The organism is Anthropogastromicrobium aceti, from assembly GCF_020687335.1.
In the GTDB taxonomy this organism is placed as follows: domain Bacteria; phylum Bacillota; class Clostridia; order Lachnospirales; family Lachnospiraceae; genus Anthropogastromicrobium; species Anthropogastromicrobium aceti.
Genome location: NZ_JAJEQN010000017.1, coordinates 1 through 57671, shown reverse-complemented (window position 1 = coordinate 57671; position 57671 = coordinate 1). Strand labels below are relative to the sequence as shown.

Annotated in this window: 45 protein-coding genes and 3 tRNA genes (1 of these 48 running past the window's edge); 43 read left to right on the top strand and 5 right to left on the bottom strand. The window is 41.5% G+C overall.

Features of this window, described 5'->3' with window-relative positions; translation table 11 throughout:
* Positions 1-1231, top strand: the 3' portion of a protein-coding gene (locus LKD48_RS08205; protein WP_308731713.1) for a M28 family peptidase. It extends 530 nt beyond the left edge of the window; the window shows 1231 of its 1761 coding nt (coding positions 531-1761); its start codon lies beyond the left edge, outside the window; it ends in the stop codon at positions 1229-1231.
* 267 nt (positions 1232-1498) lie between these two features.
* Here LKD48_RS08205 and LKD48_RS08200 read toward each other — a convergent pair whose 3' ends face one another.
* Both LKD48_RS08200 and LKD48_RS08195 read right to left on the bottom strand, forming a co-directional pair.
* Positions 1499-1792, bottom strand: a complete 294-nt coding sequence (locus LKD48_RS08200) for a hypothetical protein (RefSeq protein ID WP_118612003.1) — start codon at positions 1790-1792, stop codon at positions 1499-1501.
* Entirely contained in the window at positions 1776-2099 is a 324-nt protein-coding gene (locus tag LKD48_RS08195) for a hypothetical protein (protein ID WP_308731712.1), read from the bottom strand. The genes LKD48_RS08200 and LKD48_RS08195 overlap by 17 nt, the downstream gene beginning before the upstream one ends.
* 103 nt (positions 2100-2202) lie before the next feature.
* Here LKD48_RS08195 and LKD48_RS08190 point away from each other — a divergent pair, with 103 nt between their 5' ends.
* The 8 genes from LKD48_RS08190 (at position 2203) to radA (ending at position 10020) form a co-directional block, all read left to right on the top strand.
* Positions 2203-2514: a S8 family serine peptidase gene (locus tag LKD48_RS08190; RefSeq protein WP_227101585.1), complete on the top strand. Its 312-nt coding sequence runs from the start codon at positions 2203-2205 to the stop codon at positions 2512-2514.
* Positions 2515-2592: 78 nt separating this feature from the next.
* Positions 2593-3450 (top strand): cadherin-like beta sandwich domain-containing protein, encoded by an 858-nt coding sequence (locus tag LKD48_RS08185; protein ID WP_308731711.1) that lies wholly within the window; start codon positions 2593-2595, stop codon positions 3448-3450.
* A gap of 4 nt (positions 3451-3454) precedes the next feature.
* Entirely contained in the window at positions 3455-3838 is a 384-nt protein-coding gene (locus LKD48_RS08180) for a GntR family transcriptional regulator (protein ID WP_118612007.1), read from the top strand.
* A gap of 45 nt (positions 3839-3883) precedes the next feature.
* On the top strand, positions 3884-4450 hold the full coding sequence (locus tag LKD48_RS08175; RefSeq protein WP_227101583.1) for a UvrB/UvrC motif-containing protein: 567 nt from the start codon (positions 3884-3886) through the stop codon (positions 4448-4450).
* Positions 4437-5471 (top strand): ATP--guanido phosphotransferase, encoded by a 1035-nt coding sequence (locus LKD48_RS08170; protein WP_308731710.1) that lies wholly within the window; start codon positions 4437-4439, stop codon positions 5469-5471. Before LKD48_RS08175 ends, LKD48_RS08170 begins: the two co-directional genes overlap by 14 nt.
* Before the next feature lie 27 nt (positions 5472-5498).
* On the top strand, positions 5499-7979 hold the full coding sequence (locus LKD48_RS08165; RefSeq protein WP_308731709.1) for an ATP-dependent Clp protease ATP-binding subunit: 2481 nt from the start codon (positions 5499-5501) through the stop codon (positions 7977-7979).
* Between the two features lie 129 nt (positions 7980-8108).
* Positions 8109-8522: an endosialidase gene (locus tag LKD48_RS08160; RefSeq protein ID WP_066562523.1), complete on the top strand. Its 414-nt coding sequence runs from the start codon at positions 8109-8111 to the stop codon at positions 8520-8522.
* 103 nt (positions 8523-8625) lie between these two features.
* Positions 8626-10020, top strand: coding sequence for a DNA repair protein RadA (gene radA, locus LKD48_RS08155; RefSeq protein ID WP_308731708.1), 1395 nt, complete (start codon positions 8626-8628; stop codon positions 10018-10020).
* A 99-nt stretch (positions 10021-10119) separates the two neighbouring features.
* Here the strand turns inward: radA and LKD48_RS08150 are convergent.
* Positions 10120-10190 (bottom strand) — tRNA-Trp (locus LKD48_RS08150).
* A 476-nt stretch (positions 10191-10666) separates the two neighbouring features.
* On the opposite strand from LKD48_RS08150, the gene LKD48_RS08145 reads away from it, so the two are divergent.
* The 9 genes from LKD48_RS08145 to LKD48_RS08105 all read left to right on the top strand — a co-directional run bounded on the left by LKD48_RS08145 (position 10667) and on the right by LKD48_RS08105 (position 26899).
* A complete protein-coding gene (locus LKD48_RS08145) occupies positions 10667-15211 on the top strand; it encodes a tetratricopeptide repeat protein (protein ID WP_308731707.1) in 4545 nt (1514 codons plus the stop codon).
* A gap of 73 nt (positions 15212-15284) precedes the next feature.
* On the top strand, positions 15285-16643 hold the full coding sequence (locus tag LKD48_RS08140; RefSeq protein WP_308731706.1) for a glycosyl hydrolase family 28 protein: 1359 nt from the start codon (positions 15285-15287) through the stop codon (positions 16641-16643).
* A 75-nt stretch (positions 16644-16718) separates the two neighbouring features.
* Complete coding sequence (locus LKD48_RS08135) at positions 16719-18326, top strand: CehA/McbA family metallohydrolase (RefSeq protein ID WP_308731705.1); 1608 nt, start codon at positions 16719-16721, stop codon at positions 18324-18326.
* A 63-nt stretch (positions 18327-18389) separates the two neighbouring features.
* On the top strand, positions 18390-21689 hold the full coding sequence (locus LKD48_RS08130; RefSeq protein WP_308731704.1) for an alpha-mannosidase: 3300 nt from the start codon (positions 18390-18392) through the stop codon (positions 21687-21689).
* Positions 21690-21887: 198 nt separating this feature from the next.
* Positions 21888-22826 (top strand): ABC transporter permease, encoded by a 939-nt coding sequence (locus LKD48_RS08125; RefSeq protein ID WP_118612018.1) that lies wholly within the window; start codon positions 21888-21890, stop codon positions 22824-22826.
* Positions 22826-23692: a carbohydrate ABC transporter permease gene (locus LKD48_RS08120; protein WP_118612019.1), complete on the top strand. Its 867-nt coding sequence runs from the start codon at positions 22826-22828 to the stop codon at positions 23690-23692. Before LKD48_RS08125 ends, LKD48_RS08120 begins: the two co-directional genes overlap by 1 nt.
* A gap of 96 nt (positions 23693-23788) precedes the next feature.
* Positions 23789-25321, top strand: coding sequence for an extracellular solute-binding protein (locus tag LKD48_RS08115; RefSeq protein ID WP_118612020.1), 1533 nt, complete (start codon positions 23789-23791; stop codon positions 25319-25321).
* Between the two features lie 85 nt (positions 25322-25406).
* Positions 25407-26171, top strand: a complete 765-nt coding sequence (locus tag LKD48_RS08110; RefSeq protein ID WP_308731703.1) for a metallophosphoesterase family protein — start codon at positions 25407-25409, stop codon at positions 26169-26171.
* Positions 26168-26899, top strand: coding sequence for a phosphatase (locus tag LKD48_RS08105; RefSeq protein WP_118612022.1), 732 nt, complete (start codon positions 26168-26170; stop codon positions 26897-26899). The genes LKD48_RS08110 and LKD48_RS08105 overlap by 4 nt, the downstream gene beginning before the upstream one ends.
* A 2-nt stretch (positions 26900-26901) precedes the next feature.
* Here LKD48_RS08105 and LKD48_RS08100 read toward each other — a convergent pair whose 3' ends face one another.
* Complete coding sequence (locus LKD48_RS08100; protein WP_308731702.1) at positions 26902-27828, bottom strand: AraC family transcriptional regulator; 927 nt, start codon at positions 27826-27828, stop codon at positions 26902-26904.
* A gap of 222 nt (positions 27829-28050) precedes the next feature.
* On the opposite strand from LKD48_RS08100, the gene bglB reads away from it, so the two are divergent.
* The 7 genes from bglB to LKD48_RS08065 all read left to right on the top strand — a co-directional run bounded on the left by bglB (position 28051) and on the right by LKD48_RS08065 (position 37945).
* Complete coding sequence (gene bglB / locus LKD48_RS08095) at positions 28051-29151, top strand: beta-galactosidase BglB (RefSeq protein ID WP_308731701.1); 1101 nt, start codon at positions 28051-28053, stop codon at positions 29149-29151.
* A gap of 32 nt (positions 29152-29183) precedes the next feature.
* A complete protein-coding gene (locus LKD48_RS08090; RefSeq protein ID WP_308731700.1) occupies positions 29184-30857 on the top strand; it encodes a hypothetical protein in 1674 nt (557 codons plus the stop codon).
* A 156-nt stretch (positions 30858-31013) separates the two neighbouring features.
* Positions 31014-31991, top strand: coding sequence for a BadF/BadG/BcrA/BcrD ATPase family protein (locus LKD48_RS08085; RefSeq protein WP_308731699.1), 978 nt, complete (start codon positions 31014-31016; stop codon positions 31989-31991).
* A gap of 12 nt (positions 31992-32003) precedes the next feature.
* Positions 32004-34478 carry an ATP-dependent DNA helicase gene (locus tag LKD48_RS08080; protein ID WP_308731698.1) on the top strand — a complete coding sequence of 825 codons (2475 nt, stop codon included), beginning with the start codon at positions 32004-32006 and terminating at the stop codon, positions 34476-34478.
* A gap of 148 nt (positions 34479-34626) precedes the next feature.
* Positions 34627-35199, top strand: coding sequence for a sigma-70 domain-containing protein (locus LKD48_RS08075; protein ID WP_227101570.1), 573 nt, complete (start codon positions 34627-34629; stop codon positions 35197-35199).
* A 35-nt stretch (positions 35200-35234) separates the two neighbouring features.
* Complete coding sequence (locus LKD48_RS08070) at positions 35235-36641, top strand: sensor histidine kinase (RefSeq protein WP_227101569.1); 1407 nt, start codon at positions 35235-35237, stop codon at positions 36639-36641.
* Between the two features lie 26 nt (positions 36642-36667).
* Positions 36668-37945: an FtsW/RodA/SpoVE family cell cycle protein gene (locus LKD48_RS08065; RefSeq protein ID WP_118612031.1), complete on the top strand. Its 1278-nt coding sequence runs from the start codon at positions 36668-36670 to the stop codon at positions 37943-37945.
* Positions 37946-38005: 60 nt separating this feature from the next.
* Here the strand turns inward: LKD48_RS08065 and LKD48_RS08060 are convergent, their stop codons facing one another.
* Complete coding sequence (locus LKD48_RS08060) at positions 38006-39034, bottom strand: 3-deoxy-7-phosphoheptulonate synthase (RefSeq protein ID WP_308731697.1); 1029 nt, start codon at positions 39032-39034, stop codon at positions 38006-38008.
* 128 nt (positions 39035-39162) lie between these two features.
* Between LKD48_RS08060 and LKD48_RS08055 the strand changes: the two genes are divergently transcribed.
* From LKD48_RS08055 to LKD48_RS07970, 18 genes are all read left to right on the top strand, one after another.
* Positions 39163-39324 (top strand): hypothetical protein, encoded by a 162-nt coding sequence (locus LKD48_RS08055; RefSeq protein ID WP_308731696.1) that lies wholly within the window; start codon positions 39163-39165, stop codon positions 39322-39324.
* A gap of 75 nt (positions 39325-39399) precedes the next feature.
* Positions 39400-40581 carry a D-alanyl-D-alanine carboxypeptidase family protein gene (locus tag LKD48_RS08050; RefSeq protein ID WP_331466825.1) on the top strand — a complete coding sequence of 394 codons (1182 nt, stop codon included), beginning with the start codon at positions 39400-39402 and terminating at the stop codon, positions 40579-40581.
* A gap of 44 nt (positions 40582-40625) precedes the next feature.
* On the top strand, positions 40626-41507 hold the full coding sequence (locus LKD48_RS08045) for a metallophosphoesterase (protein ID WP_308731695.1): 882 nt from the start codon (positions 40626-40628) through the stop codon (positions 41505-41507).
* A 57-nt stretch (positions 41508-41564) separates the two neighbouring features.
* Complete coding sequence (locus tag LKD48_RS08040; protein ID WP_308731694.1) at positions 41565-42350, top strand: segregation and condensation protein A; 786 nt, start codon at positions 41565-41567, stop codon at positions 42348-42350.
* Positions 42351-42420: 70 nt separating this feature from the next.
* The gene (scpB, locus tag LKD48_RS08035; RefSeq protein WP_066562466.1) at positions 42421-42984 is read left to right on the top strand and encodes an SMC-Scp complex subunit ScpB; all 564 of its coding nucleotides are present in this window, start codon (positions 42421-42423) and stop codon (positions 42982-42984) included.
* Between the two features lie 71 nt (positions 42985-43055).
* On the top strand, positions 43056-43679 hold the full coding sequence (sigK, locus tag LKD48_RS08030) for an RNA polymerase sporulation sigma factor SigK (RefSeq protein ID WP_066562464.1): 624 nt from the start codon (positions 43056-43058) through the stop codon (positions 43677-43679).
* 20 nt (positions 43680-43699) lie between these two features.
* Positions 43700-44632, top strand: a complete 933-nt coding sequence (locus tag LKD48_RS08025) for an alpha/beta fold hydrolase (protein ID WP_308731693.1) — start codon at positions 43700-43702, stop codon at positions 44630-44632.
* Between the two features lie 157 nt (positions 44633-44789).
* Positions 44790-46325, top strand: a complete 1536-nt coding sequence (locus LKD48_RS08020) for a YifB family Mg chelatase-like AAA ATPase (protein ID WP_118612037.1) — start codon at positions 44790-44792, stop codon at positions 46323-46325.
* A 1-nt stretch (position 46326) separates the two neighbouring features.
* Positions 46327-47412 (top strand): DNA-processing protein DprA, encoded by a 1086-nt coding sequence (dprA, locus tag LKD48_RS08015; RefSeq protein ID WP_262536460.1) that lies wholly within the window; start codon positions 46327-46329, stop codon positions 47410-47412.
* A 124-nt stretch (positions 47413-47536) separates the two neighbouring features.
* Positions 47537-49603 carry a type I DNA topoisomerase gene (gene topA / locus LKD48_RS08010; RefSeq protein WP_308731692.1) on the top strand — a complete coding sequence of 689 codons (2067 nt, stop codon included), beginning with the start codon at positions 47537-47539 and terminating at the stop codon, positions 49601-49603.
* A 90-nt stretch (positions 49604-49693) separates the two neighbouring features.
* The gene (gene codY, locus LKD48_RS08005; protein WP_227101560.1) at positions 49694-50494 is read left to right on the top strand and encodes a GTP-sensing pleiotropic transcriptional regulator CodY; all 801 of its coding nucleotides are present in this window, start codon (positions 49694-49696) and stop codon (positions 50492-50494) included.
* 176 nt (positions 50495-50670) lie between these two features.
* A complete protein-coding gene (gene rpsB, locus LKD48_RS08000) occupies positions 50671-51459 on the top strand; it encodes a 30S ribosomal protein S2 (protein WP_066562452.1) in 789 nt (262 codons plus the stop codon).
* Between the two features lie 114 nt (positions 51460-51573).
* The gene (tsf, locus tag LKD48_RS07995; protein WP_262536465.1) at positions 51574-52512 is read left to right on the top strand and encodes a translation elongation factor Ts; all 939 of its coding nucleotides are present in this window, start codon (positions 51574-51576) and stop codon (positions 52510-52512) included.
* Between the two features lie 402 nt (positions 52513-52914).
* On the top strand, positions 52915-53817 hold the full coding sequence (locus tag LKD48_RS07990) for a hypothetical protein (RefSeq protein ID WP_308731691.1): 903 nt from the start codon (positions 52915-52917) through the stop codon (positions 53815-53817).
* Between the two features lie 48 nt (positions 53818-53865).
* Entirely contained in the window at positions 53866-54258 is a 393-nt protein-coding gene (locus tag LKD48_RS07985) for a hypothetical protein (protein WP_308731690.1), read from the top strand.
* Positions 54259-54403: 145 nt separating this feature from the next.
* A complete protein-coding gene (locus LKD48_RS07980; RefSeq protein ID WP_308731689.1) occupies positions 54404-57301 on the top strand; it encodes an insulinase family protein in 2898 nt (965 codons plus the stop codon).
* Positions 57302-57517: 216 nt separating this feature from the next.
* A tRNA-Glu gene (locus tag LKD48_RS07975) sits at positions 57518-57589 on the top strand.
* A 6-nt stretch (positions 57590-57595) separates the two neighbouring features.
* Positions 57596-57669 (top strand) — tRNA-Pro (locus LKD48_RS07970).
* Positions 57670-57671: the final 2 nt, after the last annotated feature.

Sequence of the window (57671 nt, the reverse complement as noted above, 5' to 3'; positions counted from 1 at the left end):
AGAGCGCGACCGCATTGCATGTATGATAAATATTGATACGATTGCGGCAGGCGACAATATGTATCTCTACGGAGGCACTGTGGATGACAGTGGAAGCATTGTTCAGGATTGGGCTGTTTATCAGGCACAGTCAGCAGCAGATCTTCTTGGTCTTGATATGTCTTTCCATCCAGATGTAAACGACAGTTTCCCGACACCTACAAAAGCAACAGCGAGTGATCAGATGCCATTTGCTAATGTAGGTATTCCTTATATCTATTGTGAAGCTTCAAACTGGAATGGTGAGCCGTACACAAATTTCTATCAGACAAGCAATTCGGCCGTTAATGGCGGTACTATTATGCATAAGGCTGAGTATGATAATCTGACATTTATCGAGAATACGTTTGGAACGCGTGCATATGAGCACCTTCAGGCATATGCTAAATTGCTCGATTATCTGCTTGAGAATATGAAGGAGGGCGAGTACGCAACTGGCTATACCTTCGAGGATACTAATACAAAGGCAACTACAACTAGTTCCGTTTATTTAAGAGAGAGACCGACACAGTACAGTCCGTCAGTTACATTGCTGGATGCAGACACTGAGGTTACTGTGACAGGTTATCATGCAAGCTGGTGCCGCGTCGAGGTAGATGGTCAGGAAGGCTATATTAAGACTGATTATCTGACAATGGAAGAGGAGATTGCTTCTAAGGAGGATGAATCATCAGAAGAAGAATCTGAAGAAGCATCAAAAGAAGAAAGCAGTATGTCAGAGGAGTCATCATCTGAGGCTGCTGAAAATGAATCAGAAGAAGCTGTTTCAGAGAGTGAATCTTCAGAAAGCGAATCTTTCAAGAATGAAGCCTCCAAGAATGAAACCGTTTCTGAGGCGGCGTCAAGTGAGAAAGAAACAGATGGGGCTTTGAGTCAGAGTGCTTCCAGCCAGAATGCATCCGCGCCTGAAGCTGACAGCCAGAATACAGTTGAAAAGATTATTGACCAGTTAAAAAATGATCCGTATACACTTCGTATTGTACTGATTGCTGCTATCATAATTATTGGCATATGGCTGTGTGTATTTATTGCACTTCGCCGTAAGAAGAATGCGCAAAAAAATGAAGACTCAAATGGAGCATCAAATAGTTCTGAGGAAACATTAAAGAAAGCGAAACGGGCAGATATGTCTGATTCAAAAGATTCAGATAATGGCTTTGCAGATCCGGATAAAAATAAAGACGAAAAATAAAAATATGATGTTGGGGTCAAAAGGTATTTTGCCCCCAACTGATATCCACGAATTACTCCGTTGCTATGCAACTTTCGCAATTCTAAAAACATTCGGATTCGCTGATTTTCCTTGAAAATCGCTGTATCCTCATGTTTTTGCGGGCCCCAAGCTCAAAAACCTAATCGTGCAAGCACGAACGGCTTTTGGAGCTTTTGACCCTGATATCATAAAAATAAGAGACAGGAATGACGCAAATATTCCTGCCTCTTTTTGTATGCGTATATATCAAGTATTAGATTGAGGAGGTGGTGTCTTTTTGCTTTGCTTCGCCAGCATTTTGGAAAGTTGGTGCAAAAGCTCCACTCTTTTTTTCTCCTTTGGAGAAAGGTTTTTTGTCAGCTGTGATACTAGTGCATCTGTCTCTTCATCGCTAAAACTCATATGCTTTCCAGCGATTTGGCGATTAATGCCAAGAAGAAATGGAAACAGCTCGTTTTGACTTTTGCCAGAAGCTTCACTGACGATTTGTTTAATAAACTGAGCTTTTTCAGGTGACATATTGTCAAATGGTGTTGTCATTGTGCTTGGCGCCTCCTTCTGATTCATATTCGCGATAAAGTCGTGCCATCTGGGCAAGATTTGTTACCATGTCAAGCGTTTCAAGCTCCTTAGGCGTGCAGTATTCGCGGATTGACTGAGATAAGCCTGTGAGCGGATCCTGGTCATCCTTACTGCAGGCCTCAAGAGATTCTTCTTCCTCATCAAGCCTGTGCATTGCCTGCTGAAGCTCAAACATGCGTACACAGATACGGCAGGCTTCACGAAGCGGCGAGTGCATGTACGGCAAAGAGGCTTTTAAAATCTGAATGTGGCGCTTTTGCTGCATAAGGCACCTCTTCGATTTTCTTTTTTCTTTAATGGAGTATATGCGGACAACATGTTTGTTAGTACATAAGTTATAGTAAGCAGATGACAAGAAGGAGCGACATATGCTTATTATAGAGAAGAATGCAGTTTATGAGGTGGATTGTGAGTGTCTTCAGAAAAAACGGGGGCGCTATGCCAATTTAACATGTGAGGAGCGACAGATTGAAAAAGAACAGATTATTGTGCCAACAGGCGGCGTATGCAAAGAATCACTTTCTTATACAGGAAAAGGCGTAACGGTAGCCATTTTGGATACAGGCCTATATCCGCATCCTGATTTTAAAGATCGTATTGTGGGTTGGTATGATGCGATAGGCCATGAGGCGTATCCGGTCGATCCAAACGGACATGGAACACAGGAAGGAGGAAATTAATGTTGCTTTTTTTACAAAGGTGTGCTATTCTGTCTATAACAGATGCCTACAAAGGTTTAGAACAACGAGGTGTGGGGAATGAATATGATAATTAATAAGGAAGCAGCGACACTTGAAAGAACATCTGCGAATGAAGGAGTGCAGCTGCAGTCGCTGACATTAAGCGAAGGTACTATCCGTTTTGAGCCGGATGTAACTGATTACAATGTAACGGTTGCAGAGGATGTGACGAAGATTTTGGTAAAAGGCGTTACAAGCGATGAGAACAGCTTTTATACGGTAAGCGGAAATACGAATCTTGTGAAAGGAAAAAACGAGATTGTTGTTACTGTTACCGATAAGGATGGCAACATCGGACATTACTACATTCATGTGCAGGTGGGAGAGCAAAAAGAGCAGACATCGCAAAGTGATTCCCAGTCACAGACAAATCGGGCAGCTCAAAGTGTTTCTGAGTCAGTGGCTAAGCCGGGTGATGAAAATGAGCTTCTCTCAAACACTGTTAATGAGTTTAAGACTTTTGCAGAAACTGTTACCTCAGGAAATCTTCAATATGTCACATATGGCGTGCTAGGATGCGGTGCATTGGCATTTGTTTTGTGGGTTGCAGTCTTTATTAGAAGGGCAGCGGCAAAACGGCGCTACAAAAAGGAAAGAAATGAGCGCATGGCTCGCAGAAAAGAACAGGAAAAGCAGTGGGAGCTTGCTCAGACGCAGCAGGATATTCTTTTAAAGCAGGTTGATGAGCTGCTTGAGAAGAAAAAAACGCAGAATACACGAGGACCAAAAGTGCATGACGAAGAGCCAGAGGACTTTGATTATGACGAAGGCTATACAGATGATGAAGACGATTACGGCGATTATGATGAAGAACAAGAGGCCGAGCTGGATCGTTGGTTAGCCGGACTGGATGATGGCCAGGACGAGGACAGGTGATTAGATGATAATAAAGATAGATTTTAACAGTGATGAAGCAATTTATATGCAGATTACTAACCAGATTATTATGGGTATCGCAAAGCGGCAGATCTGTGATGGAGATCAGCTGCCTTCCATACGAAATATGGCAGATGAGATCGGCATAAATATGCACACTGTCAATAAAGCATACACAGTACTCAGACAGGCAGGTTATGTAAAGTTAGATCGCAGAAGAGGTGCTATTGTCAGTGTAGATGTTGATAAAATTGAGGCAATCGAAGAAATTCGAAGAGAATTGTCTGTTACACTGGCGAAGGCAGGCTGCATGCATATATCAAAAGAAGAGATCCACGAGCTGGTGGATGAGATTTACAACAAACATTTGTCAGATGTTCAAAATTAAATTTGTTTTGGACGAAAACAGTTATTTTTGTGAGGAGGAATAACTATGCTTTGTGAGCAATGCAGGATGAGGGAAGCCAGCATTGTCATCCGGGAAGTAGTAAACGGGACTGTGACGGAGCGCAACTTGTGCAGTGAATGTGCATCTCAGTCTGATCTGGGCGGAATCCTTATGGATTCTTCAAGCCCATTTGCAAAACTTTTGTCAGGAATCCTTGGAATCAGCGATTCCAGACGCAGCGAGGAGGAGGACGCATCTAAGCTGTCCTGTCCGACTTGTGGGATGACATACAAAGAATTTGTTCAGGACGGACGCTTTGGCTGTGCGGACTGTTACAATACATTCGGGCTTTTAATAAATAACAGCATTAAAAAGATACAGGGAAATAATTCCCATACCGGAAAGAAACCGCGCTTTTTGGGTGATAAAAAGATTCATGCAGATATGGTAGCTGATGCCAAGAAGCGTCAGAGTTTGCAGGAGCAGCTTGAGATTTGTCAGGCAAAGCAAAAGGAAGCTGTTTTGGAGGAAGATTACGAAAAGGCAGCCTACTACCGCGATGAGATCAAAAAGATTAAGGAAAGGATTCAGGCCGGTGATGAAGTGGTATGAGGAGAAGGATGCGGAAAATGATGTAATCGTTGCAAGCAGAATCCGTCTGCTTCGCAACCTGCGTGATTACAAATTTCCGTGGAAATTAGAGGAAGAGGATGCAAAAAGGTTGACGAAGGAGCTTGAAGAAAAGCTTTGTGGAATCGGCAGCCTTGATGGAAGAAGTTACCAGACATGGGATCTTTTAACGATGACGCAGACAAAAAGAAATGCCCTTCGTGAACGGCGCATGATTAGCCGCCGTGCAGCAAAGGAGCCAGGATATGCAGGACTTATTTGTTCAGCAGATGATGCCGTGAGTCTGACAATCAATTGTGAGGATCACCTTCGGATGCAGATAAGTCATGCAGGTTCACAGCTTCGCCAGTCATGGAAGGAGATGGATAAGATCGATGATTATATAAATGAGCTGTATCCATATGCGTTTGATGATCAGGTTGGTTATCTTACGACATATCCTACTAATATAGGAACTGGCATGAGAGCATATCTTGTGCTTCATCTGGCACTTCTTGATTCTGTCAGCCGTTTTGATGATATGGTTGACGAGATTGGGCGTTTTGGATTAAAATTAAAGCCAGCTTTTTCAAGTGACAGACAGTTAAATGGAAATATGTATGTGCTGTACAATGAAAAGACACTTGGAACAAGCGAGGAGGAAATTTTAGAGCTTCTTGATAAAGTAGGCGGTCAGCTTGCCAGTCAGGAGCGAACACTTCGCGATAATTCCATTGAACAGCATAGGCTTGAGGTGGAGGATATCTGCTATAAGGCATATGGTACGATTCGTTATTCAAAGCTCATGACATTGAAGATGGGCATGCATCTTGTATCACAGCTTCGCTGGGGACAGGAAAAACAAATTATTAGATTCAAGGAATATTGCAATTTTTATGAAATTATGATGGGAATGCAGGAGGCAAATCTGACAGCACAAAATAAGACGACAGGTGTATCAAAGCAAAATCAGCTGCGTGCAGATTATCTTAGAAGCTGTCTGCCAGAGCTTGTGCAGCCGTAACTCATCACATATGGAGGAAAAACACTTATGTTTGAACGATTTACAAATCGGGCACAGGAAGTTATAGGTGAGGCAAAGAAAGCCGCTGCGCAGCTAGAGCAAAATTATATCGGAACTGAGCACCTTCTTCTTGGCCTTGTGCGTGTTTCGGACAGCGTGGCAAGTAAGCTTTTGCAGGAACAGGGCGTTACAGAGGAGCGTCTTGAGGAATTGATTTCATCGCTCATTACACCGACGGGTTCCGTCAGTGTGCGTGAACCAGATGGATTTTCACCGGAAGCATACCGCGTAATCCAAAGTAGCTACTTAGAGGCAAAGCGCTTTCATTCCAGTCTGGTTGGAACAGAGCATATTTTAATCTCAATGCTCAAAAGCTTCGACTGTGCCGGAACAAAGCTTTTGAATACAATGAAAGTAAATATTCGTCAGCTTTATATAGAGCTTGTATCTGCAAAGGATGGCGATGTGGCAGCGGCAAGGGAAGATGTGGAATCACTTCAGTATACAAGAAATGCAGAAAGTAAAACACCGCTTCTTGATCAGTATAGTACAGATCTGACAGAGCTTGCTAAAGAAGGAAGGATTGACCCGGTTATCGGCCGTGAGCAGGAGATTAATCGTGTGATCCAGATTTTAAGCAGACGTACAAAAAATAATCCTTGTCTGATCGGTGAACCTGGTGTTGGAAAAACTGCGATTGCAGAAGGTCTGGCAAGCCGTATCTATGAGGGAAATGTGCCAGATACTATTTCTGGAAAACGTGTGGTGACACTCGATATGGCTGGCATGGTAGCCGGCTCAAAGTATCGCGGTGAGTTTGAAGAGCGCATGAAAAATGTGATCAATGAAGTGCGAAACGATGGTCAGACACTTCTATTTATTGATGAGCTCCATACATTAGTTGATGCAGGCGGCGCAGATGGAGCTATGAATGCTTCTAATATTTTAAAGCCATGCCTTGCAAGAGGTGAGCTTCAGATTGTCGGAGCAACTACTATTGATGAGTACAGAAAGCACATCGAAAAGGATGCTGCTCTTGAGAGAAGATTTCAGCCTGTTATGGTAGAGGAGCCTTCTGAGGATGAGACAGTTGCTATTTTGAAGGGTCTACGCCATGTTTACGAGGAGCATCACAGAGTTAAGATTACAGATGCAGCATTAGAGGCGGCTGTTAAGCTTTCATCACGCTACATCAATGATCGTTTCTTGCCGGATAAGGCGATTGATCTTGTCGATGAGGCCGCTTCTAAGGTTCGATTAGCAGCATTTGTTGCGCCAGAGGCAGTATCAAAACTTAAAAAAGATATTGAAAGCTTAAATCAGGAAAAGGAAAGTGCAATTCAGGAAGAAGCATTCGAGAAAGCTGGAGAGATCAAGAAAAAACAGGATAGAAAACAGGCACAGATCAATCGTCTGATGGAAAAGTGGGAGCAGGAAAAGGAAAATACGCGCTTACAGGTAACAGAGCATGAGATTGCAGATGTTGTTTCTACCTGGACAAAGATTCCGGTTCGCTCACTCGAAGAGGGTGAGGCAAAGCGTTTGATGAATCTTGAAAATGTGCTTCATGAACGCGTTGTCGGACAGCAGGAAGCTGTAACTGCTATTTCTAAGGCAATTCGCAGAGGACGTGTCGGCTTAAAGGATCCAAAGCGTCCAATCGGTTCTTTCTTGTTTTTAGGTCCAACAGGTGTTGGAAAAACAGAGCTGTCAAAGGCACTTGCTCAGGCAATGTTTGGAACAGAAAATGCAATTATACGTGTTGATATGTCCGAATATATGGAAAAGCACAGCGTCAGCAAGCTCATTGGTTCACCGCCAGGATATGTAGGATACGAAGAGGGTGGTCAGCTCTCAGAGCGTATTCGCCGCAATCCATACAGTGTACTTCTTTTTGATGAGATTGAAAAAGCACATCCAGATGTATTTAACATTCTGCTTCAGGTGCTTGATGATGGACAGATTACAGATGCGCATGGCAGAAAAGTCAGCTTCAAAAATACAGTGATCATCATGACCTCTAACTGCGGTGCTGCCAATATTATGTCACCAAAGCGTTTAGGATTCGGTGCATCATCTGATGCAAAGGCAAACTACGAGCAGATGAAGGCAAAGGTTATGGAGGATGTTAAGCAAAGCTTCAAACCGGAATTTTTAAATCGTATTGATGAGATCATTGTATTCCATCCGCTGTATAAGGAGGATATGAAAGCTATTCTTGATATCATGCTTCGTTCAGTCACATCAAGAGTAATGGAAAACATGGAACTCAAGCTTAAGGTGACAGATGAAGCACAGGACTATCTGATTGACAAGGGCTTTGATGAAAAATATGGTGCACGTCCGCTTAGAAGAGCTCTCCAGACATACCTTGAGGACTCAATGGCAGAGGAAATACTAGAGGGACGTATAGAGCGCGGTGACAGCGTAACAGTTGAAAAGGGTGAGAATGGACTGAAATTTTCTGTGCGCCATAAAAGAAAAACGCCTGTAAAAAAGGCTGAATAAAGTTTAATTTTTGGTTGGAAAATCAAATTTGATATGCTATACTGAAATAGCGATAGGCGGTTCGCCTGTGGGGTGGGCCGCAAATAGTATACGATGCAATGCAGCAGCAAAAATCAGGAGGAAACAGTAATGGCAGGAATTAAGGAATTAATCCGCACTGAGGAAGACAATACATTAAGCTTTGGAAATTATGATCTTCCGACAAAAGGTAAGGTTTCGGATTATGTATTTGACGGAGATGTATATAAGGTAAAGACTTTCCATGATATCACCAGATTAGAGAAAAACGAGACATTTGCCTATGAGTCAACACCGGGAACCGTAGTTACCGATTATAAGGAGACTGAGGATACATTGTCCTTTATCGTAAATGGTTTCCAGGATACACAGATCATCGTTGCAGTAGAGGATGACACTGAGTATCAGGTAAGTGTGGATGATGCCGTAATTGAAAATTATGAGACTAACCTTTCCGGAAAGATCGTAATCTCACTTGAGCTTGAGCCGGGATGTGTAAAGAAGGTTCAGATTTGCAAGAAATAATGAACTCGCTCATATAGTTCATACATAGCCCAATATGGCAAATCATGGGGACGGGATTTGTGGCTGCTTGAGGCCAGATCCCTGTCCTCTTTTTTTAGGAGGAATGATGAAGGCAAAACAAACCGCTTTTTTTTGCAAAGAATGCGGATATGAGTCCGCAAAATGGATGGGGCAGTGTCCGGGATGTCGCCAGTGGAATACTTTTGTTGAAGAGCCTACGGCAGGAAGTTTTGCCACAACAAAATCAGGCGGCGCGAAAAAGCAGGGACTAGAAGCATCAAAGCCGCTTCGTCTTGAAGAAATAAGTACAGATGAGGAAGACAGAAGCAGTACAGGGCTTCATGAGCTGGATCGTGTTTTGGGCGGTGGTCTTGTTACAGGTTCTTTAATTCTTGTTGGCGGTGATCCTGGTATTGGAAAGTCAACGCTTCTTTTGCAGGTATGCCGAAATCTTGCTGTATCTGGCAAAAAGGTACTGTATGTGTCAGGTGAGGAATCTGCCCGTCAGGTAAAGATGCGTGCAGATCGTCTTGGCGGTTTTTCGGGTGAGTTATTGCTGCTATCGGAGACAAATCTTGAAAAAATTGATAATACGATCACAAAGGAAATGCCGCAGGTGGTAGTGATTGATTCTATTCAGACTATGTATCGCGAAGATATCTCATCAGCGCCGGGAAGTGTTGGTCAGGTAAGGGAATGTACTAATATGCTTATGCAGATTGCAAAGGGCAGAAATATCACGATTTTTCTTGTCGGTCATGTGACAAAGGAAGGTGTAGTTGCAGGTCCGAGAGTGCTTGAGCATATGGTTGATACAGTACTTTATTTTGAGGGAGACCGCAGTGCAATGTACCGTATTCTTCGTGCAGTAAAGAATCGTTTTGGTGCGACAAATGAGATGGGTGTATTTGAAATGGTACAGTCAGGCTTAAAGGAAGTTGCAAATCCATCTGCTTACCTGCTTGAAGGAAGAAGCCTCGACAGCAGTGGAACGGTCACGGCCTGTCTTATGGAAGGAACGCGCCCAATTATGCTTGAGGTGCAGGCACTAGTCTGCCGGACAAGCTTTGGATTGCCAAGACGTACGAGTGCTGGAATTGATGGAAATCGTGTAAATTTATTGATTGCTGTTTTGGAAAAACGAATGGGTATGGCACTGTCTTCATGTGATGCGTATGTAAATGTCACAGGAGGAATAAAGATTAGTGAACCTGCGCTGGATTTGGCAGTCGTCATGGCAATTGCAGGAAGCTTTCGTGATCGCGTGATTGATGCGCACACTGTTATTTTTGGAGAAGTCGGACTGGCAGGAGAGATTCGTGGTGTAAGTATGGTGCAGCAGCGAATCAACGAAGCTGCAAGACTTGGTTTTACATGTTGTATTTTGCCAAAGATCAGCGCGAAAGATATTAAAATTCCAGAGGGAATGAAATGTATTCCAGTTGCAACTGTAAAAGAGGCCGCGGGGCTGATCGAAAGGATGAATGGGCGAGAATAGGGAAGATAATGTGAAATAGGGTCAGAGAAATCTGGCCCTATATTTTATTTATTGAAATTTTGGCAACAAAAAAGACATCCATAATGGATGTCTCTCAAGCAGGGGTAACAGGATTCGAACCCGTATTTACGGTTTTGGAGACCGTTGCTCTACCATTGAACTATACCCCTTTATGTTTGTCAGCTTTTGTAGCCGACTTCTATATACTATCATATGAATATTAATTTGTCAACACTTTTTTTGAAAAAATTCCGAAAATTGATAAAATGTATTACAGTTCACTCGTCATGTTAGATCTGGACAAATTTCATGCTTGCATAGAAATTTGACAGATCAGCAGGACGAAGTGGACGCCCGTTCACGGATAAGCCAATATTACGGCAAAGCCCTAAGGTGAATGGATTTCACGAGCCGGACACTTGGAGCAGGTCTTTCAAAGTAATGTATGATAAGAAAGAACATAAAAGGAACCTGCGGAGTTTGGTCCGGCGACGAAACCATTACACCGAAGGGCTTCGTAACCTAACGCGTGAACTGTAAGAAAATGGTAAGAACAAAAACTGCGGCATAGTGCTTGCGAAGAAGCATTAAGTGTGGTAAAATTGTTGTGATTCAATTTATGATAAGATTTCAAAGGGGTACAAGCATGAACACACATACAGTTGAAGAATTGTACCGCCTGGCACAGCAGGGAAATACTGAGGCGCTCACGAGACTTGGTATCTGCTACAAAAATGGAACCGGTACGGCTGTGGATCACGGTGCAGCAGCACAGTGTTTTTACTCAGCAGCGAATGCAGGAAATGCAGAAGCACAGTATCAGCTTGGTATCTGCTATGAGGAAGGCATTGGACTAGAGCAGGATATGTCTGCTGCCGGATATTGGTTTCAGGAAGCGGCAAGGCGGTTTTACGAAGCTGCCCAGGTTGGAAATCCGCAGGCTCAATATGGACTGGCAAATTGCTATGCAGAGGGCCGAGGAGTAGAAAAGGATGAAGCTGCTGCTGTTTACTGGTATCAGGCATCAGCACAGCAGGACTATGCGGATGCACAGTATAATTTAGGCTATTGCTTTTTATTTGGCATCGGTGTAGAGGCAAATGAAATCATAGCACTCAAATGGTACAGCAGTGCCGCATCTCACGGTGATCCGCAGATGCAGCATAATCTGGGACTTATTTATAAAAATGGCTATGGAGGAGTAAGCAAAAACTACGGAAAAGCTGCAGAATGGTTTTTTAAAGCTGCCAGACAGGGCTATTCCGAGTCAAAGGTTGAGCTTGCACAGATTTACTTTCGGAATCCGCTGGCGGTAAAAGATATTTCCATTGCAGAGCGTCTGATGACAGAGGCGGCAGAGGAAGGAAATACACGTGCCCAGGAATATTTGGTGCATTATTATTTTGATCAGGATGCAGAAAAGTATGATTTGAAAAAGGCATGCAGATGGGCATCTGAGTGTGCAGACAGCAGTGATCCAACAGTTGCTGTCGTTCTTGGTATTAGCTTTGCTAATGGCGAGGTGGCTGAGATCGATGAGAAGCAGGCATTTGAGTGGCTGTCAAAAGCAAAGGATCAGGAGAAAAAGTTAAATGGAGAGGCATGTTATTACCTTGGAAAGTTTTATGAGGAAGGTAATGTGACAGAAAAGTCACTTGATGATGCCGAACATTTTTATAAGTTGGCTGTAAGAAAGCACTTTGCAAACGGATCTGAATCACTCGAAAGAGTTAGAAGAGAGAAGGAAGAAATACGTAAGGCAGAGGAAGCAAAAGCCCTTCAAGAGCAAAAAGAGGCAGAGGAGCTTAAAAAGCAGGAAGAAGTAAAGCAGCTTTTGAATTTAAAGCCAGAGCAGGCAGAGGGCGATGTAAAATCAGAGGAAGAAGTTTCAGAACCAGAAGAGGCAGAATCAGAGGAAAAAGCTTCAGAACCAGAAGAAACAAAACCTGAGGAAGCTGTTTTAGAACCAGAAGAAGCAAAATCCGAGGAAGAAGCTACAGAACTAGAAGAAGCAAAATCCGAGGAAGAAGCTTCAGAACCAGAAGAAACAAAAACTGAGGAAGAAACTTCAGAACCAGAAGAGGCAGAATCAGAGGAAAAAGCTTCAGAACCAGAAGAAGTAGAATCAGAGGAAGAAGCTTCAGAACCAGAAGAAGCCAAATCTGAGAAGGAATCTTTAGAAGCTACAAATACAACTGATATTGCTTTTGCTCGTTTATTACAGCAGGCAAAAGAAACTCAAAGTCGTATTCAGAAACTTCCAAAGCAGGAAACTGTAAAGGAAGAAGATCAAAAGACACAGGAAAGTGAATCTTTGCCAAAGGAAGAGACAAAAGAGACTGAAACTGTTTCTCCAGAGCCAGTTGAAGAAGATTTTGTTTCTGAGATTGAGGAAGCAGAAAGCTCCATTCAAAAAGAAATTGCTGCGGCACAAAAGTTTGAAAAGGAACTTGATGTGCTGCAAAAGAAGATGGCACAGAATGTGCAGGATCTTCAGGAAGAAAAGAATGAAGCAGAAAAAACAAAAGTTTTTGACAAAGCGGATCTTGATCAAATTCAGCAGGTAGAAGCAAATCCTTCTAGCGAAGATACTGAATCGGCAGAGGAATCAGAGCAGGAAGAAGCTGATATTGAAACTGATGTCGAAACTGATGCTGAAATTAATAATGATATTGAAACTGATATTGCATATGATACAGAGGAATCTGAGAATGTAGACAGTGAGGAAGCTGAAACATTTTTCGAAGAAGAGGAAGAAGACGAAGATGATGAGGAGTGGGAAACCTCCGCGGATAATTTTGTTGCTTCTCTTTTAAAGACGGGTGCAAAGCTTACTAATACATCAGAACCAGTGATTCGCGAAGAGGAAGAGACAACTTCTGAGACAGTTGAACCGGAATCAGAAAATCAAAACATTGAAGATGAATCTGTAGAAACTGATTCTTCAAAAGCATTTTCAGAAGAAACAGAGTCTTCTGAAAATGAGTCTGCAGAAGCAGAGCCTTCAAAAGATGACTCTGCAGAAATAGATGAAGAAGAATCACTTGAAGAAAGTGAAGATGAGTCTTTAACAGATGAAGTCGCAGACTACATAGAAAATTCTGATAATTCTGATGATGCAGTTGATTCTGATGACGATAATTCAGACGATGCAGTTAATTTAGAAGAAGATTCTAAAGAGGAAGCTGCTAGCGATCTTGTAGAAGAATCATTGAGTGATGAGTATTCACAAGATGAATATTCAGAAGATGGATATTCAGAAGAAGATTACGCGGAAGATGATTATCAAAAAGAGGATGACAGCTTTGAAGATGAAAATGATTCCAAAACAGAGAATCAAAACGAATCTTTAGTAAAGAGCATGCCAAGAGCAACTCTTGTGGATGACTCTGTCTATGAATATGAAAAGGCCATTATCGATGATTTGAAGCAGGAAGATGTCAGTAGATATGTCGATGTGGATGAGGAAACATATGAAGAAGTAAAGAAGAAAAAGCATCATATCGTACCGATTGTGATTCTTGTTCTTGTTTCTTCGATTGCGCTTGCCGCAGCGATCCTTGCAGCGACAGGTCATCTTGGAGAATTTGTAAATGCACTGAATGAGCAATTTTCATCTGGAAATCAGCCAGACGCAGAAGAGTCTGCAAAGCTTCCAGAAAAATCTTCTGACAAATCATTAGAAGAGAATACTGAAAAAGAGCATTCATCAGAGGTTAAGTCATTTGAAACACAAACGTCATCTGAGACAGCTCCATCATCAAGTGCAGATGATAATTTAGAAAATAATAACGAAAATAATCAAACTTCCCAGAATACAGCAGCTGATACAGCTGCTGTATCTGATAGTGCAGAAATTACTTCAAGTGCAGGCAGTACAGAGCCCTCTTCCTTAAAAGAAGAGAGTAGCACACAAGAAAAATCTGTGGATGAAGTAGAGACTGAGTCAGAATCAGAGACAGAAAAAGAGTATCAAACTGAAACAGAAACCGAGAAAGAATCTGAAACAGAGACAAAGCCAGCTTCTATTGAACAAGAGAAAACAAGTCTTGAGCAGACAGAAACAAGCACAGAAGAAGCTGAAACTGAAAATAAATCTGAGGAAGAATCAGAGAGAGAAACAGAGAAAGAATCTCAAACAGAATCAGAAGTAGAAACTGAAACAGAGACAGAAACTGAAACAGAAACAGAGTCTGAATCTGAGACTGAAACCGAGATGGAGACAGAAGCAGAATCCGAGCCTGATGAGGATAATACAAATCCATATCATGAAGCGGCAAAAGCAAAGTATCCAACTTTTTCAAATGAAAGCTATGCTCCAATTCCAGAGGTTTCTTCGGGATGTATTTACGCAAAATATACCAATTTTGATGAGGCTTTTCAGACACTCTATACTAATCAGAGTGATTTGGCAGGAGCAGCGCAGGTTGCACTGAATACACCAGGATTTAATATTATTGGCTATCGTGTTTATATGCTTGCGTATCAGGATGGTATCCTGAATGCGTATAGTACACAGCTTGATGGTACAGATCTGCAGCTAAGTGCAATGAATGTTGGCACAGAAGCATATATCATGAATGGAAGCATTTTCTCAGAAAATCGCGAATATTCAATGACAGGAGATCCTGTAGGAACAGCATATCCGTATATAAAACGCTTCCTTACATTTGGTGAGGATAAGGTTTACTATCTGGATACAGATGGAGACATAACAAGAAGCGATTATCAGCATACAGTTATTCAGCGTCTTGAACTAGGCATTGATGATGGCAATGATGTGGCTTGGGCACAGGTTATTGGACCGTATCTTATTTATTATGATACAAAGACAGAGCTTATGTACAGCTGCAACTTAGATGTAGGCACGATTGTTTTGCTTGACTTTGATGGAGTCGCAGCCCCGTCAGGTCTTTGCGGAAACGGAAATTGGGTCTATGGTCTGTATGATGGAAAGCTTGCAAAGGTTCGTCCAAATGGAAGTGAACTTCAAACTATTTATGAGCCAGATGATTCATTAGAGCTTGTCTCAGTGGAGCATGCCATGGAAAATTATATTATTTTGACTGCAAAGAACACTGCAAACATAAAAACGAGTGCAGAAAATAATTCAGCAGATTCTAATGCAGGAATCAAAACGTATTGTTATAACCTGCAAACTGGAGAGCTGACTCAGCTTTCAGCCGAATAAAAAGTTTGAGGGCAAGGGTTTTAATGCCCTTGCCCTTTTACTATATAAGCAGCAAAAAAAGGAGGAATATTTGATGATTTACGACGTATTAGAATATGGTGCGAAGGCAGATGGAGTAACAAATGACGCTGCCGCTATTCAGAAAGCAATTGACGAATGCAGTGCTGCCGGTGGCGGTCAGGTTGTGCTTAGAAGCGGAAGAACATATTATTCAAGCTCCATTATTATAAAGCCATATGTAGATCTTCATTTAGAGAGAGGAAGCGTATTAAAGGCGCATAGCGATCTGACAACTTATTTTCATCCAAATGAGGGTCAGAAGGATAATGGTGTAAAGATTGAGGGAACACCAGTAACATTAAAGCCGTCATATGCTTTTATTTATGCGAAGGATGCCGACCATATGGCAATCACAGGAGATGGCGTTATTGACGGAAATGCATTTGCATTTGTAAAGCAGGTAAGCCAGTACTACGTTACAGGCGATTTTTATCCGCGCCCGACTGTCATCTATGTAGAACATTGTAATCATATCAATTTTACAAATATTATTATCAGAAATGTTTCTTTCTGGACTTTGCACACAGCAGGCTGTGATGATGTATTGATTGACCGCATTCGCATTTTAAATGATTTGAATGTTGCAAACTCTGATGGTATTGATCCAGACCATAGCACAAATGTACGCATTATAGGCTGCCATATTGAGTGTGGTGATGATTGTATTTGTCTGAAGAGTTCTGCGGGAAACATGGAATATGGTCCGACAAAAAATGTGCTGATCAGTGATTGTACATTAATTTCCACTTCCGCAGCATTGAAGATCGGAACAGAAGGAACTGGCAATTTTGAAAATCTGACAGTAAATAATTGTATTATCAGCGGCAGTAATCGTGGAATTTCTATTCAGATTCGCGATGGCGGTCATGTAAAAAATGCAATGTTTTCAAATATCATCATCGAGACACGCCGTTTCGCAGATTGCTGGTGGGGCTGCGGTGAGCCAATCAGCATAACAACACATAATCGTGTGCCAGAGAAGCAGTCTGGCCATATTTCAGGAATTACATTCCGCAATATCACCTGCGACTCAGAGAATGGTGTATTTTTATCAGGCAGTGATGGAAACCACATTGAGGATGTGCTGTTTGAAGATGTCAAGGTAAAGATTCATTCAAAGAGCAAATGGCCAAAGGGTCTTTATGATTTAAGACCAGGCTTTGGACAGAAGATTGAAGAGATTCCAAGCGCCGGCTTCTATATGAGAAGAGCAGATGGCGTGACTATACGAAATAGCCGTGTTGTTTTTGAGGGCGAAGAGCGCGATTGCTTTGGAGAGGCAATCCATGCGCAGGATTGTGCAGATCTTGTAATTGAAGGCTTTAAAGGAGAAGCAGCAAGACCAGAGTTAGAAGCAATAGTAATTGAATAGTTGAATTGCGATTAAATGTATTGCAGCAAAGCAATTATTAAGTATCAATTTAAATAAAAAGGAAGCAGAAAAACAATGAAATTTGATAAGCTGATTGAGCTCTTAAAGGAAATGGAGACAACAATAGAATCAGAAGAAAATCAGACATTTCTTGAAAAATTAAATCGAGAGGAACTGATCAACACGATGCAGTTTCTTCAAAGATGTGCAGCGCAGGCAGGGTATTACTATAATTTGCAGGCTCCAGGCAGTGAATTTGGTATTATGAAGCTGCAGGCAACAGAAAATGATGACCCGATTGTGGCACAGGCAAAAATTTGGGATAATAAAGAGCATAAGATTCGCACTCGTTTTTCTCTTCGCCGTTTAGTGACCGAGGAAGACGGCACATTGTCTGTGAAGCTGCCGTGTGGAAGCTATGAGGCAGAGGTGACATGCGGGCCAGAGTACAGTACTATATTTGTACCATTTGAAATAACAAAGGATAAAGTGACAACAATTAAGGCAAGATTGGCGCGTATAGCGCATTTAACTGATCATGGATGGACAGCAGGTGATCTTCATCATCATAGTATATACAGCAGTCCGGCATATGGCGGAACAGATCCTGTAATAGAGACTCCAGATCAGGTGTGCCGTTCCATGAAGTCTCTTGGAATGCAGTTTGGTGCGCTCAGCGACCATCATAACGTGCTTAACCATGAAGAATGGCAAAGACAAAATAATAACTTTACACCTATTATCTCAAAGGAAATTTCAACCTCTAATGGTCATGTGCTGCAGCTTGGCGTGGATGATGATGTGATCTATGAGATTCCAAATGGAAAAGAGCGCACAACGGAGAATCTTCGCAATGAATTTATCCGCATTTGCAATGAGATTCGAAAAAAAGATGGTTTGCCGCAGGTTAATCATCCGTTTGATGCGAGTTTTTCCACTCGCTACAACAGCGAGTTTTGGGATATGATTGAAATTTTTGAATCAATGGAGATTTGGAATGGTGCGACTCCATTTGCAGCTGGCACAATCAATGCTAAGGCATTCAAAAAGTGGCTGTCTCTTTTAGATGAGGGAAAGCGCCTGACTGCTACAACGGGAAGTGATACACACAACATTTATGGTGACGATTACTTTGGCATGACAGAGTGGTTAGATTGGCTGATGGATATTGTGATGAAACACCCGGAGATTTATCCAGAGCAGATGAATGAGAAGGTTGCCTATCTGACTTGGCTGTACAAGAAGGTATGGCCGCGTCTTTTATCGTGGGTGGAGCAGTCTAACACACCGTCTACAATCCATAATTATGTGTATACAAATGGAAAAAATCAGCCTCAGGAAATTCTCCAGGCTATCCGTGAGGGACATAGTTTTATAAGCAATGGTCCGCTTATTACGGCAGAGATAAATGGTGTTTCTTATGGTGATACAGCAACGCTTAAAGATAATACAGGTAAACTGTCAGTTCATGTATTTTCAAAGAAGCCAATCAATCATCTGTGGATGTATACAGGTGTTGATAAGAAGGTTGAAATTTGCACAGGATCAGGCAGTCTAGAGGGTGGCTTTGCGTATGACATAGTGACAGATGAGTTTGATTTTGGTGGTGCGTCATGGGCTTTGTTTGTGGCAGATGGAGGAGAAAATAATCTTGCAATTTCAAACCCAATATTATTTGCATGAGTTTTAAATAAAAATCTGAAAATTAGGGTAAAAATCTGACCCTGATTTTCATTAGGAGGAAAAATGAGATCACTTGACTATATGAATCGTGTGGAGGCGTATGTGAATCGCTTAAACAGCGAGCGCCGTACTGTGCTTGAAACAATCCCGCAGGTGCGTTTTTTGGATCTGATGGCAGATGAGCTCAATTGCAATGATACGACTACAGATTGCAAAGAGGATGAGAATAAAAAATATGGTGTAGCGCCAAATCTAGATGCAGCACATACAAGAGGCTATGCGAAGAGACAATTCGTATTGGAGGATTGCAGTAACTGGCCAGTTTTTTCATGCGCAGATACGTGGGGCGGTCCAGATTACCATGGGATTTTTGCTTTTTCTGTGAAAATAACAGAACAGATGAAGGGACGCATGATTGGCTTTTCGCTTGACACTGGTGCAGATGATATATGGAACACTGATAATCCACAGATCATGGTTTATGTAAATGGAGTGCTTACGTGTGCCATGGATCTTAATCATCATGAAGTAATATTAAGTGATTGTGCAGAGCCAGGAAAGATATATGATATTCGATTATATGCATATGTCAACAGTCCAGGAAAGAGTAATTTTTTATATCTTAAGGTATTCGCGAAGGAACAGGAGGCAGAGGCACTTTATTATGATATGAAGCTTCCGCTTGAGGCAGCAAAGCAAATGCGCCCGGAAGAAGAAAAAAGAAGAAAGCTTCTGGAGCTTTTAAATCAGGCAGGTGATATATTAGATCTTCGCATTAAGGGAAGTGATAAGTATCGTGCATCACTTATAGCAGCAAGTGAATGGCTTAAGGAAAATTTATATGAAAAGGAATGGGAGATTGACAGCCCAACTGTTTATGCACTTGGTCATACGCATATTGATGTGGCATGGAAATGGCCGCTTCGCCAAACAAGAGAAAAGGCTGTAAGAAGCTTTTCAACAGTGCTTTATTTGATGAAGCGTTATCCAGAGTATCGTTTCTTTTTAAGCCAGCCTCAGCTTTATGAGTATGTAAAAGAAGAAGCACCGGAGGTTTTTGAGCAGGTAAAGGAACGCGTAAAGGAAGGACGCTGGGAGGCAGACGGTGCTATGTGGCTGGAGTCTGACAGCAATTTAACTAGCGGTGAGTCACTTATTCGTCAGATTTTATATGGAAAGAAATTTTTCAATGAAGAGTTTGGCATTAAAGAGCAGGAGATATTGTGGCTGCCTGATGCATTTGGCTTTTTAGGTGCATTGCCGCAGATCATGAAGAAAAGCGGTATTCGCTACTTCCTGACAACAAAGATGGGCTGGAATGATGCCGATCAGCAGCCAGATGATACATTTCTTTGGGAAGGAATTGACGGAAGCCGCGTAACAGGCCTTTATATCACAACAAAGAATTACGAAGCATACCCGGAGCGTTTTGAAAAGCCAGTTCGCGAGGTTACATACAATGGCAGACAGAATGCCAGCCAGACAATGGGAACATGGCAGAATTACAGAAATAAAGAGCTAAATGATGCTGTTCTTACAATTTATGGTTATGGTGATGGAGGCGGCGGCCCGACAGAAGGAATGCTTGAGGAAAGTAAGCGTTTGTCTTACGGCATCCCAGGAGTTCCTAAGGTAAAGCTGTCTGGACTAAAAGAGTACTTACAGGTACTTGATAAAAATTTACAGAATAAAAAGTTAAACACATGGTATGGTGATCTGTATCTTGAGTATCATCGCGGTACATTTAGTTCAATTGCAGAGAATAAAAAGAATAACCGTATATGTGAGTATAAAAATCAGCAGGCAGAGTGGCTGGCATCACTTTTGTGGTGGATGAATAAGAAAAATGAGAATGCAAACAAGAATGCATATCCAAAAGAGACGCTTGATAAGGCATGGAAGCTTCTGTTGTTAAATCAGTTTCATGATATTTTGCCGGGATCTGCAATTGATGAAGTCTATGAGCAGTCAGATATTGACTATGCAAAGATTAAGGCAATGGATGAAGAAATAATCAGTGAGGCATTAGAAAGCCTGAGCAGTAATAATAGCGAGCAAAAAAACGGAATCTGTGCATGGAATCCACTTGGCTTTGCAGCAGAGCAGGTGATTGAGCTTGATAAAAAGAAGCAGCAGGAATGCGGTATCGACAAGGGCTGTTCTCTTACTAATGTGACAGCCGCGCAGTGCCTTAAAGATGGCAAAATGCTTGTCACAGCTACACTTCCTGCAAAGGGCAGCTTATATATGGAATTATCTGCAGAGAAAGAAAGCTTAGACAAAAAGGCAAAGAAAGAATATTTTGTTTTACGTGATGAAAATACACTTGAGACACCTTGGTATATTGTTTCCTGGAATGAGCTTGGCGAACTTACCTCTCTTTATGATAAAGAGGCAAAGCGTGAAGTTTTAGAAGCAGGTACTGTGGGAAACGAGATTGTTGTTTATGAAGATATTCCTAAGGATTATGATGCTTGGAATGTGGAGTCATATTATTCAAGAAAGCATTGGAAGACTCTTGCGAAAAAGCCTTGCATGATGACTGAGACAGGAGAAATCTGTGCTGTGCTTCACACAGAGCTTTCTTATGAGTCTTCAGTTATTGAGCAGGATATTGTATTCTTTGCACACACAAGACGCATTGATTTTAAGACAAAGATTGACTGGAAAGAACAGCAGCAGCTTGTAAAAGCAGAGTTTCATTTGGATGTCATGACAAGAACGGCAGCATGCGAGATTCCATATGGTGTGATGGAGCGTCCAACACATAGAAATACAAGCTGGCAGCGTGCCCAGTTTGAGATGTGTGCACATCGCTTTGTGGATCTGTCTGAGCCAGGCTTTGGTGTGGCTTTGTTAAATGATGGAAGATATGGTCATTCTATTGAGGACAGCTTTGTTAGTCTGACGCTTCTTACATCAGGTGTCTTCCCATTCCCAGATGCTGATAAGGGACTTCATGAACTTACATATGCCCTGATGCCGCATATGGGTGACTGGAGAGAGGCAAATGTGGTACACGAGGCAGGAAAGCTTAATGAAAAGCCGATTCTTTCTGTTTATAAGCCATCGCTTTTGACAGAGGAAAAATCTTCAGCCAGATATACAATGTGTGAAGTGTCATCACCAAATGTTATTGTAACATCAGTAAAACGTGCGGAAGATGAAAGTGGACTGATTGTTCGTATGTATGAGTCAAGCGGTATCCGCACAAATGTGGAATGGAATTTAGAGGGCCTTTGCCCGAAATACATCTATGAATGTGATATGATGGAACAAAAAGAAAGAGAAGTTGTGTTTGACGGACAGAGAGCAAAATTTGAGATCAGACCGTTTGAGATCAAGACATTTTTGTTGGTATAAATATAAAAGTGCAGTAAGAAAAATAGGTTTCTTCGGAAAAAATGTGGAAAAGATACAATGAAAGAGCAAAAAATGCAATGTTTTTCCGAAGAAACCGACCAAATACGCATAGCTTTTGGGTGTGCAATTTTGCTATAATCAACACATCAGATATGAAAAGTTTCTAAAGAAACAATAAAAAAAAGGAGGACTGCGGACATGGCAAACAAAAAAACGCCGGGTGTGGCAAAGAAAAAGGTTAATTGGAAAATATACCTGAGAAATACCTGGCAGCTGTATGTGATGATGTTGATACCGATTATCTGGCTGATTTGTTTCAAATATAAGCCGATGCTGTACATCGTTGTTGCATTTAAAAAGTATAACATTTTCAAAGGAATTTGGGAGTCTCCGTGGGTTGGTTTTAAATATTTCAAGGAGGCATTCGGATCAAGTGAGTTCTGGTTTGCAGTAAAGAATACATTGATTTTAAATATCGGTGATTTGATTATCGGATTTCCATTCCCGATTTTTTTGGCACTGTTTTTAAATGAGTTAAGAAGTACGGGCGTCCGCAAGATGACTCAGATCGTTTTGTATCTGCCAAACTTCCTTTCTTGGGTTATTATCGCAGGTATCAGTACTCAGCTGTTCTCAGGAAATGGTCTGTTAAATGGTGTACTTGGCGTATTTGGTTTACCAACAGTACCGTTCTTAACAAATACAATTTGGTGGAGAATTATTTACTGGGTAATGGGTATCTGGCAGTCAGCTGGTTATTCACTGATCATTTATTTGGCAGCACTTATGGGAACTGACCCGTCACAGAGTGAGGCAGCTTACCTTGATGGTGCAACAAGATTACAGCGTATCTGGTATGTAACAATTCCTCAGATTATGCCGACCATTTCCACACTGCTTATTATGCAGCTTGGTAAAGTCATCAACATCGCATTCGACCGTCCTTACATGATGAGCAACATGCTTGTAAAGGATGCATCAAATGTACTTAGTGTATATGTATACGAAGTTGGTATCGGTAAGGGACGTTTTGACTACGCAACAGCAGTTGGTCTGTTCCAGTCTGTAATCGGTATCGCTATGGTAATTATTTTTGATAAGATCGCTAAGAAAATGGGACAGGGAGGTGTCATGTAATGGACGGATTAAAAACAAAAGAAGATCGCCGCTTTCAGACGTTCTGGGTAATCTTTTTTATCTTAATCAGTGTGATTGCAATTATCCCGGTACTTCGTGTAATTTCCATTTCATTCTCTGGTAGAGATGCAATCAACAAGGGACAGGTATTTATCTTCCCGATTGGATTTAATGTAGATGCTTATGCAAAGGCATTAAAGAGTGGTACATTCGTAAGCTCTTTTGGATATTCCATTATTCTTATGGCAGTTGTAACTGCAGTTGATATGATTATGACTATCCTTCTTGCATATCCGCTTTCAAGAAAGGGTCTGAAGGGTTCAAAGATTGTCAATCTGTTCTGCGTTATCACCATGTATTTAAACCTTGGTACAATCCCGAACTACTTAAATATCAAGTCTTTCGGCATGATTGATACTGTATGGGCATTGATCATTCCTGGTGCACTTAGTGTTTACAACATGATCATCATGCGTACTGCATTTGCAAGTATTGATGATTCCTTGTATGAGGCAGCACGTATTGATGGATGCGGTGAGTTCAAGATTATGTATCGTATCGCAATACCGCTTTGTGTACCGACTATCGCAACTCTTTGTCTGTTCTACGCAGTAGGTCGTTGGAATGGTATTGATGATCAGCTGTACTATGTACAGAAGACAGGTCTTCATACTGTTCAGATGGCGTTAAAGCAGATGATCGAGGCTGTAAATGTTCAGTCTGAGGAGAGTGGTACAACACAGCTTGTAGCAGAGAATATTAAGGCAGCAAGTATTACGCTGTCCATGACTCCGATGTTAGTTGTATATCCATTCATCCAGAGATTCTTCACTCAGGGTATTATGCTGGGTGCAGTAAAGGGTTGATTTTACACAATATTTTTTCAAAGTGAGTGTCTGCGCTGTCTGGCTAAAGCCAGACGGGCAGTGACATCATAAAAAATCTTTTAGGAGGAGTTTACAATGAGAAAGATGAGAAAATCAGCTGCAGTAGCTCTTACAGCAGCAATGGCAGTAACAAGCATGGGCGTGATTCCGGCAATGGCAGACGAAACCACTACAATTCGTGTTATGGTTTGGGACCGTGGAGATGCTCCGCAGGGTATGACTGTTGAGGAGAACAAGATGAGCGAGTGGATCAACGAGCAGGTTGCAGATCTGGGTCTGCAGGTTGAGTTCGTAGCTGTTCCAAGATCTACCAGTGAGGATGTTCTGACAACTATGATGACTGGTGGAAATGCACCTGATATCATTTTCTCTTATGACCAGAACGTATTCTTAAACTACGCAAATCTGGGTGGTCTGGCTGATCTGACTGACGCTTACGAGAATATCGGAACTACTATTCAGGAGCAGTCTGGTGATATCCAGAACATGGGTCTGTATGATGGATCACAGTACGCAATCCTGTCAAAGAGAGGAACTGAGAATCCGCGTCATACCGCTTACATCCGCAAGGATATCCTCGATGAGATGGGACTTGAGGTTCCGACTACAAAGCAGGAGCTGATTGATGATCTGTATGCAATTCATGAGAAGTATCCGGATATGATTCCGTGGAGCATGGGCGGACGTCAGGATACAGAGAAGATGTATCTGAACTTTGTTGGTTCCTATGTAACCTTCGAGGATGAGAAGGATGAGTTTACCTACAGCGAGAATTATATCGTAGCTCATGACGGCGCATTAGATGGTATTAGAGAGATGAACCAACTGTACAACGATGGCATTATCGTTCAGGATTTTGCTACTGATACAGATGAGTCCGTACATAAGTCAAACATCGCAGCTGGTAAGGTTGCATTCTTCTTGGATGATAACTCTACTCAGTGGGAGAATATCCATACCTTAAACAATGACCTTGACAAGTCCACTTTCGTTCCAGTTGAGTGTTTCACTCAGGAGAATGGAGATATTCGTAACGTATACGAGCAGATGTATGGTATGTGGATCATGGTTCCGGCAGCAAGCGAGGATAAGGTTGAGGCATGCATGACTTATCTGAACTGGTTAGCAGATCCGACCAATGCAGAGAACGTAGCTTACACACCAGAGCATGAGGTTAGCAAGAATGGTGTTCCGGTTGCATTTACTGCTGATGAGTTAAGTACAATGGGTTACAAGGGAACTCTTGATGATTACAACATCGTAAACAAGCATTTCGCATTCCAGGATGATGAGGCTGGTATTGTTGAGAGTGCTATGGGTAAGGATCCGATCGACTCCAAGGAGTGGTATGAGAACTTCTATGAGACAGTTGCAATTGGCAAGTATCGTTATCCAGTATTCTCTATCAATGCTGAGGCAGAGAACGAGTATGGTACTCAGATCCGTTCTGATCTGATCGAGTATGTATACAGACTGATCAGCTGCAAGCCAGATGAGTTTGATTCCTTAGAGGCTCAGTTAAAGAGTGATATGGACAATGCAGGTCTGACCGACATTATCGAGGGAAGAGCTGCTCTGTATGATGAAGAGATGGCAGCAGCAGAATAAATTGTAACAACATAAGCGAATACGCAATACAGAAAGCGGGGGCTTACACGGCTCCCGCTTTTTACTTTATAAAGGAGGAAACAAGATGATAGCAGTAATCAGCGACGTGCATTTTCCATCCAATGCAGAACGGCAAAAGATTATGGAGACAGGACTAAAAAAGCTTACTGGTATTCGTGCACTTTTTATCTGCGGCGATTTCACAGATAATCGTAACGACACAAAGCCAGAAGAGGAGATGAAACTGCCAGAATATATAAAGAAGCTGCCATATCCTGTTTTCTTTATTGATGGTAATCATGAAGATTATGATGTATTAAAAAGACTTCCTAAGATTAGTGATAGTGAAAATGAATTACTTTTTCAAAAGAGCGGATGCAGCCTAACAGCAGAAGATACAATGAAGGCATCAGATGGCATTTATTACCTGAAAAGAGGAAGTGTATGTAAAATCGACGGATTTTCTATGCTTTTAATTGGCGGAAGTACAACCGGCCCTGGGTATAAGAAAAATCATCCTGATATCTGGCAGAAAGATGAGGATCTGTCAAAAGAGGATGAAAAGCGAGTTTTAAAATCATTGCAGGAAAATAATTATACATTTGATTTGATTTTAACGCATACCGTTCCAGAGTGCATGGTAAAGGCGTGGTTTCCAGACAAGGATCTGTCAGTGACAAATAAAATTTTAGAGCACGTATGGCATTCGATTTCATATCAGCACTGGCTATTTGGTCATTTTCATGATGACGAAGATTACCCAGAGCGCATGCACTGCCTTTATAATGATGTGATGCTTCTTGAAGCATTAAAAGACGGTGGTATACGTGCAGAAAGGAGAAAGCTATGAGAAATTATGAGATAAAGACTGACCTTCACACACATACGCTAGCAAGTACTCATGCATACAGTACATTAGAGGAAAATTGCCGCGGCGCATTTGCAAACGGCCTTGAAGGAATCAATATGAGTGATCATGGTCCATCAATGCCTGATGCACCGTATGAAGGTCATTTTTCTAATATGAGGATTTTGCCAGAGTACATCCATGGTATAAAGGTTTGGAAGGGTGCTGAGGCCAATATTGTAGATTATGAGGGACGTATTGATCTTACTGAGCACACACTCGGACGTCTTGAGTGCATTGTGGCATCATTTCATGAGCAGACTTTTAAGGCAGGAACAGTTGAACAGCACACAAATGCGTATATGCAGGCACTTAAAAATCCTAAGATTCATATTTTAGGTCATAGTGGCACTGCACAATATCCGTATGATCATGATACTGTCATAAAAGAGGCAGCACGTCTTGGAAAGGCAATCGAGTTAAATGAAGCTACCTTTCATGTGCGTCCATCTTCTATTGCAAACTGCCGTAAAATAATTGCAAAGTGCAAAAAGTATGGAGCCTTTATAAGTGTCGATTCAGATGCTCATTTCAGTGCGTTTGTTGGAGTGTATGACTGTGCAAGAAAGCTTCTTGATGAATTAGACTTTCCTCAGGAACTGATTATCAATCGTAACGCTGAAACTGTGAGCAAGTGGTTAAAAGAGCTAGCCGCAGCAAGCGAAAATTAATATTAAAGCTCCACATTTGATTGCTGACTTGTGATCGTCGTTGAGCTAGAGCGCATTGCAGATGGAGACTGATCGTAAGTCTGGCGGAAAATTCTGTTAAACTGAGAAAAGCTTTGAAAGCCACATGACTGTGCAATTTTAGAGATAGGGTGGTTGGTTGAGAGCAAAAGATCCCTTGCACGAGTAATGCGTACCTTTTGAATATAGTTTATCAGTGTAAAGCCAGTAACTTTTTTAAACTGGTGAGACAGATAGCAGGAGCTTAAAAAGAATTTGTCAGCCAATGAATCAAGTGACAGTTCTTCTTCATAGTGACTGTGGATATAGTAGGCAATGCTGTATATTTTTTGTGTTGCAGAGTTGCCGGATGACTTGTTTGTGTATAGATTTTTGTCCTGATTTTGCTGAATCGCATACAAAAACTGTATAAACATCGAGTGAATAATAAGCCGCTGTTCTGGGTGCTCCAGATAGTCATGATTTCGCGAAAAAGTATAAATTTCATCAATGATGTCCAGCACCTGTCTTCGTATTTCTTCGGGAAAACGATAGATTGGTGTCTGGGCATTAAAAATAGATAAAAGCGGCAGATAATAATCTGTCATGCCAAACAGATCTTTCGGGTACCAGAAGGAAATGATTAGTCGTTTGCTTGGCGGACCAGCCGGATATTCAGTCCGATGAAGAATAGTCGGCGGCAGCAGCACAATGTCGCCTTCCTCAAGAGAATATGGCACACCTTCAATAAAATGGATGGCATCAGGAGAGAGTGGAATCATGATTTCATGAAAGCGGTGTGAGTGCTGAAATTCCATGTTAATTTGCTTATAGCGCTCTCCATAATCAAAATAATAAAAAAGAGAAACATCACAGTCATTTATAATAATGCTGTAATTGCGTTGATATTTAAGCTGAAGCGAATGATCCATTGAAACCTCCAATAGTATTTATAAAACTGTAACATCAGTATACCGATTTACAGCAAAATATGCAAGAAATATTGAAAAAGAAAACAAATTTTAAATAGATATTTTGTATGCCATTTTGTATACTGAGTACAAGGTGTAACAGTTTATGCATAATGTGTAACAGATTACATAGAGTACGTTTGGGTATTCAAACAAAAATATAAAAGTAAAGGAGCGGGGACGATGGAGAATGTAACAGCAGCTCAGGTAAAAGATGCCTTAGAGCGTGTGATCGCAAGCTTTCAGACTGTATTGTATGAGGATGATGAGCAGTTTTTAGAGAATATGAAGACAAAGAATCTGGAGGGCGATGATATTCGCAGATACCAGCATTGGGAGTGGACACAAGGTGTTGGTTTATATGGATTCTGGCGTCTTTTTGAAGCGACAAAGAAGCCAGAGTATCTGGACATTTTAAAGCGTTTCTATGAAAAGCAAATGGAGGTTGGTCTTCCTGGAAAGAATATCAATACCGTAACCCCTCTTCTTGCAATGTCTTATTTTGCAGAGTATACGAAAAATGATGAGTATCTGGCAATCTGTGACGAGTGGGCTGAGAGTATTATGCACGATTTTTTGCGCACAGAGGAAGGCGGTCTTCAGCACAAGACATCTGATACCATGAATAATGGTGAGCTTTGGGATGATACCTTATTTATGACAGTATTGTTTTTAGCTAATATGGGACGTATTCGCGGCAAGAAGGAATATATTGAAGAAGCGCAGTATCAGTTTCTTCTTCATGTAAAGTATCTGACAGACAAAAAGACAGGTATGTGGTTCCACGGCTGGACTTTTGATGGTCATCACAACTTTGCAGAGGCACTGTGGGGAAGAGGAAACTGTTGGATTACAATGGCAATTCCGGAATTTCTTGATATGGTAGAGTGCCCGACAGCAGTTCGCCGCATTTTAGAGGAGTCCGAGCGTGCTCAGGTCAACGCACTGATGCGTTTCCAGGATGAATCTGGTATGTGGCATACTTTAGTAGACGATCCGACCTCTTATGTAGAGGCGAGTGCAACATGTGGTTTCGCATATGGTATCCTTCGTGCAGTTGATCTTGGCATTGTTGATAAGTCATGCGCAAATTCTGCAATGAAGGCGCTTGCACCAATTTTAAAATGTGTCAGTGAAGAAGGCAAGGTAGAGCAGGTTTCCTACGGAACACCGATGGGAAGAGAGAGCAAGGATTTCTATAAGCAGATCCCGCTTATTCCTATGCCGTATGGACAGGCACTGGCAATTTTGTTCTTCATGGAAGCATTGAAGCTTTGCAAATAAAAACAGCTAAAATAGCTGGAGGAGTATAGAAAATGAAGCGTTATATTGATTATCTGATTCGCAGCGAGGAACATCGCGTAGATGAAATGCTGTTTTTGCAGATTAAGGATAAGAACGATTTATGTTATGGACTGATGCGAGGCGATGTGATTGAGGCAAAGCCAACGATCTATATGATGGCAACGGCACTGGCATTATATTTAAACAGCAGAAGCCGCTATTATAAGAGCGAGAAGCTGATGGAAGCGCTGCAGCTGGCGGCAGATGGTGTGGCACGTGTTCAGAGAAAAAGCGGCTATATTGATTATCCGTGCTGTAATTTCTTCTCAGCACCAGATACTAGCTTTTGCTATAAAAGATTAAATGATGGCTATCGCCTGATGAAAAAATATCAGGACGTAGCAGATACAACTATTCTTCAGAAAAAGTACCTTGCTATTATGAGAATGGCAGCAGAGGCTATTCGTGATGGCGGATTCCATACACCGAACCATCGCTGGGGCATTTGTGCAGCACTTATGCAGGCAGCCAAACTGTTTGCTGATGATACCGAGTTTGCAAAGAGCCTTATGGATCGCACTGTTTTATACCTTCAGGAAGGTATTGACGGAAATGCTGAGGGTGAGTATGCAGAGCGTTCAACTGGAAATTATAATGCTGTTGTCAACAATGCAATGATGGCAATGTATCAGTGCTCAAAAGATGTGAAGTATCTGGCATATGTAGAGCGCAATTTAAATATGATGATGTACTACATTGAACCAAATGATATGGTCTTTACTCAGAACTCTACACGCCAGGATCAGGGCAAAGAAATTTTCATGGACAAGTATCTGTATCAGTATATGTACCTGATTGCATATGATGGAACAGATGGCTTTATCAAGCTTACACCAGAGGAGCATGCACGTTTTGATGGTGCTGCACATCAGATTATAAAGGGCTGTGCTGAGACTGGACGTCAGGCACCAAATTGTCTTCATCTTTTGATGATTTATGATAAGACACTTGATTACACATTTGAAAATTGTGGTTTCTTGAAGACTTACCGCAAGCTTTTCAAAGAAGCTGGTGTACTTCGTGTGAAGAAAGAAAATTATTCCTACACTGTTATGAAGAATCGAAGTGCCTTTTTGTACTTTAATGTAAATGGTTTGGAAGCATATTTAAAGATTGGCGAAAGCTACTGTGAGATTCGTAATTTTATTCCAGATGAGATGGATATACAGGAAGGAAAGACAGTTCTTTCACACACAGCAAGAGGCTGGTATTATCTGCCATGGAAGGAAAAGCAAAATACAAGCGACTGGTGGCAGATGGATCATAAAAAGCGTGATCTTATGATTACAAGTGATCTTCACACTCAGGTAGTCATAACAGAGTGTGAAGATGGTCTTGAGATCAGCGTAGATACAGATGGATTAGAGCGTTTGCCGCTTCGTATGGAGCTTTGTGTGCCGTCACAAACGACCTTAGAGAATGATCATTTCTGCATGGAGACAGTGGCTGGAAAGTCAATGGTTCTGTCAGATGATTATGTAACAATGACAAAGGGACTTACAAGCATCGAATTTGGACCAGGTGCATGCGAGCATCATTTTAAGGGACATTATTCAGGCGAAGAAGTAAATGCTGATGGATATACAATCTACTGCAATACATATACGCCGACAAAGAGAGTTTACACTCTGAAGGTAAAACAATAAATGTAAATACAAATAAAAATACCCGGCTTTTACAGGCCGGGTATCTTTATTTGTAAAAGTATGATATAATACATTGCAGTTAATACCCCTGGTAAGGGAAGATCAGTACAATATATATATAGGCAATACATTTTTTTAGAAAGGCAGGATACATATATGAAGTTTTATGCAGGATTAGATGTTGGAGGAACATCGGGAAGAGTAAAGTTTTCGGCAGAGGATAAGACTCTGATTGGGGAATATTTAGGTGAGGGCTGTGCATTTAATACAGAAGGGTATGAGCTTGGAAGAGAGAAGTATCGTAAGCTTATGGACGCAGCTCTTTCAAAGTATGAGCTTACAAGTTCAGATTGTCTTGGCATATGCATTGCGGCAAGCGGTATTGACTCTAAGGAGCAGGAAATGCAAATGAGAAGCATCTTTGAAGAGATGGGATTTGCAAAAGAACGTATTTTGGCTGTAAATGACTGTGAGCTCTTTTTATATTTGTCTAAAGGACCTGTGCTTGTCACGATTTCTGGAACAGGTTCCATTTGTTATGGAAGAAATGAGGCAGGAGAAGTTTTTCGCACCGGCGGATGGAATCATGTATTGAGTGATGAAGGAAGTGCATATGATATAGGTCTTCAGACATTTAAAGCGTATGCAGATTGGTTGGATGGAAGGATCAATTGTCCAATTCTTGCAAAGAAGATTGCAAATGCGACAGGTGTTAAAACATTGGAGCAGGCTGACGTTTATGTAAATGATCATTTGCTTGATAAGAGTCCTGTCGGAGGGCTGGCTGTTTTATGCGCACAGGCGGCAGAGGAAGGTGATCTGGTAGCAAAAACAATTATAAAGGAGTGTGCGGCTAAGATTTTTGCGCTTGTATGGGATACATGCTGTAAGATGGAAGGAAAACCAGATAATCGTATTAAACGTGAGCTTGATGAAGCCTTTTTTGCAAATCAAGAGGCAAAAGCTTTGCAGGCAGATTTATGGCTGTGGGGAAGTGTCAATGTAAAGAATACATTTTTCCGCGAGCAAATTATCAATATGGCTAAAAAGAAGCTTCCGAATGTAACAGTAAAAATTCCAGAGAAAACTGCGCTTGATATTGCACTTGGCGTAGCACAGGAGCACTTTGCATAAAGGAAAAGATCAATGCATAAGCTGATTGAAAATCAAGTGCGGATTTCAGTGCGAAATCTGGTAGAATTTATTCTTAGAAGCGGTGATATTGATAATCGTCATTCCACAAAAGCACAGTATGATGCGATGCAGATAGGAAGTCGTCTGCATCGCAAAATACAAGGTTCGATGCCGGGTACATATAAGGCAGAGGTTTCTCTAAAGCATACAGCGCACTACAGGGACGTTGAGATTTTGCTTGAAGGAAGAGCTGATGGCATTATTACACCAGATGAAAAGTCAGTAAGGGAAGAACAAGCTAATTTACTTTATCAGGCAAAAACAGATGAGAATGTATCAGCAGAGATTTCATTTATCATTGATGAGATTAAAGTCATCAGGCAGGATATGGAAAAGTTAGATAGTGCAGCACAAGTTCATATAGCGCAGGCACTTTGCTATGCCTATATGTATGCAAGAGCACTGAATACAAAAGCAGCAGGTGTTACAGAAGAAAACGAGGAGAAAAAAAGGCTTTGTATTGGCATACAAATCACATATTGCCATCCAGAAACAGAAGAAATCAAGCGTTTCTTAAAAGTATATACTTTTAAAGAAATTAAAGAAGAATTTGATCACTATATAAGTGAATATGGAAAATGGGCGCAGTTTTTGTATGAGCATCGTCTGGAAAGAAATGCTTCTGTACAAAAACTGTCTTTCCCTTATCCATATCGTGCTGGGCAAAAACGTCTTGTTGCGGCAGCATACCGCACGATGATAAATGGAGAGCAGCTTTTTATTCAGGCACCGACAGGGATCGGAAAGACACTTTCAACTGTATTTCCAGCTGTATGGGCAGTTGGAGAGGAGTATGCTGATAAGATTTTTTATCTGACAGCAAAGACGATAACGCGCACAGCGGCAGTATCAGCATTTGATATTTTGCGAGAAAATGGTCTGAAAATGTCATACATTGCTCTGACATCAAAAGAAAAAATCTGTCCGAACACAGTTATGGAGTGTAATCCCGTGCAATGCCCATATGCCAAAGGTCATTTTGATCGTGTAAATGAGGCAGCATTTGATTTGATTCATGATTGTGAGCAGATTACAAGAGAAAAATTAGCTGCCTGCGCAAAGAAATATAAGGTTTGCCCATTTGAGTTATCACTAGATGTCAGCTATTGGGTAGATGCCATAATTTGCGATTATAATTATGTTTTTGATCCTCATGTGCGTCTGCAGCGTTATTTTGCAGACGGTGAGCGAGGCGAGTACATATTTTTAGTAGATGAGGCTCACAATTTGGTGGAGCGTGCAAGAGAGATGTACAGCGCTAAACTTGAAAAAGAGGAATTTCTTGCCGCAAAAAAATATTATGAACCATTTAAGTCAGTCGTAAAACAGATAAATAGCTGCAATCGCAAACTCCTTGAATTAAAAAGAGAGTGTGATGTATGGAAAGTTCTTTCAGAGGGTGAAGGGATAGGCTCATTTGTCATGGCATTAGAGCGGCTATATGAAGCGTTAAACCGATTGAGTGAAACACATCCGGAATGGACAGCTCCAAAAGAGGCAAGTGAGTTTTTCTTTCATGTAAGAGATTTCCTGGAAGTATATGAGCGGCTTGATGAGCATTATGAGGTATATATGGAGCACACATCGCAGGGAACCTTTCAGATAAATCTTCTCTGTGTAAATCCAGCTGAGCGTTTGCAGGAATGCTGCGCACAGGGCATTTCAACTATATTCTTTTCGGCAACACTTTTGCCAATTCGTTATTACAAGGAGCTTCTCGGACAAGGTGAAGAATCAAAGGCAATCTATGCTGCATCTCCATTTGACCCGAAAAATCGTCTCATTGTAACAGCAGCAGATGTATCATCAAAATATACAAGAAGAACAGCATTGGAATATACTCGTATAGGCCAGTATATTAAGGCAATAACAAATAGCAGGCGTGGAAATTATCTTGTCTTTTTTCCATCATACACATTTCGCGATGAAGTTGAAGCTTGTATGGAAAAAGAAGAAAATGTACGCTATATTCGTCAGGAAAGCAGCATGACAGAAGCGCAGAGAGAAGAATTTCTTGATGCATTTAGAGAACAGGACACACCGACTGTCGGTTTTTGCGTTATGGGAGGCATTTTTTCCGAGGGAATTGACTTGCAAAACGAAGCTGTAATTGGTGTTATTATTGTAGGAACGGGATTGCCGCAGACAGGGTCACGTCAGGAAATTCTAAAAAGTCACTATGAAAAAGAAGGAAAAAATGGTTTCCTATTTGCGTATCTTTATCCTGGAATGAATAAAGTATTGCAGGCAGCAGGACGTTTAATCCGCACAAGCAAAGATTATGGTGTTATAGCCCTGTTAGATGAGCGTTTTTTGCAGGGATCGTATCGAAGTCAGTTTCCGCCGGATTGGACAGATATGAACATTGTACAACTTTCGAATTGTACAGCGCTGTTAGAACAGTTTTGGGCAGATATTGAGCAATAGTTTTTGTTTTCTGGTAATTGCAGGGTTGCGTTAAGTGGTAATATCCGTTATAATAAAGACGATTTGCAGCAGGGCTAATACTGATGCATAAAGCATAAAATGAAGGCAGATTTAACGGAGAAATAGTAGAAAGGCAGTCAATTAAATTATGGAAAACCAGTTTTATCAGATGTATCTGGATGAGTTAAGTGAAATTCCAGAGTGTACAAATGAGGAGATGGAAGCATTGTTAAATAGTCTTCCAAACGAGGAGGCAGTGAAGCGTCTGACAGAGGGCAGCCTTGCCTATGTCGTGCGTGAGGCAGCGAAGTATGCAGGAAATGATGTTGAAATATCAGATCTTGTTCAGGAAGGAAACATGGCACTTTTGCTTGTATTAAAAAACTATGCGTCGCATCCAGTTGTAGGTGATGATGCAGTTTCCTATTTTAATCAGCTTCGTGAGCGCGCAGTTCATATGGCAATGGAAGCAGTTACAGAAGAGCAAAAACAAAGTGAGCAGACAGCAGAAAAATTAACAGCTTCTGTTAATGTCTTAAATGTAGTCATGACAAAGCTTGCAGAAGAGCTTGGACGTGAGCCTAACCTTTCTGAAATCGCAGCAAAGATGCAGATGAGCGAGGATGAGGTACAGGCTGTTATGAAGGAAGCCATCAATGCTGTTGCTGTTGACAGGAGTGAGGCAGCACAAAAGGAAGATGAAGCACTAGAAAATCAGTAAGTAAGAAAAATATAGTGGAAAAGAGGCACTTCTATATGAAACGGGCGATTGTAAAGCGGTTTATTGTTGTACTGATTGTGGCGATGGCAATAAGCAGTATTGTCATCAGTATGTCATATTATCGTCTGGCAAGTCATCGCGTCATGGAAGATATGAAGCCAGTACTGCTTTTGTTAGATGCCACAATTGACTGGGAGAGCAGCGATCTGGAAAAACAGATTGTTGAAATCAGCAGTCAGATGAATAATGATTATAGAATTACAATTATTGATAATGATGGAAGTGTTTTGGCTGATTCTGAAACTGGAAATCCAGAGACGATGGAAAATCACAAAAACAGAAAGGAAGTCAAGGAGGCTTTTCAAAACGGCTTTGGAACAAAGGTGCGCAATTCCAGCACAATCAAAGGAAGTATGATGTATGCGGCATATTGTTCACCAACGCAGCATAAGGTCATTCGTATTTCTATCCATCACGATGTGATTACAGATCTGATGAAAATGATGGTACCGTCTATTGCGATTAGCCTTTTGCTGGCATTATCAGTTGCCGGTGTGCTGACTAATAAATTTGCCGCCTCCGTCACTAAGCCAATTCTTGAAATCTCACACAAGCTTGAGGGTATCTATGATGAGAAAATTGATTTTAATTTTCCTCATTACCAGTATGATGAATTAAATATCATTGCGCGCACAACAACTGACATGTCAAAAAGCGTGCAGGATTACATACGAAAGCTTGAAAAAGAAAAGACGATTCGTCAGGAATTTTTCAGCAATGCTTCTCATGAATTAAAAACACCGCTTACAGCAATACGCGGCTATGCCGAGCTTCTTCAAAGTGGTATGGCATCAGATACACAGATGCAAAAAGAGTTTTTAGGACGCATTCACTCAGAGGTGGAGGAAATGACAAGCCTGATCAATGACATATTGATGATTTCCCGATTGGAGACCAAGGAGTTAATGCCGACTAAGGAAATGCTATGTGTCAAGAGTGTGGCAGAAGAGGTTAAAAAAACACTTAAGCCGTTAGCAGATGAGAATAATGTTTCGCTTGAAATCCATTGCTGTGATGAGTTTGTTTATATGGATCGCAGCCATCTTCAGGGAATATTGTCTAATCTTATGGGAAATGCAGTTAAATATAACAGACCAGGCGGCTTTGTCCAAACCGATATCACAATGGACAGCACAAGTCTTTCAATTCGTGTGGAAGACAGTGGTATAGGCATTGCAAAGGAGGATCAGAAGCGTATCTTTGAGCGTTTTTATCGTGTAGACAAGGGACGCAGCAAGCGAGTTGCCGGTACAGGACTTGGTCTTTCTATTGTAAAACATGTAACAGAATTTTATGGCGGCTGTGTCAGTGTAGAGAGTCAGTCAGGTGTGGGAAGTACATTTCTTGTTCAGCTTCCGGCTGCATCTTTAGTTCAAAAATAAGAACAAGAATGAAAGGTTAATATTGTATGAAAAAAAAGAAAGCGCCTCTTGTACGTCGTATGAAGGAGTTTGTGAAAACAAGCGTTGTATGGGGACCGCTTGATCATAATCTGTTTTTTACGATTATTTTCTTAAATGTATACGGAATTATTATGGTATACAGTGCCAGCTATAACAATTCGATTACAAAGAATTATAGCTATTTTATGAATAATCAGCTTAAAAATGTAATATTTGGATTTGTTATAATGATTGTTGCGTCATATGTTAATTATCACCGTATTGTGCGACTGGGCTGGGGCTGGTTTTGGCTTTTGGCTGCAGTGGCCATTATTGCGGCACTAAAGACACCACTAGCTCACAGTGAGCTTGGTGCAACAAGATGGATAAAACTTGGTCCTGTAAGCTTTCAGGCAGCGGAGCCAATAAAGGCAGCCATAATTATTTTCTTCGCTTATTATGTGAGTTATTGGGGATTAAACAGGTGGTATAACCAGCTGCTTGCGTGCCTGCTTGCCATTGCGCTTTTGGGTTTTTTATTCTTCTTCTCAAATAATTTAAGCACGGTTATCGTTTTGTTTTGTATTTGTGCCGTTATAATTTTATCAAGTGTAAAAAAGCCGGATCTTTACTGGTATTTCCTGCTTGGTCTTGCATTAATTATCATAGCAGCAATTTTTGTTACTGTTTATCTTTTGATGCATCAGGGCGCAGAAAACTTTAGATTTGTGCGTATACGTGCATGGCTTCATCCAGAGGAGTATGCAGCAGATGAAGGTCTTCAGGCGATGCAGGCGCGCTATGCAATTGGCGCAGGCGGTTTCTGGGGCAAGGGTCTTGGACAGAGCCTTATTAAATTCAAGCTGTCGTATTCTTACAATGACTTTATTCTGGCAATTATCTGCGAAGAGCTTGGCGTGTTTGGCGTTATCGTGATGATGACATTATTTGGCTATTTGCTGTATCGTATTTACAAGATTGCACAGAATGCATGGGATATTGAAGGAAAAGTATTGGCAATAGGTGTGTTTACGCAGATCGCACTCCAGCTATTGATAAATGTGATGGTTGTTACGAGTGTAATTCCGACAACAGGTGTTACACTTCCATTTTTCAGTGCGGGTGGTACATCTGTTGTTTTCCTGCTTGCAGAGCTTGGAATGGTATTAAATGTGGACAAGTATGCAAAGGAACGCAGATTCTTTGAGGAAGCAGAACGCCATGTTGCTCAGATGGAACAGCGAGGCGGTATCGGAGCAGCAGGATGGAGACGTCGTCTTGATTCGGCAAGAACGCGCAGATAAAAATTTATTTCCAATAAAAAAAGTGCCGGGCGGTCAAACGCTGGCACTTTTTTGTATGTATTATATGCGCTCTGCAATAGTGTAGATCAGCTGCTCGGAGCTGTCCCAATCAAGACATGGATCAGTGATTGATTTGCCATAAATATGCTCACCAATCTTTTGGCTGCCGGCTTCAATGTAGCTTTCAATCATTACGCCCTTTACAAGATTTTCAATTTCCTTAGAGTGAGTACGGCTGTGCATAACTTCTTTTACGATACGGATCTGCTCCATATGTCTTTTTCCAGAGTTGGAGTGATTAGCATCAACAACACATGCCGGATTAAGCAGATTTCTTTCCTGATACATTTCGTACAGACGATAAAGATCTTCATAGTGATAGTTCGGGATTGTTTTTCCATATTTATCAACAGCACCGCGCAAAATAGTATGAGTTAATGGATTTCCATCTGTCTGAACTTCCCAGCCGCGGAAGATAAAGTCATGTCCATGCTGTGCAGCAACAACGGAGTTTAACATAACAGATAAATCACCGCTTGTCGGGTTCTTCATACCGGCAGGAATGTCAATTCCGCTTACTGTCAGACGATGTTGCTGATTTTCAACAGAACGGGCACCGACAGCAACATATGAAAGAATATCTGACAGATAACGCCAGTTTTCTGGATACAGCATCTCATCGGCAGCAGTCAGACCAGTCTCAGCAACAGCACGCATGTGCATATGACGTATTGCAAGTATTCCGGCTAACATATCCGGTTTTTTCTCAGGGTCTGGCTGGTGAACCATGCCCTTATAGCCTTCACCAGTAGTACGCGGCTTGTTTGTGTAGATACGCGGAATCAGAATCAGCTTGTCAGAAACCTTCTCCTGAACGCGTGCCAGTCGGTGAACATAATCTAAAACTGCATCTTCGTTATCAGCAGAGCAAGGACCGATAATGACAAGAAATTTGTCACTCTCGCCGGTAAATACCTTGCGGATCATCTCATCACGTTCCTTTTTTACCTGTATAATCGCGTCAGATACCGGGTACTGTTCACGAATTTCGGCAGGTGTAGGAAGCTTTTTCACAAAATTAAAACTCATAGTAATTCCTCTTTTCTCATCTAGTAAAGACACTCACAATTATAAATAGGAAGATTTGGAATGTCAAGTGTAAAGATTATCGTTTCAGGTATACTATAAGAGTGTAAATGTTTGAAAGGAGATCTTCTATGTGGCTGATTGTTTTTATGATAATTATCATTGCGGCTGTGATTGTCTGTTTTTCACTTGCAGCAGCGGCAAAAAACGCAGAAATGATTTCGCAGCTGTGGCTTGAAAAGCAGCACATAAAACAGGAAATTTTATGCACGAACAAAACAAAAGAAGAATAAAAAATGTAAAAATCAAGGTATACTTTTGACTCAATTTGAATTAAAATGATAGTGAACATCCTGTGGGAGCAAACAGTGAAAAAACGAATTTGGATCGCTTTTTTATGCCTTATTATTTTTGGCACTACATTTGGCTTGCCGCAGCCTTCCTGTGCAGATGAGACGACAGGTGGGATTTTGCTCACCTGTCCATCTGCAATTTTGATGGAAGCCTCTACAAAAAGCGTTATATACGAGAAAGCACCTGATGAAAGAAGAAGCCCTGCGAGCATAACAAAGATCATGACGGCAATTTTGATTTTTGATGCTATTGAAGCGGGAAAGATTTCCCTTGAGGATGAGGTTGTGACGAGTGCCTACGCAAAATCAATGGGCGGGTCTCAAGTCTATCTGGAAGAAGGAGAAAAGCAGACCGTTGACACATTGATCAAATGCATTATGGTTTCTAGTGGAAATGATGCAAGTGTTGCAATGGCAGAGTACATAGCGGGAAGCGAGTCAGGCTTTGTTCAGATGATGAATGAGCGTGCTGACTCTCTTGGAATGGAAAATACGCATTTCGAGGACTGCTGTGGGTTAACTGATTCAGACAATCATTATACAACAGCACGTGATATCGCACTTATGGCGCAGGAGCTGATAACACATTATCCGCAGATAAAATCATATACGACGATCTGGATGGAAAATATTACCCATGTAACAATGCAGGGAAGCAAGGAATTTGGACTTGCCAATACCAATAAGCTTTTAAAGCAGTACCCATATACGACAGGTTTAAAAACAGGTTCAACAAATAAAGCAAAGTATTGTGTATGTGCGACAGCAAATAAGGATGGTGTTGAGTTAATAGCTGTTATCATGGGCTGTCCAAACTATAAAGATCGCTTCACTGAGGCACAGTCACTGCTCCAATTTGGCTATACAACATGTAAGCTGTATCAGGATGAAAATCCTCCCGAACTTATGCCTATACTAGTAAAGGGAGGAATAGATAAACAGGTTTCGGCTGTATATAAGGAAAAATTTTCATGGCTGTTTGTGTCAGGTGAAGATTTTTCAAATATGGAAAAGATGCTCACAACAAATGAGCTTACAGCACCAATTGAAAAGGGAGAGCAGATCGGTACGGTAACGTACCGGCTGAATGGAAAAGAGCTTGGCAGCATTGGCATTTACGCAGGAGAGTCTGTCCGTGAGGCAAAATTTTTCGATTATCTGCTTAATATTGTGCTGCAGTGGATGGCAGTTATTTAAATAAATCCGCCGCAATTTGATTAAAAGAACGAAAGGAAATATAAATGAACAAATGGATTATGGCAGGCACAGCAGCTGCATTTACGGGTGCAGCTGCGTTTGCCCGCTCAGAATATGAACGAATTCATCTCGACATTGTGCACTATGACATTAAAACAGATAAGCTTGGTTTGGAATGGAATGGCTTTAAGGCTGTTTTTCTTTCTGATCTGCATGATAATAGCTTTGGCATGGAGAATGAAGAGCTGCTTGCGGCAATTGAAAAAGAACAGCCTGATATTGTTGTAATTGGAGGTGATATGCTTGTAGTAAAGGAGTGGGCTGCACCTCATTTTGATATGCTTGCAAACTTGTATAAAAAACTTGTTAAGCGATATCCTGTGTATTACGCATTTGGCAATCATGAGCAGCGCATGAAGGAAGAACCGCTTACGTATCCTGGCTGGTGGCAGAGCTACTGGAAAGTGCTTAAAGATAGTGGTATGCATGTTCTTGTTAATAAAAGTGAAGAGATCATAAAAAATGATACCGCGATGCGTATAAGCGGCATCACGCTGCCGCGGGAGTGCTATCGAAAAGGGCGTATTCCGTCATTATCAGCCGGGTATATAGATAAGAAAATTGGAAAAGCTTCAGACAAAAACTTTGAACTGCTGCTTGCTCACACACCAACCTTTGCAAAGACATATGCTGATTGGGGTGCCGATTTAGTACTTAGTGGCCATTTTCATGGAGGTACCATTAGAATACCTGGTCTTGGCGGAGTGATGACACCGCAGCTGCAGTTTTTCTCACCTCTTGCAAGAGGAAATGTGACACAGAAAAATACAAATATCATAGTCAGCGGAGGTTTAGGCACGCACAGTATCAATGTGCGCCTTAACAATTTGCCGCAGCTCGTTGTTTTGACATGGAAAACTCATTGAATTTCATTGTATAGTATGCTATACTGATGTCGTCTAACTATAGAAAAGGAGTGTCGGATGTTATCATACAAACTGGAAAAATTTGAGGGGCCGCTTGATCTGCTCCTTCATTTGATTGAAAAAAATAAAGTCAGCATATACGATATTCCGATTTTTGAAATTACAAATCAGTATATGGAGTATGTCAATGCCATGGAGGAAGAGGATCTTGATATTGTCAGCGAGTTTCTTGTCATGACAGCGACGCTTCTGGATATCAAGTCCAGACTTCTGCTTCCTGCTGAGAAGGATGAAAATGGCGACGAGATTGACCCAAGAGAAGAATTAGTGACTCGTCTTGTTGAATATAAAACATACAAAAGTTTAGGTGAGCAGTTAAAAAGCAGACAGCTTTTGGCGTCACGCCTGCTTTACAAGGATCCCACAATCCCAGATGAAGTGTCAAAATATGAGCCTCCTGTTAATGTGCATGATATGTTAAGCAAAGTTACATTAGAGCGTCTTCAGGAAATTTATCGTATGGTGACGCGCCGTCAGGTGGACAAGATTGATCCTGTGAGAAGCAAATTTGGCAATATTGAAAAGGATCCGGTGCGCTTGTCGCAAAAGTTGGCACTTGTTTATGAATATGCTCAGCAAAAGAAGCATTTTTCATTTCGAGGGTTGCTTCAAAAGCAGTATACAAAGGCAGATGTGGTTGTTACGTTTCTCGCTTGTCTTGAGTTAATCAAGATTGGACGCCTTACTGTTAAGCAGGAGGGAACATTTAGGGATATTCATCTTGACTGGAATGAGGAATGTACCACGACGATCACAAGAGAAGATATGGAGCAGTATGATTAACTGCTTATACAAATGAATAAAGATGGCAGCTGACAGGCATGTGCCAGATAGAAACAGGAGTAACAGCATTATGGAAAAACGCGACTATTATCCCATTTTGGAAAGTATTTTATTCACAATGGGAAAAAGCGTAGAAATCAAAACGTTAGCAGAGGCACTTAAGCTTACACAAGAAGAAATAAAACAGATATTACAGGATATGGCAAAGGAATACAGTGAAAAGCAAAGAGGCATTCAGCTTGTCTTTTTGGAAGATAGTGTTCAGCTTTGCACAAAGCCGCAGTATTATGAGTATTTGATACGCATTGCTTCAAGACCGCAAAAGCAGGTTTTAAGTGATTCAGTGCTTGAAACGCTCTCTATTGTGGCGTACAAGCAGCCTGTCACAAGAGGTGAAATTGAGCGTATCCGAGGTGTGAAGTCAGACCATGCAATCGCAAAGCTTATGGATTATGATCTGATTGAAGAAATTGGAAGACTTGATGCGCCAGGACGTCCTGTATTATTTGCTACGACAGAAGAGTTTTTACGCTGCTTTGGTGTGTCATCTGTAGCAGAACTGCCTCAGGCAGCACCGGAACAGATCATGGAATTTAAAGAAGAGGCTGAAAGTGAGATTCCGGTAACTGTATAAGCAAGGTAAAAAAGCACGAAATAATGAGTCACTGCATATGATATAGAAAGGTGCATAGCGGGGGATTTTGCTTGGAGACGTTCAAGAAACCTCTTACGGCGGCACAGGAAAAGGAGTATCTTAGACAGATGAATCAGGGATCATCTGAGGCGAGGACTCTTTTGATTGAGCATAATATGCGTCTAGTGGCTCATATTATCAAAAAATATGCATTTACAGATAAGGAGACGGATGATCTGTTGTCAATCGGAACGATTGGTCTTATAAAGGCGGTCAACACTTTTGATGTTTCAAGGGGAAATCGATTGTCGAGCTATGCGGCAAAATGTATTGACAATGAGATACTGATGCTGCTGCGTGCAGAAAAAAAGATGAGCCGTGAAGTCAGCTTATATGAACCAATAGGAACGGATAAGGAAGGAAATGAGATTCATCTTTTTGATGTGATTGAATCTGGTGAATGTGATGCCTCGGAGCATTACTGCAAAAAGGAGGATATATGTCGTCTGCACAGGGGAATCCAGACGGTGCTTCTTCCTAAAGAAAAGCGAGTAGTGGTTCTTCGCTATGGACTTTTCGGACATCTCGTTCACACACAAAAAGAGGTGGGAAGTGTGCTTGGTATTTCAAGATCGTATGTCAGCCGCATTGAAAAGAGTGCACTTGAGAAGTTAAGAAGCTTTTTGATGATGTAAAACACAGAAAGGCACGGAAAATGAAAGAAAAGTATATTGATTCAAGCAGCAGAAGAGATCGTCTGCATTTGTATATCTGGATGCCAAAAGACCAACCAAAGCCAGGTCTTATCGTTCAGATGACACATGGTATGGTGGAACATATGGGGCGTTATGAGGAGCTGGCACAATACTTGAATGCGCACGGTATCGGCGCAATTGGCCATGATACGCTTGGTCATGGAAAAAGTGCGCCGACTAGCTCACAGTTTGGCTTTTTTGCCAAGAAAAATGGAGATCGCTGTCTTATTACAGATGTTGCACGTGTGACAGCTTACATTAGAAAGCAGTATCCAGATAGTCATATTGTATTGCTTGGCCACAGCATGGGATCATTTGTATCCAGACAGTATATTACACAGTATGGCTCTAAGATTGATGGTGCAATTTTAATGGGAACAGGAGATCCAGGAAAGCTAAAGGTAGCGTTTGGTCTTGCAGTGGCGGGCTTTACACGTGTGCTTCGCGGTGATTTTTACAGGAGCGATCTTATTAATTATCTGATGTTAGACAGTAACGATCACTATTTTTTTGAAAAGGAATGCACAAGCTGGTTAAGCAGCAATCAAGATGAGGTGGATCGTTATCACGGTGATGAATATTGCGGCTTTCAGTTTACTGTAAGTGCATATCTTGATTTCTTCCGAATTTTGATGAAACTTGCTCAAAATAAAGGAACAGCAAAAATTCCAAAGAGACTGCCAATTCTTCTTTTGTCAGGCAGGGATGATGCAATAGGCGAATTTGGAAAGGGCGTGACGCGCGTGTATGACCGTTATAAAAAGGCGGGGATACATGATGTTTCAATGAAGCTCTATCCGGGAATGCGTCATGAGCTTCTTCATGAGACAGAAAGAAAACAGGTTCAGGAGGATATTCTTTCTTGGATCGAAGAACACTTCGAACAGGAGTGATTATACACAAAAGAAAAATATAGTTTTGTGCATTTACATAAAATGACAAACCAAAGCTAAGGTACCTTAAGAGAAGACAATCTGTCAAAATATGGCAGGTTGTCTTTGTGCGTTCAAAAACAAAAATTATTTAAAATGAACAGGAAAGGGTAAAGCAATGGTTGCAAAAGTGTATACGGGAACAACAAATGGAATCGAGGGTATTCTTGTGTGTGTGGAGGCAGATATCAGCGATGGACTTCCAATGTTTGATATGGTAGGCTATCTTGGGGCAGAGGTGAAGGAGGCAAGAGAGCGGGTGCGAACAGCACTTAAAAATTCAGGCTTTCGACTGCCACCAAGCCATATCACGGTCAATCTTTCACCTGCCGATTTAAGAAAGCAGGGCAACTATTTTGATCTGCCTATTGCGCTTTCAGTGCTTGCTGCTGCAGGCTTTGTGCGCATGGATGAATTGGAAAATAAAATATTTATTGGAGAGCTGGGGCTTGACGGAAAAATACGTCCTGTAAACGGCACGCTTGTATTGGCAGAATGCGGACAGAAGGCAGGGATAAAAAAGGCAGTTGTGCCGAAGGAAAATGCGAAGGAAGCTGCCTGTCTGCAGGAGACAGTTGTTTACGGGACGAAAACGTTAAAGGAAATTGTGGAACTGTTAAATAATCCAGATCGGCTTGAAGAAAACAGACAGGCAGTTCTTTATGAGACTTCTGACAAAGAAGACGATTCGCTTGACTATGATGAGCTTTATGGACAAGAACGCATGAAGCGTGCAGCGATGGTGGCATCAGCAGGTTTTCATAACCTTTTATATATTGGACAACCAGGTTCTGGTAAGAGTATGAGTGCAAAAAGAATACCTACAATTATGCCCGAAATGACATATAAAGAGCAGCTTGAGGTGACAAAGATTTATAGTGTGGCTGGGCTTCTTGACTACAAAGAGGGACTTATAAAAAAGCGTCCGTTTCGAAGTCCGCATCACACAATTTCGGCGACTGCACTTGCTGGAGGAGGGCGATTTCCAAAGCCAGGAGAGATCAGCCTGGCACACCATGGAGTATTGTTTTTAGACGAGCTGGCAGAGTTTAAGCGTGATACACTAGAAATTATGAGGCAGCCGCTAGAAGATGGAAAGGTCACAATAAGCCGTGTCAATGGAAGCTGCAGTTATCCGGCAGAATTTATGCTTGTTGCAGCGATGAATCCGTGTCCGTGCGGCTATTTTCCAGACAGAAGCCGCTGCCGATGCAGTGTGGGTGAGATCAGACGTTATAGAGACCGTATTTCACGACCGATGCTTGATCGTATTGACATTTGCACGGAGGCCTTTGCAGTAAAATTTGATGATTTGTCAAAGGCAAAAAAGGGAGCGGATTCGTCGTCTATGCGTGCACGTGTCACAGAGGCAATTAATCGTCAGCGCATGCGCTATAAGGATGAGGGAATATTATTTAATTCTCAGCTTAAGGGATCAAGACTTTCAAAATATTGTAATCTTGACCAGCAAAAAGAAGAACTTCTTCGTCAGGCATTTGAGTCAATGGGTCTTAGTGTTCGTGCAAGAGATCGGATTTTGCGCGTCTCAAGAACAATTGCCGATCTTGAGGGAAGTGAGCAGATTAAAGAAGCACATTTGGCAGAGGCGATAAGCTATCGGAGTATTGATCGAAAATATTGGGGGGATATGTAAAATGGAGCGAAAAAAAGCATATTACTGGTGTACATGCCTTCAGATGATTACACCTATTAAGGTGCGCCGTTTAATTGAGGAGGCTGGCGGTCCGAGTGAGGTTTTTGGACAAAGCGATGAGAAGCTTGTTCAAATGGGATTTACTGCAAGGGAGCAAAGAATTTATCATGAAGCCTGCGCAATGGAAAAAACAATAGAGGCGGAATACGAAAAGCTTTCACAGTCAGGAATTCGTTTTGTTACAATAGAGGATGAAGAGTATCCGGTGCTTTTAAAGGAAGTGGCAGACCGTCCGATTGGGCTTTTTGTGAAGGGGAATCTTCCAAAGTCTGATTTTCCTAAAATTGCAATTGTCGGAGCGCGTGCGTGCAGCAGCTATGGGAAGGAGTGTGCAGAGGAAATCGCAAGAGAGCTGTCAGCGGCAGGTGCACAGATCGTAAGCGGGATGGCATATGGCATTGACTGCTGCAGCCAAAAGGCAGCACTTGAGGCAGGCAGTTCATATGCAGTGCTAGGCGGTGGCGTTGATATATGTTATCCACGGGAAAATATTGGATTGTATGAAAAACTAATACGTCAAGGCGGCGTGATTTCTGAGATGCGTCCGAAAACACGCAGTATTCCCGTTCTTTTTCCGCGCAGAAACAGGATTATAAGCGGCATTTGTGATGCTGTCATAATTATAGAGGCACGAAAAAAGAGCGGTTCTTTGATTACGGCAGAATTTGCAGGTGAGCAGGGCAGAAGTGTCTATGCAGTGCCAGGTTCAATATTTTCAGATCTTAGTGAAGGCTGTCATGAGCTGATTAGAAATGGTGCTGTACTGTTGTCATCACCACAGGAGATACTTGCAGATTTTAAGTTAGAAGCTGCAGCAAGAAAAATGCATAGACAAAAGATGCCTTTGACAGAAATTGAACAGGATGTGTATCGCTTTATCGAAAGAGAACCTGTTCATATGGAAATTCTTTTGCAAAAAACAGGATATCCGGCTGGAACTTTATGCAGTGCATTATTTCAGATGGAGCTAAAAGGTTACATCAGCGAAGAAGCAGGAGGCTGCTATAAAAGAACATTTAATGTGTAAGATTCGTAAAATTTATATGAAATAAAATAAAAAGGGCTAAAAAGGGCTTGCAATCCGTAAAATAAGAGTGTATAGTGATTTCCGATTGAAAAAATGTACGCATGGTACATTGCTGGAGGAAAGCATGGCGAAGTATCTTGTTATCGTAGAGTCACCTGCGAAGGTTAACACTATAAAAAAATTCTTAGGAGCTAACTATCAGGTTATGGCTTCTAATGGGCATGTAAGGGATCTGCCTAAGAGTCAGTTAGGGTTCGATGTTGAAAATGATTACGAACCAAAGTATATTACAATCCGCGGAAAAGGGGATATTTTGGCGAAGCTTCGTAAGGAAGCAAAAAAGGCTGAAAAGATTTATCTGGCAACGGACCCTGACCGCGAGGGAGAGGCAATCTCATGGCATCTGTCGAAGGCACTGAAGCTGGAAGATGACCAGATTAAAAGAATCACTTTTAATGAGATTACAAAAAATGCAGTAAAGGCATCCTTAAAGGAGCCGCGCGCAATTAATATGAATCTGGTTGATGCACAGCAGACAAGACGTATCTTAGACCGTATGGTTGGATATGAGATCAGTCCGGTACTTTGGGCAAAGGTAAAAAGAGGTCTTAGTGCAGGAAGAGTCCAGTCTGTTGCACTTAGACTTATCTGTGACAGAGAGGCAGCAATCGAGGCATTTATTCCAAAGGAATATTGGAGTTTAGATGTTTTGCTTGACGTGCCAGGTTCTAAAAAGCCATTAAAGGCACAATTTTACGGAAAAGACTCCAAAAAGCTTACGATTGAAAATGAAACTCAGCTAAATGAAATTGTAAAGGCAGTGGAGAGCGACAAATTTGTTGTAAAGGAATTGGCGCATAAAGAAAGAAAAAAGAAGGCACCAATGCCATTTACTACAAGTACGCTGCAGCAGGAAGCTGCAAATCAGCTGAATTTTTCAACACAAAAAACGATGCGTATCGCACAGCAGCTGTACGAGGGTGTTTCAATTGAGGGTGAAGGTACGATAGGTTTGATTACGTATCTGAGAACTGATTCCACACGTATCGCAGCAGAGGCTGATACAGCAGCAAGAGCATATATTGAAAAAACGTATGGCGAAAAATATTTGACACAGGCAAAAAAAGAAGAGGCTGCCAAAGGCCATATTCAGGATGCGCATGAAGGTATTCGTCCTACAGATATCACAAGGGAGCCAGTCCGCGTAAAGGAATCTCTTTCACGCGATCAGTTCCGTTTGTACCAGCTGATTTGGAGACGCTTTACTGCAAGCCGCATGGCAGATGCCGTTTATATGATGAATCATGTACAGCTTGAATCAGGCGGATATGAGTTTTCAGCAGTTAGCTCAAAGCTTTCATTTGACGGCTTTATGAGTATTTATAATGACGGTGAAGAAAAAGCGGCAAGCGCACCTGCTGTTGATCATCTTAGTGAAGGCATGGAGCTTTCCATGAGTGAAAAAGAGACGCAGCAGCATTTTACACAGCCTCCGGCTCACTTTACAGAGGCAACACTTGTTCGTATGCTTGAGGAAAAGGGAATAGGACGTCCTTCTACTTATGCACCGACAATTACTACTATTCTTGCACGTCACTACATCACAAAGGAAAAGAAAAATCTGTATGTGACGGAGCTTGGTCAGGTCGTAAACAACATTATGATGAAATCCTTCCCAATCATTGTAGATGCTGAGTTTACAGCCAATATGGAGTCTTTGCTTGATATGGTTGGCGAGGGAATGGTTGAGTGGAAGAGCATTGTTAGAAACTTCTATCCAGATCTTCATGAGGCAGTAGAGGCAGCAAACAGAGAGCTTGAGAGCGTCAAGATCGAGGATCAGCTGTCAGATGAATTTTGTGAGCTGTGCGGAAGACAGATGGTTATTAAGTATGGTCCTCATGGAAAGTTTTTGGCGTGTCCGGGATTTCCTGACTGTCGAAATACAAAGCCATATCTTGAAAAGATTGGCGTAGCCTGCCCGAAATGCGGCAAAGATCTTGTCATCCGAAAGACGAAAAAGGGTCGTGTGTACTATGGCTGTGAGGGTGCACCAGATTGCGATTTTATGTCATGGAATCGTCCGACTGGACATAACTGCCCGAAATGTGGCTCTTATATGATCAAAAAGGGAAACAGAGAGTGCTGTTCTGACGCTGCGTGCGGCTATATTGCAAAGTCGGAGGAATAAATCTGACAAAACTGCGAAATATTCTTGTAAAATTATTCATTTTGTGATATGATACTGTACAAAGAATAAATTGCATTGGAGGAACCCAATATGAGCGTGCAGTTGCTGGATAAAACAAGAAAAATCAACAAACTTTTGCATAACAACAATACCAGCAAAGTTGTCTTTAATGATATCTGTGAGGTATTAAGTGAGATTCTGGAATCCAATATTCTGGTACTCAGCAAGAAGGGTAAGGTTTTAGGTTTCAGTGTCTGGAAGGATGTGGATGTAATTAATGAGCTGATGGAAAACAACATCGGATCATTTGCGGATCATATGCTCAACGAACGTCTGTTAAGCGTACTTTCCACAAAAGAGAATGTCAATTTGGCTACACTTGGATTCTCTCAGGAAAACGGTGATAAATACCAGGCAATCGTAACACCAATAGAAATCGCAGGTGAGAGACTTGGTACATTGTTTATCTACAGAGAGCACACAGGATACGGCATTGATGATATCATCTTAAGTGAATATGGCACCACTGTAGTAGGACTAGAGATGCTTCGTTCTGTAAACGAAGAGAGCGCAGAAGAAAATAGAAAGAAGCAGATCGTAAAATCTGCTATCAGTACACTTAGCTACTCTGAGTTAGAGGCAATTGTTCACATTTTCCGTGAACTCGACGGAAACGAAGGTGTTCTTGTTGCAAGCAAGATTGCAGACCGCATCGGAATTACACGTTCTGTAATTGTAAATGCACTGCGTAAGTTTGAGAGTGCCGGTGTTATCGAGTCCAGATCATCCGGTATGAAGGGAACTTACATCAAGGTTCTTAATGATGTTGTATTTGATGAGTTGGCTAAGGTTAAGGTTAGTGCAGAGAATACATCAGGTACGAATGCATAAAAACGAAAAAAAATAGAAGAAAAAACAAAAAAAGCCTTGCAATTGTATTTTTTCCATGATATGATTGTAGGGCTTAAAAATTTAAAAAACACGTATGCGGTTGGCAGGTTTGGTGCTGCGCAAGCAGTTGCCTGTACGTATGGCATACGGAAGACAAACCAAAGGAGAGTAAAAACATGAGCGTTATTTCTATGAAGCAGCTGCTTGAAGCTGGTGTTCATTTTGGACATCAGACCAGAAGATGGAACCCTAAGATGGCTCCATACATCTATACCGAGAGAAACGGTATCTACATCATCGACCTGCAGAAATCTGTAGGCAAGGTTGACGAAGCTTACAAGGCTATCTTCGACATTGCTGCAGAGGGCGGAAACATCCTTTTCGTAGGAACCAAGAAGCAGGCACAGGATGCAGTAGCAACTGAGGCACAGAGATGTGGTATGTATTATGTAAACCAGAGATGGCTTGGTGGTATGCTTACCAACTTCAAGACCATCCAGAGCAGAATCGCTCGTCTTCGTCAGATCGAGACCATGTCTGAGGACGGTACTTTTGATGTACTGCCAAAGAAGGAAGTTATCGAGCTGAAGAAGGAGTGGGAGAAGCTTGAGAAGAACCTTGGCGGTATCAAGGATATGCCAGGTATCCCGGATGCAATCTTCGTAGTTGATCCTAAGAAGGAAAAGATCTGTGTTCAGGAAGCTCACACTCTGGGTATTCCGCTGATCGGTATCGCTGATACCAACTGTGATCCGGAAGAGCTGGATTATGTAATTCCGGGTAACGATGATGCTATCAGAGCTGTAAAGCTGATCGCTTCTAAGATGGCAGATGCTGTTATCGAGGCTAAGCAGGGCGAGGCTGAGGAAGTTGATGAGGTTGCAGAGGCTGGCGAGGAGATGCTGGCAGCTGACACTACTGATGCAGCAGCTGATATCGAGACCGTAGTAGCTGACGCTGAGTAATCAAGTCGGAAATAGCGATTCAGGGGCGGCGGACTGCGGCTTCTGAATCGTTATTGTTTTTATTAACTAAGTTAAGTATCAATACTGTACACAACTATTTGGAGGAAGATTAAGATGGCTATTACAGCAAGTATGGTAAAAGAGCTGCGTGAGATGACTGGCGCAGGAATGATGGATTGCAAGAAGGCACTGACTGCAACAGAAGGTGATATGGACAAGGCTGTAGATTTCCTGCGTGAGAAGGGATTAGCTGGTGCTCAGAAGAAGGCTGGACGTATTGCAGCTGAGGGTATTGTTGCTACTTGCATCTCTGAGGATGAGAAGCATGCAGTTGTAGTTGAGGTTAACGCTGAGACTGACTTCGTTGCAAAGAATGAGAAGTTCCAGACCTACGTTGCAGAGGTTGCTGCTCAGGCAGTTAATACTCAGGCAGAGGATATCGAAGGATTCATGGCTGAGAAGTGGGCATTAGATCCATCCATGACCGTTAAGGAGAAGCTGTCTTCCATGATTTCTATCATCGGTGAGAACATGAACATCCGTCGTTTTGCAAAGGTTAGCGAGGAGAACGGTATCGTTGTTTCCTACATCCATGCAGGCGGAAAGATCGGCGTTTTAGTAGACGTTGAGACTGACGTTGTTAACGATGCAATTAAGGAAATGGCAAAGAACGTTGCTATGCAGGCAGCAGCATTAAAGCCACAGTACACCACCAGAGCAGAGGTTGACGCTGATTACATCTCCAGAGAGAAGGAGATTCTGTTAGCTCAGATCATGAACGATCCGAAGGAGTCCCAGAAGCCACAGAAGGTTATCGATGGCATGATCAACGGACGTATCAACAAGGAGCTTAAGGAGATCTGTCTGATGGATCAGACCTACGTAAAGGCTGAGGATGGAAAGCAGAGTGTAAGCGCATACGTAGCTCAGGTAGCTAAAGAGAACAACGCAAAGGTTGCTGTTAAGAAGTTCGTTCGTTTCGAGACCGGTGAAGGTATGGAGAAGAAGGAAGAGGATTTCGCAGCAGAAGTTGCTAAGCAGATGAACGCATAAGTTACAATATTGAGTTCTAAAACCCTGAATTTTTCGCAGTTGCGGGAAGTTTAGGGTTTTTTATTTATAAAAAATGCCGTAATTTTTTTACGGAAGAATTCCAGATTGGCAAATTGTGATATTCGAGATGAGGAATTAATAATTGACGGAAAACGAATTTTTTAATGTAATTTTATAACGAAGCAATATGATTTTGCCAATTTAAATGATATTGATGCAGAAACTGCAAATACGGAACGCTCTTTGGGCTGATATTTCAATGTTTCCCAGAACTTGATATTGATATAGATTTTGTTTGCAAAAAAATAGATGAAGAAATTGAAAAACTATGGTATGCTGATAGTACAAAACAGTTTGCTTTGTACTGGAAAATTTGTAAACTGAGAAAAGGAGTTGAAAAATATGAAAAGAAGTTCTTTTATGGCAGTTGCAGCGGCGTTAGTATTACAGCCAATACAGGCAAATGCAACGCAGGCGGATGGAAAATCAGAACTTGCAAATATGAACACATTGTATGAATATGCGTGGTCTCTTGATTATCCACAGCAGGCAACATATGATAACATACTGGAGAAAACAGAATCAGGAGCGGCTCAGGCCGTAAATATGCTTCCGTCAGCAGCACTAGGTTATCAAATTAAGGATTATGATGGAGACGATCAGATGGAACTTCTTGTAGTGCGTTCAGATACCACGCAGGAAAGCAACCAAAGTCAGTTGATTTTTCAAATTTATGAGGCGAGTGAAGGAAATATTGTATTAGCCTCTGAAATTACAGCAGATATGCCATCTTTTGTAACGGGAGTTGGAAAAATTCGTGTTTACTCAAGAAATATGGGAGATAAGATTGTAATTGGATGCGACCAGTATGAGGAGGGCTTTTTGTGGGATGGATTGACATTAAAAACATCTTATTATGACTATAATGGAAGTGTACTTAATTATAATAGTGGTACGAATGTAATGGGATCTATTATTGAATCAGATTATATGAAGCAGCAGTTTGGCATGATTGGTCTTAATGAGAATCAGATTGCACAAATTGGTGGCGACAAAACCGTATATGATTGTGTGGCAGGAACGGAATTAATTACAGAAACAAAGGTAAATTCCGATTCAAATATATATATTTCATGGGTTAGTTCGGCATTACAGGGAGATATGCAGGCTGTTGGAACAGTAACGATTACATGTTACAGCTGGTTTCCGGGAACGAAGCCTACAATTGCACAAAAGTTAGGAACAATATCAATATCACCAAATTCCCAGACGGGACAAGATTCAATACAGGATCCAGTTCAGTAGCTTTCTGCTCAGGCTGATTATCTGTATATTATTGGTGACTTTGAAATTATGCAAATTTACAGCATGTATTATCTGATTCCAGATGAAGGTGTCACAAAATATGATTGTTATCAGACTGATGGGAACTATATAAGCTCGATTCCTTATGGAAATGCAAAAACGATTATTGATAATACGATGGTAAGTGATGGTTTCAATCTTCCAAGCGGTGAACGGGAAATGATAGTTTGGAATTCTCCGTATGGATTATGTGCGTATTCAAGGACTTATAAGGATTATTATCCATGGTATAGCGTGGATGAGAGTGGAAATTCGATCGAAAATTATCCGGATGTATCGCAGATGCCGTATGAGCTTAATGAAGATGATATTCGTCAGGAATTGGAAATATTAGGATTGCCGGAGAATATTGTGGTTCCAACATCAAATAAAACAGAGTAAGAATAGAGAATCAATAATGTTGCATTGATTACTGGATGAGGGACAAGGATTCATAAAATGTCAGAATTTTCTTGCTCTTTTTTGCCGGAATCAGTATAATACTAATCAGTAGATAAGAAAAAGAGAGAATAAGGAGGACTTTTTTATGACAGTACATGATACAGTTCATGGATTTATCGTAGAAAGAGAAGTACCGCTTCCTGAGCTGGATGCAGTAATGTACCAGATGAAGCACGAAAAGACAGGCTTAGAGCTGGTATGGATAAGCAGAGAGGAAGAAAATAAGGTATTTGGCATTGGCTTTGAGACATTGCCTTGGAATGATACAGGTGTATTTCATATTTTAGAGCATTCCGTTTTATGCGGTTCAAAAAATTATCCAGTTAAGGAGCCGTTTGTAGAGCTTTTAAAAAATTCTATGAACACATTTTTGAATGCAATGACATTTCCGGATAAGACTTTTTATCCGGTGGCAAGCCGAAATGATAAGGATTTTGTCAATTTGATGCGAGTTTATCTGGATGCTGTATTTTATCCAGCTGTATATACAAAGCCAGAAATTTTTTATCAGGAAGGATGGCACTATGAGTTTGACAGCGAGGGAAAGCCAGGCTACAAAGGTGTTGTCTTTAATGAGATGAAGGGAGCGTTTGCAGATGCGGATGAACTGATGGATATGACAATCAATAGAGCGCTCTTTCCTGATACACCGTATCGTTATGTATCTGGAGGTGATCCGACAAAAATTCCGGATTTGACATATGAAGAATTTATTGAAAGCCATAAACGATTTTATTCTCCATCGAATGCCTATGTGTATCTTGATGGCGCAATGGATATAGATGCTATTCTTGGTATTATCAATGATGAATATCTGTCCTCATTTGAACAGACAAAGCGTATGGATCCACCAGCGCTTCAGTCAGCAGTGGATGCAGGTGAGCAGCAAATTGAATATGAGATTGGTGCCGATGAGAATGAAGATGGAAAAATCCGTCTGTCCTGGGGGCGTGTGATCGGAACCTATGCAGAGCGCGAAAAGCTGACGGCAATGCAGATTTTGTCAGATGTGCTTACTGGAAATAATCAGGCACCGCTTACGAAGGCTGTGTTAGAAGACGGACTTGCAGAAACAATGCGTCTTTATACAATAGATGGTGTCGCAAATCCATGGGTAAAAATTGAGGCTCGCAATGTGAAAAAAGAAAATTGCAAACAAGTAGAAAAGCGAATTTTCGACACATTGAATGCGCTGGCAAATGGTGGTCTTGATCATGAGAAGTTAGAGGCTTCTATGGCAAATCTTGAGTTCCAGATGAGAGAACGCGATTATGGAAGCTATCCGCAGGGACTGATTCTTGGAATGCAGGTGTTTGACAGCTGGCTGTATGGAGGCGCACCAGAGGCTAATCTGCAGATTGGTGACTTATTTGTAAATCTTCGTGAAAAGATGAAACAGGGATATTTTGAACATTTAATTCGTGAAGAGCTGCTTGAAAATCCGCATCGCTGTAAGGTTGCATTGATTCCGTCTAAAACAGCAGGAGAAGCGCGTCGAGCAAAGGAAGCAAAGAGAATTGAAGATGAGTCTGCAATGTGGAGTGATAATGCAAGAGAAGAGATTATTGCAAAACAGGAAAGACTAGAGGCATGGCAAAACAGTGAAGATACACCAGAGCAGCTGGCAGCACTTCCACATTTAGAGTTATCTGATTTAAGCCGCACGCCGCAAGAGCAGCCAATTGAAGAACTTGTAATTGATGGACAAAAGGTATTGGTTCATCGCGTTAATTCAAGCGGAATTGCTTATATTACGCTTTATTTCGATGAAAACCATTATACAGAGGCAGAACTTCCAGCACTTGGACTTTTATGTCGTCTTTTTGGAAATCTGGAAACAACACAGTCAAGTGTAGAAGAGTTAAACAACCGTGTACGTCTTTTGTGCGGAAGCATGACTTTTTTCATAAGTACCTTCAATATAAAGGATGACAGCAGCTGCTGTACAGTAAAGCTTTGCGCATCCTTTAGCACGCTTGAATCAAATGTAGATCAGGCAGTTAGTCTTGCAGCAGAGATTTTGACGCAGACAAGATTTGATACTGCCAATTCTGAAAAAGCAGTTCTTGATCTGCTGCGTCAGATTAAGATGGGATGCTTTGAGCAGATAGTGATGGGTGGTCATGCAGCAGCACTTGGCCGTGTGTCAGCGCAGATGAGTGTTTCAAGTGTAGTTTCAGAGTGTACTGGTGGTGTTACATTCTATCAGTGGTTAAAAGCTCAGGAAGAAAATTGGAACTGGAATAGTCTTCGTGAAAAATTGACAGTACTGTATGAAAAGGCAGTTTCAAAGGAACAGTTGACTATCAGTCTTACAGGAAATACAGATGCATATGCAGCGAATGTTGTTCAAATGCTGCAGGAGCTTTTGCCGTCAAAGCCGGATCTTTTGAAGGCACATACAATTGCAATAAAGCCATGGGGCATCAAAAAAGAAGGAATCATCATTCCGGCCGATATCGCATTTGCAGTGCGCGGTACAATTACAGGAAATTATAATGGTGCATGGCAGACAGCAGCCAAGATTGTGAGCCTAAGCTATTTGTGGAATGTAATTCGCGTTCAGGGCGGTGCTTACGGAACAGGTATGCTTACTCGGGCAAATGGAGGCTTTTTCTGCTATTCATATCGTGATCCGAGCGCTAGAGAATCTCTTAGAAAATATTTAGACTGCAGCAGCTTCTTAAAGGAGTTTGCAGCACAAAATCCAGATTTGACAGGCTTTATCATTGGAACAGTTTCAGATCAGTCTCCGCTTCAGACACCTAGAATGAAGGGACAGGCAGCAGATAACTTCTATTGGAGACAGATTAGTTGGGCGGAGCGCTGCACACGTTGGCAGCAGATTCTCGAGACAACACCAGAAAAGTTAGCGCAGGCCGCAGAGCAGATTAGTACTGCTATGAAAGATGGCGGTATATGTGTTGTAGGCGGTGCAGAGCAGATGGAAGGCTGTGGTCTTGACGAGATTATTACTCTGTAAGTTGTAACTATTCAGAGCTAGGCAATTTATTCGTGGGATACCGATTCGCAAAAGTGATGGTATCCCGCGAATGTTTTTGCAAACGATTGCTGCGAATGGAATATTAGCGTGCCATTGTAAAGTGTCGAAAAAGAACAAAAAAAATAAAAAATTAAAAAAACTTGAAAAAAGTGTTGACAAAAGAATTGAGATATGATAATATACATATCGTTGCAAGGCTTGTTGGTCAAGGGGTTAAGACGTCGCCCTCTCACGGCGAAAACAGGAGTTCGATTCTCCTACAAGCTGCTTCTTCGAGGTGTGGCTCAGTTTGGTAGAGCGCTGCGTTCGGGACGCAGAGGTCGCAAGTTCAAATCTTGTCGCCTCGATT

Coding starts and splice junctions, on each gene's coding strand:
- LKD48_RS08105 (WP_118612022.1), top strand. CDS start 26,168: ATGAGAAATTATGAGATAAAGACTGACCTTCACACACATACGCTAGCA.
- LKD48_RS08120 (WP_118612019.1), top strand. CDS start 22,826: ATGGACGGATTAAAAACAAAAGAAGATCGCCGCTTTCAGACGTTCTGG.
- LKD48_RS08045 (WP_308731695.1), top strand. CDS start 40,626: ATGAACAAATGGATTATGGCAGGCACAGCAGCTGCATTTACGGGTGCA.
- LKD48_RS08125 (WP_118612018.1), top strand. CDS start 21,888: ATGGCAAACAAAAAAACGCCGGGTGTGGCAAAGAAAAAGGTTAATTGG.
- bglB (WP_308731701.1), top strand. CDS start 28,051: ATGGAGAATGTAACAGCAGCTCAGGTAAAAGATGCCTTAGAGCGTGTG.
- topA (WP_308731692.1), top strand. CDS start 47,537: ATGGCGAAGTATCTTGTTATCGTAGAGTCACCTGCGAAGGTTAACACT.
- LKD48_RS08110 (WP_308731703.1), top strand. CDS start 25,407: ATGATAGCAGTAATCAGCGACGTGCATTTTCCATCCAATGCAGAACGG.
- codY (WP_227101560.1), top strand. CDS start 49,694: ATGAGCGTGCAGTTGCTGGATAAAACAAGAAAAATCAACAAACTTTTG.
- rpsB (WP_066562452.1), top strand. CDS start 50,671: ATGAGCGTTATTTCTATGAAGCAGCTGCTTGAAGCTGGTGTTCATTTT.
- dprA (WP_262536460.1), top strand. CDS start 46,327: ATGGAGCGAAAAAAAGCATATTACTGGTGTACATGCCTTCAGATGATT.
- LKD48_RS08025 (WP_308731693.1), top strand. CDS start 43,700: ATGAAAGAAAAGTATATTGATTCAAGCAGCAGAAGAGATCGTCTGCAT.
- LKD48_RS07980 (WP_308731689.1), top strand. CDS start 54,404: ATGACAGTACATGATACAGTTCATGGATTTATCGTAGAAAGAGAAGTA.
- LKD48_RS08190 (WP_227101585.1), top strand. CDS start 2,203: ATGCTTATTATAGAGAAGAATGCAGTTTATGAGGTGGATTGTGAGTGT.
- LKD48_RS08165 (WP_308731709.1), top strand. CDS start 5,499: ATGTTTGAACGATTTACAAATCGGGCACAGGAAGTTATAGGTGAGGCA.
- scpB (WP_066562466.1), top strand. CDS start 42,421: ATGGAAAAACGCGACTATTATCCCATTTTGGAAAGTATTTTATTCACA.
- LKD48_RS08115 (WP_118612020.1), top strand. CDS start 23,789: ATGAGAAAGATGAGAAAATCAGCTGCAGTAGCTCTTACAGCAGCAATG.
- LKD48_RS08020 (WP_118612037.1), top strand. CDS start 44,790: ATGGTTGCAAAAGTGTATACGGGAACAACAAATGGAATCGAGGGTATT.
- LKD48_RS08080 (WP_308731698.1), top strand. CDS start 32,004: ATGCATAAGCTGATTGAAAATCAAGTGCGGATTTCAGTGCGAAATCTG.
- LKD48_RS08160 (WP_066562523.1), top strand. CDS start 8,109: ATGGCAGGAATTAAGGAATTAATCCGCACTGAGGAAGACAATACATTA.
- LKD48_RS08130 (WP_308731704.1), top strand. CDS start 18,390: ATGAGATCACTTGACTATATGAATCGTGTGGAGGCGTATGTGAATCGC.
- LKD48_RS08170 (WP_308731710.1), top strand. CDS start 4,437: ATGAAGTGGTATGAGGAGAAGGATGCGGAAAATGATGTAATCGTTGCA.
- LKD48_RS08145 (WP_308731707.1), top strand. CDS start 10,667: ATGAACACACATACAGTTGAAGAATTGTACCGCCTGGCACAGCAGGGA.
- LKD48_RS08185 (WP_308731711.1), top strand. CDS start 2,593: ATGAATATGATAATTAATAAGGAAGCAGCGACACTTGAAAGAACATCT.
- LKD48_RS08180 (WP_118612007.1), top strand. CDS start 3,455: ATGATAATAAAGATAGATTTTAACAGTGATGAAGCAATTTATATGCAG.
- LKD48_RS07990 (WP_308731691.1), top strand. CDS start 52,915: ATGAAAAGAAGTTCTTTTATGGCAGTTGCAGCGGCGTTAGTATTACAG.
- LKD48_RS08100 (WP_308731702.1), bottom strand. CDS start 27,828: ATGGATCATTCGCTTCAGCTTAAATATCAACGCAATTACAGCATTATT.
- LKD48_RS08090 (WP_308731700.1), top strand. CDS start 29,184: ATGAAGCGTTATATTGATTATCTGATTCGCAGCGAGGAACATCGCGTA.
- LKD48_RS08075 (WP_227101570.1), top strand. CDS start 34,627: ATGGAAAACCAGTTTTATCAGATGTATCTGGATGAGTTAAGTGAAATT.
- LKD48_RS08175 (WP_227101583.1), top strand. CDS start 3,884: ATGCTTTGTGAGCAATGCAGGATGAGGGAAGCCAGCATTGTCATCCGG.
- LKD48_RS08195 (WP_308731712.1), bottom strand. CDS start 2,099: ATGCAGCAAAAGCGCCACATTCAGATTTTAAAAGCCTCTTTGCCGTAC.
- LKD48_RS08065 (WP_118612031.1), top strand. CDS start 36,668: ATGAAAAAAAAGAAAGCGCCTCTTGTACGTCGTATGAAGGAGTTTGTG.
- LKD48_RS08135 (WP_308731705.1), top strand. CDS start 16,719: ATGAAATTTGATAAGCTGATTGAGCTCTTAAAGGAAATGGAGACAACA.
- LKD48_RS08055 (WP_308731696.1), top strand. CDS start 39,163: ATGTGGCTGATTGTTTTTATGATAATTATCATTGCGGCTGTGATTGTC.
- LKD48_RS08040 (WP_308731694.1), top strand. CDS start 41,565: ATGTTATCATACAAACTGGAAAAATTTGAGGGGCCGCTTGATCTGCTC.
- LKD48_RS08085 (WP_308731699.1), top strand. CDS start 31,014: ATGAAGTTTTATGCAGGATTAGATGTTGGAGGAACATCGGGAAGAGTA.
- LKD48_RS08060 (WP_308731697.1), bottom strand. CDS start 39,034: ATGAGTTTTAATTTTGTGAAAAAGCTTCCTACACCTGCCGAAATTCGT.
- tsf (WP_262536465.1), top strand. CDS start 51,574: ATGGCTATTACAGCAAGTATGGTAAAAGAGCTGCGTGAGATGACTGGC.
- LKD48_RS08070 (WP_227101569.1), top strand. CDS start 35,235: ATGAAACGGGCGATTGTAAAGCGGTTTATTGTTGTACTGATTGTGGCG.
- LKD48_RS08140 (WP_308731706.1), top strand. CDS start 15,285: ATGATTTACGACGTATTAGAATATGGTGCGAAGGCAGATGGAGTAACA.
- radA (WP_308731708.1), top strand. CDS start 8,626: ATGATGAAGGCAAAACAAACCGCTTTTTTTTGCAAAGAATGCGGATAT.
- LKD48_RS07985 (WP_308731690.1), top strand. CDS start 53,866: ATGCAAATTTACAGCATGTATTATCTGATTCCAGATGAAGGTGTCACA.
- LKD48_RS08200 (WP_118612003.1), bottom strand. CDS start 1,792: ATGACAACACCATTTGACAATATGTCACCTGAAAAAGCTCAGTTTATT.